This window comes from Maritimibacter sp. 55A14 (assembly GCF_003122205.1).
Lineage (GTDB): Bacteria > Pseudomonadota > Alphaproteobacteria > Rhodobacterales > Rhodobacteraceae > QEYE01.
Genome location: NZ_QEYE01000019.1, coordinates 1 through 57,671 on the forward strand (window position 1 = coordinate 1; position 57,671 = coordinate 57,671).

The 57,671-nt window shown below is 60.6% G+C and carries 49 protein-coding genes, 5 pseudogenes and 1 other annotated feature (1 of these 55 running past the window's edge); of the genes and pseudogenes, 19 read left to right on the top strand and 35 right to left on the bottom strand.

Going from position 1 to position 57,671, the window contains the following annotated elements; all coding sequences use genetic code 11:
• Nucleotides 1–140: 140 nt before the first annotated feature.
• From DDZ14_RS20150 to DDZ14_RS14790, 8 genes and pseudogenes are all read right to left on the bottom strand, one after another.
• Complete coding sequence (locus tag DDZ14_RS20150; RefSeq protein ID WP_109425751.1) at nt 141–521, bottom strand: CheR family methyltransferase; 381 nt, start codon at nt 519–521, stop codon at nt 141–143.
• Between the two features lie 49 nt (nt 522–570).
• Nucleotides 571–657, bottom strand: a pseudogene (locus DDZ14_RS20275) (hypothetical protein); the annotation flags it as partial.
• A gap of 1 nt (nt 658) precedes the next feature.
• Nucleotides 659–1,078 (bottom strand): annotated as a pseudogene (locus tag DDZ14_RS20155) (CheR family methyltransferase); the annotation flags it as partial.
• Nucleotides 1,075–1,545 (bottom strand): chemotaxis protein CheW, encoded by a 471-nt coding sequence (locus DDZ14_RS14770; RefSeq protein ID WP_109425753.1) that lies wholly within the window; start codon nt 1,543–1,545, stop codon nt 1,075–1,077. The pseudogene DDZ14_RS20155 and the gene DDZ14_RS14770, both read right to left, overlap by 4 nt.
• Nucleotides 1,538–3,673, bottom strand: a complete 2,136-nt coding sequence (locus tag DDZ14_RS14775; RefSeq protein ID WP_109425754.1) for a chemotaxis protein CheA — start codon at nt 3,671–3,673, stop codon at nt 1,538–1,540. Before DDZ14_RS14775 ends, DDZ14_RS14770 begins: the two co-directional genes overlap by 8 nt.
• Before the next feature lie 9 nt (nt 3,674–3,682).
• Nucleotides 3,683–4,045, bottom strand: a complete 363-nt coding sequence (locus DDZ14_RS14780; RefSeq protein WP_109425755.1) for a response regulator — start codon at nt 4,043–4,045, stop codon at nt 3,683–3,685.
• Nucleotides 4,042–4,353 carry an STAS domain-containing protein gene (locus DDZ14_RS14785; protein ID WP_109425756.1) on the bottom strand — a complete coding sequence of 104 codons (312 nt, stop codon included), beginning with the start codon at nt 4,351–4,353 and terminating at the stop codon, nt 4,042–4,044. The genes DDZ14_RS14780 and DDZ14_RS14785 overlap by 4 nt, the downstream gene beginning before the upstream one ends.
• A gap of 256 nt (nt 4,354–4,609) precedes the next feature.
• Nucleotides 4,610–5,131, bottom strand: a complete 522-nt coding sequence (locus DDZ14_RS14790; protein ID WP_233252598.1) for a hypothetical protein — start codon at nt 5,129–5,131, stop codon at nt 4,610–4,612.
• Nucleotides 5,132–5,722: 591 nt separating this feature from the next.
• On the opposite strand from DDZ14_RS14790, the gene DDZ14_RS14795 reads away from it, so the two are divergent.
• The 3 genes from DDZ14_RS14795 to DDZ14_RS14805 all read left to right on the top strand — a co-directional run bounded on the left by DDZ14_RS14795 (nt 5,723) and on the right by DDZ14_RS14805 (nt 9,604).
• Nucleotides 5,723–7,021 (top strand): nodulation protein NfeD, encoded by a 1,299-nt coding sequence (locus tag DDZ14_RS14795; RefSeq protein ID WP_233252599.1) that lies wholly within the window; start codon nt 5,723–5,725, stop codon nt 7,019–7,021.
• Between the two features lie 2 nt (nt 7,022–7,023).
• Nucleotides 7,024–7,809 (top strand): slipin family protein, encoded by a 786-nt coding sequence (locus DDZ14_RS14800; protein WP_109425758.1) that lies wholly within the window; start codon nt 7,024–7,026, stop codon nt 7,807–7,809.
• Between the two features lie 226 nt (nt 7,810–8,035).
• On the top strand, nt 8,036–9,604 hold the full coding sequence (locus DDZ14_RS14805; RefSeq protein ID WP_109425759.1) for a trimethylamine methyltransferase family protein: 1,569 nt from the start codon (nt 8,036–8,038) through the stop codon (nt 9,602–9,604).
• Nucleotides 9,605–9,835: 231 nt separating this feature from the next.
• On the opposite strand, the gene DDZ14_RS14810 is transcribed toward DDZ14_RS14805, so the two are convergent.
• From DDZ14_RS14810 to DDZ14_RS14820, 3 genes are read right to left on the bottom strand one after another with little or no spacing between them, the layout of a single operon-like run.
• A complete protein-coding gene (locus DDZ14_RS14810; RefSeq protein WP_109425760.1) occupies nt 9,836–11,176 on the bottom strand; it encodes an FAD-binding oxidoreductase in 1,341 nt (446 codons plus the stop codon).
• Complete coding sequence (locus DDZ14_RS14815; protein WP_109425761.1) at nt 11,173–12,684, bottom strand: aldehyde dehydrogenase; 1,512 nt, start codon at nt 12,682–12,684, stop codon at nt 11,173–11,175. The genes DDZ14_RS14810 and DDZ14_RS14815 overlap by 4 nt, the downstream gene beginning before the upstream one ends.
• A gap of 5 nt (nt 12,685–12,689) precedes the next feature.
• A complete protein-coding gene (locus tag DDZ14_RS14820; RefSeq protein ID WP_109425762.1) occupies nt 12,690–13,592 on the bottom strand; it encodes a dihydrodipicolinate synthase family protein in 903 nt (300 codons plus the stop codon).
• Between the two features lie 169 nt (nt 13,593–13,761).
• Between DDZ14_RS14820 and DDZ14_RS14825 the strand changes: the two genes are divergently transcribed.
• Nucleotides 13,762–14,712, top strand: a complete 951-nt coding sequence (locus DDZ14_RS14825; RefSeq protein ID WP_109425763.1) for a GlxA family transcriptional regulator — start codon at nt 13,762–13,764, stop codon at nt 14,710–14,712.
• 134 nt (nt 14,713–14,846) lie between these two features.
• On the opposite strand, the gene DDZ14_RS14830 is transcribed toward DDZ14_RS14825, so the two are convergent.
• On the bottom strand, nt 14,847–16,886 hold the full coding sequence (locus DDZ14_RS14830) for an NADH:flavin oxidoreductase (RefSeq protein WP_109425764.1): 2,040 nt from the start codon (nt 16,884–16,886) through the stop codon (nt 14,847–14,849).
• 116 nt (nt 16,887–17,002) lie between these two features.
• Between DDZ14_RS14830 and DDZ14_RS14835 the strand changes: the two genes are divergently transcribed.
• Complete coding sequence (locus tag DDZ14_RS14835; protein WP_109425765.1) at nt 17,003–17,671, top strand: TetR/AcrR family transcriptional regulator; 669 nt, start codon at nt 17,003–17,005, stop codon at nt 17,669–17,671.
• A gap of 292 nt (nt 17,672–17,963) precedes the next feature.
• Nucleotides 17,964–18,020 (top strand) — a sequence feature (sul1 is cis-regulatory element that is thought to sense ions involved in sulfur or methionine metabolism; They are found in Alphaproteobacteria).
• Nucleotides 18,021–18,088: 68 nt separating this feature from the next.
• Nucleotides 18,089–18,244 (top strand): annotated as a pseudogene (locus tag DDZ14_RS14840) (SulP family inorganic anion transporter); the annotation flags it as partial.
• Nucleotides 18,245–18,298: 54 nt separating this feature from the next.
• Here DDZ14_RS14840 and DDZ14_RS14845 read toward each other — a convergent pair.
• From DDZ14_RS14845 to DDZ14_RS14855, 3 genes and pseudogenes are all read right to left on the bottom strand, one after another.
• Nucleotides 18,299–18,730, bottom strand: a pseudogene (locus DDZ14_RS14845) (transposase); the annotation flags it as partial.
• Between the two features lie 567 nt (nt 18,731–19,297).
• On the bottom strand, nt 19,298–19,984 hold the full coding sequence (locus DDZ14_RS14850; protein WP_109425766.1) for a gamma-glutamyltransferase: 687 nt from the start codon (nt 19,982–19,984) through the stop codon (nt 19,298–19,300).
• Between the two features lie 12 nt (nt 19,985–19,996).
• Complete coding sequence (locus tag DDZ14_RS14855; RefSeq protein ID WP_109425767.1) at nt 19,997–20,701, bottom strand: IS6 family transposase; 705 nt, start codon at nt 20,699–20,701, stop codon at nt 19,997–19,999.
• Nucleotides 20,702–21,023: 322 nt separating this feature from the next.
• Between DDZ14_RS14855 and DDZ14_RS14860 the strand changes: the two genes are divergently transcribed.
• Nucleotides 21,024–22,007, top strand: a complete 984-nt coding sequence (locus DDZ14_RS14860; RefSeq protein ID WP_146193155.1) for a hypothetical protein — start codon at nt 21,024–21,026, stop codon at nt 22,005–22,007.
• A 377-nt stretch (nt 22,008–22,384) separates the two neighbouring features.
• Here DDZ14_RS14860 and DDZ14_RS19450 read toward each other — a convergent pair whose 3' ends face one another.
• The 7 genes from DDZ14_RS19450 to DDZ14_RS14890 form a co-directional block, all read right to left on the bottom strand.
• On the bottom strand, nt 22,385–22,618 hold the full coding sequence (locus DDZ14_RS19450) for a hypothetical protein (protein WP_146193156.1): 234 nt from the start codon (nt 22,616–22,618) through the stop codon (nt 22,385–22,387).
• A 122-nt stretch (nt 22,619–22,740) separates the two neighbouring features.
• Nucleotides 22,741–24,153, bottom strand: coding sequence for an L-serine ammonia-lyase (locus tag DDZ14_RS14865; RefSeq protein ID WP_109425769.1), 1,413 nt, complete (start codon nt 24,151–24,153; stop codon nt 22,741–22,743).
• Nucleotides 24,154–24,157: 4 nt separating this feature from the next.
• Nucleotides 24,158–25,432 (bottom strand): serine hydroxymethyltransferase, encoded by a 1,275-nt coding sequence (gene glyA / locus DDZ14_RS14870; protein ID WP_109425770.1) that lies wholly within the window; start codon nt 25,430–25,432, stop codon nt 24,158–24,160.
• 80 nt (nt 25,433–25,512) lie between these two features.
• Entirely contained in the window at nt 25,513–26,043 is a 531-nt protein-coding gene (locus DDZ14_RS14875; protein ID WP_109425771.1) for a sarcosine oxidase subunit gamma, read from the bottom strand.
• A gap of 13 nt (nt 26,044–26,056) precedes the next feature.
• On the bottom strand, nt 26,057–29,059 hold the full coding sequence (locus DDZ14_RS14880; protein ID WP_109425772.1) for a sarcosine oxidase subunit alpha: 3,003 nt from the start codon (nt 29,057–29,059) through the stop codon (nt 26,057–26,059).
• The gene (locus tag DDZ14_RS14885) at nt 29,056–29,355 is read right to left on the bottom strand and encodes a sarcosine oxidase subunit delta (protein ID WP_109425773.1); all 300 of its coding nucleotides are present in this window, start codon (nt 29,353–29,355) and stop codon (nt 29,056–29,058) included. Before DDZ14_RS14885 ends, DDZ14_RS14880 begins: the two co-directional genes overlap by 4 nt.
• Before the next feature lie 39 nt (nt 29,356–29,394).
• Nucleotides 29,395–30,648: a sarcosine oxidase subunit beta family protein gene (locus DDZ14_RS14890; RefSeq protein WP_109425774.1), complete on the bottom strand. Its 1,254-nt coding sequence runs from the start codon at nt 30,646–30,648 to the stop codon at nt 29,395–29,397.
• Nucleotides 30,649–30,751: 103 nt separating this feature from the next.
• Between DDZ14_RS14890 and DDZ14_RS14895 the strand changes: the two genes are divergently transcribed.
• Nucleotides 30,752–31,777 (top strand): GlxA family transcriptional regulator, encoded by a 1,026-nt coding sequence (locus DDZ14_RS14895; protein ID WP_109425810.1) that lies wholly within the window; start codon nt 30,752–30,754, stop codon nt 31,775–31,777.
• A 71-nt stretch (nt 31,778–31,848) separates the two neighbouring features.
• Here DDZ14_RS14895 and DDZ14_RS14900 read toward each other — a convergent pair whose 3' ends face one another.
• From DDZ14_RS14900 to DDZ14_RS14920, 5 genes are all read right to left on the bottom strand, one after another.
• Nucleotides 31,849–32,970, bottom strand: coding sequence for an ABC transporter ATP-binding protein (locus DDZ14_RS14900; RefSeq protein WP_109425775.1), 1,122 nt, complete (start codon nt 32,968–32,970; stop codon nt 31,849–31,851).
• Complete coding sequence (locus DDZ14_RS14905) at nt 32,967–33,764, bottom strand: ABC transporter permease (protein ID WP_109425776.1); 798 nt, start codon at nt 33,762–33,764, stop codon at nt 32,967–32,969. The genes DDZ14_RS14900 and DDZ14_RS14905 overlap by 4 nt, the downstream gene beginning before the upstream one ends.
• A 1-nt stretch (nt 33,765) precedes the next feature.
• A complete protein-coding gene (locus tag DDZ14_RS14910) occupies nt 33,766–34,611 on the bottom strand; it encodes an ABC transporter permease (RefSeq protein ID WP_109425811.1) in 846 nt (281 codons plus the stop codon).
• Nucleotides 34,612–34,684: 73 nt separating this feature from the next.
• Entirely contained in the window at nt 34,685–35,803 is a 1,119-nt protein-coding gene (locus DDZ14_RS14915; RefSeq protein WP_109425812.1) for a PotD/PotF family extracellular solute-binding protein, read from the bottom strand.
• Between the two features lie 30 nt (nt 35,804–35,833).
• Nucleotides 35,834–36,649 carry a creatininase gene (locus DDZ14_RS14920; protein ID WP_109425777.1) on the bottom strand — a complete coding sequence of 272 codons (816 nt, stop codon included), beginning with the start codon at nt 36,647–36,649 and terminating at the stop codon, nt 35,834–35,836.
• 91 nt (nt 36,650–36,740) lie between these two features.
• Between DDZ14_RS14920 and DDZ14_RS14925 the strand changes: the two genes are divergently transcribed.
• Nucleotides 36,741–37,658 carry a LysR substrate-binding domain-containing protein gene (locus tag DDZ14_RS14925; RefSeq protein WP_109425778.1) on the top strand — a complete coding sequence of 306 codons (918 nt, stop codon included), beginning with the start codon at nt 36,741–36,743 and terminating at the stop codon, nt 37,656–37,658.
• A 100-nt stretch (nt 37,659–37,758) separates the two neighbouring features.
• Nucleotides 37,759–38,970 (top strand): M24 family metallopeptidase, encoded by a 1,212-nt coding sequence (locus tag DDZ14_RS14930; protein WP_109425779.1) that lies wholly within the window; start codon nt 37,759–37,761, stop codon nt 38,968–38,970.
• A 221-nt stretch (nt 38,971–39,191) separates the two neighbouring features.
• Here the strand turns inward: DDZ14_RS14930 and DDZ14_RS14935 are convergent.
• The 7 genes and pseudogenes from DDZ14_RS14935 to DDZ14_RS14965 form a co-directional block, all read right to left on the bottom strand.
• Nucleotides 39,192–39,392 (bottom strand): annotated as a pseudogene (locus DDZ14_RS14935) (IS6 family transposase); the annotation flags it as partial.
• Nucleotides 39,393–39,609: 217 nt separating this feature from the next.
• Entirely contained in the window at nt 39,610–40,305 is a 696-nt protein-coding gene (locus DDZ14_RS14940) for a recombinase family protein (protein WP_109425780.1), read from the bottom strand.
• 77 nt (nt 40,306–40,382) lie between these two features.
• The gene (locus DDZ14_RS14945) at nt 40,383–40,895 is read right to left on the bottom strand and encodes a phage terminase small subunit P27 family (RefSeq protein WP_109425781.1); all 513 of its coding nucleotides are present in this window, start codon (nt 40,893–40,895) and stop codon (nt 40,383–40,385) included.
• Nucleotides 40,882–41,118: a hypothetical protein gene (locus tag DDZ14_RS14950; protein WP_109425782.1), complete on the bottom strand. Its 237-nt coding sequence runs from the start codon at nt 41,116–41,118 to the stop codon at nt 40,882–40,884. The genes DDZ14_RS14945 and DDZ14_RS14950 overlap by 14 nt, the downstream gene beginning before the upstream one ends.
• On the bottom strand, nt 41,115–42,374 hold the full coding sequence (locus DDZ14_RS14955; protein ID WP_109425783.1) for a site-specific DNA-methyltransferase: 1,260 nt from the start codon (nt 42,372–42,374) through the stop codon (nt 41,115–41,117). Before DDZ14_RS14955 ends, DDZ14_RS14950 begins: the two co-directional genes overlap by 4 nt.
• A gap of 165 nt (nt 42,375–42,539) precedes the next feature.
• A complete protein-coding gene (locus DDZ14_RS14960; protein WP_109425784.1) occupies nt 42,540–43,262 on the bottom strand; it encodes a hypothetical protein in 723 nt (240 codons plus the stop codon).
• A gap of 161 nt (nt 43,263–43,423) precedes the next feature.
• Complete coding sequence (locus DDZ14_RS14965; RefSeq protein WP_158275541.1) at nt 43,424–43,816, bottom strand: response regulator transcription factor; 393 nt, start codon at nt 43,814–43,816, stop codon at nt 43,424–43,426.
• 908 nt (nt 43,817–44,724) lie between these two features.
• Between DDZ14_RS14965 and DDZ14_RS14970 the strand changes: the two genes are divergently transcribed.
• The 9 genes from DDZ14_RS14970 (at nt 44,725) to DDZ14_RS15015 (ending at nt 56,294) form a co-directional block, all read left to right on the top strand.
• Entirely contained in the window at nt 44,725–45,606 is an 882-nt protein-coding gene (locus DDZ14_RS14970) for a hypothetical protein (RefSeq protein ID WP_109425786.1), read from the top strand.
• 148 nt (nt 45,607–45,754) lie between these two features.
• On the top strand, nt 45,755–45,979 hold the full coding sequence (locus DDZ14_RS14975) for an AlpA family transcriptional regulator (RefSeq protein WP_109425787.1): 225 nt from the start codon (nt 45,755–45,757) through the stop codon (nt 45,977–45,979).
• Nucleotides 45,980–46,244: 265 nt separating this feature from the next.
• Nucleotides 46,245–46,697: a DUF2924 domain-containing protein gene (locus DDZ14_RS14985; protein ID WP_109425788.1), complete on the top strand. Its 453-nt coding sequence runs from the start codon at nt 46,245–46,247 to the stop codon at nt 46,695–46,697.
• Nucleotides 46,694–48,004 (top strand): recombinase family protein, encoded by a 1,311-nt coding sequence (locus DDZ14_RS14990; RefSeq protein WP_109425789.1) that lies wholly within the window; start codon nt 46,694–46,696, stop codon nt 48,002–48,004. Before DDZ14_RS14985 ends, DDZ14_RS14990 begins: the two co-directional genes overlap by 4 nt.
• 220 nt (nt 48,005–48,224) lie before the next feature.
• Nucleotides 48,225–48,644, top strand: a complete 420-nt coding sequence (locus tag DDZ14_RS14995; protein ID WP_109425790.1) for a hypothetical protein — start codon at nt 48,225–48,227, stop codon at nt 48,642–48,644.
• Nucleotides 48,645–48,974: 330 nt separating this feature from the next.
• The gene (locus tag DDZ14_RS15000; protein WP_109425791.1) at nt 48,975–50,453 is read left to right on the top strand and encodes an ATP-binding protein; all 1,479 of its coding nucleotides are present in this window, start codon (nt 48,975–48,977) and stop codon (nt 50,451–50,453) included.
• On the top strand, nt 50,450–53,212 hold the full coding sequence (locus DDZ14_RS15005; protein ID WP_109425792.1) for a Z1 domain-containing protein: 2,763 nt from the start codon (nt 50,450–50,452) through the stop codon (nt 53,210–53,212). The genes DDZ14_RS15000 and DDZ14_RS15005 overlap by 4 nt, the downstream gene beginning before the upstream one ends.
• Nucleotides 53,205–54,188 (top strand): PD-(D/E)XK motif protein, encoded by a 984-nt coding sequence (locus DDZ14_RS15010; RefSeq protein WP_109425793.1) that lies wholly within the window; start codon nt 53,205–53,207, stop codon nt 54,186–54,188. Before DDZ14_RS15005 ends, DDZ14_RS15010 begins: the two co-directional genes overlap by 8 nt.
• A gap of 3 nt (nt 54,189–54,191) precedes the next feature.
• Nucleotides 54,192–56,294: an AIPR family protein gene (locus DDZ14_RS15015; RefSeq protein WP_109425794.1), complete on the top strand. Its 2,103-nt coding sequence runs from the start codon at nt 54,192–54,194 to the stop codon at nt 56,292–56,294.
• On the opposite strand, the gene DDZ14_RS15020 is transcribed toward DDZ14_RS15015, so the two are convergent.
• Nucleotides 56,295–57,671, bottom strand: partial view of a DNA cytosine methyltransferase gene (locus DDZ14_RS15020; protein WP_109425795.1) — the 3' portion only. Its footprint extends 123 nt past the window's final position; 1,377 of the gene's 1,500 nt are visible here — the last part of the coding sequence; its start codon lies beyond the right edge, outside the window; it ends in the stop codon at nt 56,295–56,297.

Genomic DNA, 57,671 nt, shown 5'->3' on the forward strand with positions numbered 1-57,671 from the left:
TACAACACCAGACGACCCCACAGTGCCTTGGGCTACCGCCCACCGGCCCCGGAAACCATCCTGCCAATGGACCAGAGGCCGATCATGCACTAACACTCAAACCGGACCACTCAGGTGGGGCTGGTCAGGTTGACATGTCGTCAACCACAAGAATGTGAATTTTGTCCTTCAGACTCATCGGTTTTCTCCGTTGATATGCCCGACCGCCGGGCCGGTTCGGACCGGCCGTCAACAACCCTGAACGCCCCGGCCGCATCCTGATCGAAACGGGTCACAAGTTCCTTGGGCAAAGCTTCGGAATGCCCGATGTAAAGCACGCCAGCCGTCTGCAGCCGGTCGGCAAAGCGCCGCCACAGTCGCGTCTGCGTCTGTTCGTCGAAGTAGATTGCAACGTTGCGGCACATGATGGCGTCGAACCTGCCGTGGAACGGCCAATCCGCGTCCAGGTTCAACCGGCGAAATGCAATCAGGTCGCGCGCGGCCTGGCAAACGCGGGCCAAGCCGGCGGGGGGCATCTTCATGGTCGAAGAACCGCTTGCCCTGCTCGTCCGGAAGCTGCGCCAGGGTCGCCACGGGATAGAGTCCGGCCTGCGCTGCTGCCAGCGCGGATTTGTCGATATCGGTGGCCAGAATCCGGAGATCGAGTTTTTTTTGCATCAGGGCAGGCTTGCAGCACACGAAAGGCGAGGTCGTAAGCCTCTTCCCCGGTGGAACATCCCGCCGACCAGATCCTGGCGCGCCCGCCACCGCGCGCGGTTCGCAGCAACTCGGGCAGGACCTTTTCGGTCAGATGCGTGAAATGATGCGACTCGCGGTTGAACCGCGTCATATTGGTGGTGAGGGCGGAAATGAACTCATCCTGCTCATCGGCATTGTCCGGCTCCGCCAGCGCGGCGCAATACGAACCGATCGACCTGTATCCCAGTGCATTCAGCCATTTGTTCAGCCGACCCGATACCATTGCCCGTTTGCCGGGGTTGAGGTTTATACCCGCTATCCGCTTCAGAAGTTCAGCGACTTGGGCAAACTCGCGCGGGGTGATCAGGCCCGCTGCATCATCATGGCGGTTTTCCGTCATGCGTCCGGCCGCGCCGCCTGCGGCAGCACTTCCCGCACATCGATGGCGCGCACCAGTTTGTCATCCACGGAATGAACGCCACGCAGGAAGGCCTGGGTCCGCGCAGACGACACATCGGGCGCGACCTGCATTTCGGCCTCGTCTACCGTGATGATGTCGGACACACCGTCAACCAGGAAACCTACGACCTTTTCGTCGATCTGCGCGATGATGATGACATGCCGTTCGCCTGGTTCCGTCTTGCCGAAACCAAGCCGCAACGACAGGTCGACTACCGGCAGGACAGTGCCGCGCAGGTTCATCATGCCAACGACGAATTCCGGCGCATGCGGCAGCGTGGTGGTGCTGGTCCAGCCCCGGATTTCCAGCACATGCGAAATCTCGATGCAGAAATCCTGTTCCTCGACCGTGAAACACACAATCTCGACGCGGCGGGTGGATTTCGTATCCATATCGTTGTCATGCATGAAACGCGTCTCCTGTGACGTTCGGCGCGGGTCGGTCGGCCGCACCACTCTTGACGGGCAAGGCAATCATCTGGTCGGTATCGACGATGAGGGCTATTTTTCCGTCGCCCAGGATCGTGGCCGCGGCGATGCCGGGAATGCTTTGGTAATTCTGCTCCAGCCCCTTGATCACCACCTCCCGCTGTTCCGCTATCGCGTCCACGGTCAGGGCCGACCGGCGGCCCGAGTCGCCCTCGATCAGCAGCAGGGACTGCTGTTCGATGCAACCGGCGCCGTCACGGTATCCGAGCGCCGCCCCCAGATCGGTGATCGGCACAAGCTCGTTATCCAGTGCGAGTACGCGGTCGCCGTCGCACAATGTGTGGATACGCGCCTGTCCGGGTTGCAGCATTTCCCGCAGCGGAAGGGTGGGCACGATCAAGGACTGGTCGGCCACCCGCACGAGCATGCCTTCGAGCACCGCCAGTGTCAGCGGCAGTGAAATCGTCACGGAGGTGCCGTTGCCAGGTTCCGATTGCAAGCTGACGCGTCCGCCCAATGCCTGGATCTCGTTGCGCACGACATCCATGCCGACGCCGCGGCCCGAGAGGTTGGATACCTCGCTTGCGGTGGAAAACCCGGGCCGGAACAATAGGTTGTCGATATCTGGATCCGTAAGATCGTCTTCCAGTCGGATCATGCCCTTTTCTTCGGCGATCTGGCGCACCCTTGCGCGGTCGATGCCCGCGCCGTCATCCCTGAGCGTGATCACCACGCGCCCCGACCGATGGGCCGCTTCAAGCGTAACCGTGCCACGTTCATCCTTGCCCGCAGCGCGCCGTTTCTCCGGCACCTCGAGCCCGTGGTCTATGGCATTTCGGATCATGTGGGTCAGCGGTTCGACAAGGCGTTCCGTGACAGTCTTGTCTACTTCCGTGGCGTCACCGATAGTGACCAACCGGGCCGACTTCCCGGCTTCCCTCGATGTTTCCCGCACGATTCTGGACATGCGTTGAAACAGGCTCCGGACCGGTTGAGCGCGGATCGCCATCACGCTTTCCTGGATTGCGCCCGACAGTTGCTTGAACTGATTCATCGCCTCATCGACGCGGCCGTTGGCCGAGTGAGGCAACTCATCCATGGACTGGCGCAGCATGGCCTCGGCTATGACCAGTTCGCCCACCAGGTTGATCAACCGGTCGACCCGCTGAAGATCGACGCGTATGGTGCTGGAACGGGCAGCCTGTGTCTTCCTTGTACCGGCGGCGGGGTCGACCACAGTCAGCACGCCCTGACCCGGTCCCGCGGAAGGCGAAGGCCCCTCCGCCTCCGGGGCGCCGTCGACAAGCGCCGCCACTGCATTGTCCGGCGGCGCGGTTTCGGCGGATATCTCCAATTCACACAAGCCGTCGACGAACTCGAAAACGTCCCGGATTGCCGCCTCGTCCACCGAGTCATCGGGCACAATCCTTATTTTCCAGGACGGCGAAGGCGTGGACCACGGTGCATCCCGCAGCGGTACGATGGATGACAGATCGGCTTCGACGGTCAGATTTCCCAGGTCTTCGAGGCCGCGAAACAGCAGTGCCGGATCATGTCCGTTTGCGTAAAGTTGCGGAGTTGCCCTGAAGGTGATCACCGTCACTTCGGGGGCCGCCGGCGACAGCAATTCGTCAAGCTCCGGCAGAGCCCCGTCAACCGTCAGGGTCAACGGCTCGAACGCCGGCAGTTCTTCTTTGGCGCCCGCAGCCTCTGTAGCCGGATCGCCATCCGTTACCCCGCTCGCGAGTTTGAGATCGCTCAGAATCGAAGCGCCCTGACCTTGCGGCACGTCGGATCCGTTTCGGGCGGCATCGACCAGGTCAGACAGATGGTCACTGGCAGTAAAGAGCAGCGCGACGATGTTTTCGTCGGCCGTCAAGCGCCCCGCACGGACATCGTCGAGCACGTTCTCCATCGCGTGGGCGAATCCGACCAACTGGTCCAGACCGAACGCCCCGGCACCGCCCTTGATGGAATGCACGGCGCGGAACATGCTGTTGACGGTCTCTTCGTCGCCGCTGCCGTTTTCCAGGTCATCGAGCCCCGACGACAGACCTTCGAGCAGGTCGTCGCATTCCTGAAAGAACATATCATTGAGATCGTTCATCGCCTGCCCCTACGCCACAAGCCGTTGGATGATCGAGATCAGCTTGTCTTCGTCGAATGGCTTGACGATCCAGCCGGTGGCGCCGGCGTCCCGCGCCCTCTGTTTGAGCTGTGCGCCGGTTTCCGTCGTCAGGACAAGGATGGGCACCGCGGATACATGCCTGCCCCGCCGAACACCTTCGATGAAACCGAAGCCGTCGAGACGCGGCATGTTGATGTCCGTGATGATCAGATCGGGATCGGTGCTTTCGAACTTTTCAAGCCCGTCCACCCCGTCTTCAGCCAGATCGACGTCGAAACCGGCATCCGCCAGCGCGGATTGCAGCATGCTGCGCATGGTCCTGGAATCGTCAATGGCAAGTATTCGTGTCATTCAACATCCTCTCGGATCAGCCCATTTTCAGGAATTCCCAGCAGGGCCAGCCCCTGCAAGAAGTCCGTCGACGGTTCGACCACGCCAAAACCCAGGCCATCGGCCTGCCATTCGGACCGGGCACGCATCAGGATTTCCGCCGAAAGCGCGCTGATGAACCGCACATTTCCAGCGTTCAGTTGCAGCGCTGCGCCGCGCCGATCGCCGATCGCCGCTGCGAGGGACTCACTCGCAGCGAAATCCAGACGTTCGGCCAATTTGATGGGAGTACCGGCAGCTTTGCCTTTCGGTGCCGTCATATCGCTCATAACCGTCCACGTGTTTGTTGCCACGTGACGCTATTTCGCGGGATTTAATAAGTCGTTACATGCCGCCGACAAAAGGGCGAAGCCGCCCGCCAGGTCTCGGACCGGGATCGGATATTCAGCTTGATCCCGGCCGCTAGCGGTCCGGACATGCCACGACCTGCCGCGGCGGGTGCGCGACCGGTTCAGGCCGCCTCGCCCCGGTACCCGGCAAGGCATCCTCCAAGACGCCACAGGGTATCGACACCCGCCGCTCCGGCTATTCCGATCCGAAAGCGTCGGTCGTAAACAGATAGTCGTCGCCATCCGCACCGACGTGACAAGCGATGCATCCGCCTGACATATCGTGACCGACGGCACCAGCCAAGGCCATTCCGGCAGGATTCTCGTCCAGCGAACCGTCCGGCAGGTACTTGGCATAGAACCAGTTGTTGTTATCCGGATCGTAGCCGTCCTCGCGCTGGAACATGACGGTGATCGCGGCAAGATGCGCATCCGGATCGGCCAGCACGTCCTCGGCGCTCACACCTTCCGGACCATAGTTGCGTTTCACCACCAGCAAGCCGCTATGTCCATCGGCGGTGGCTTCCGAGAAGAATGTTTCGAGCTGCATGCCATGCGGCTCGGTTCCGTCATATGGCAGCGTCATGATGGCTCCCGGACCAGCCAGCCCGGCTTCGGTCATCGCGTTCCAGACGCTTTGAGCGTCGGCGATGTCGGCCTCGGTTCCGGCGCTCTGGGCATGGAGTGTGCTCGCGGCCGAGAGCGCCGCAGCGGTCACGCTTGCAAGTATTCGGCCCATTTCGTGCGTCCTCCGAATGTCATTCCGATTTGCGTTCGCGGTCAGAATGGCGTCGGGATGAGGTCCCACACTTCAGGCAATTTTCGGCGACATTCATCATCACGTGGGGACCGTCTCGACGTCGCCATCGCCGCACGCCCTGAAACCATACCACGGATCGGCCCAAATATGCGCGAGGGCACAGCGTTCTCTCGGAATCTTGATCGGGAAGAACGGTGGCGTCAATTCTTGGCGGCTCCTTTACTTTTCAGGCTCTTACGCAGCATCGACACGCCCCATTGCGATGCCGTTCGGCTGGAGCCGCCCACACAATCAATCCGACGCAATCGGGCAGAGCCCAAGTAAATCCACGCATGGCGAGCCGGCACCATTGTTGCAGGACGCCTAAACGGCTATATTTCCGAAAGGGAGGCGAAAGTGCCACTTTTCAAATGGTTGTGCAGTCTCCTTGCGGCCGCGATCATCGCCCTACCGGGCATCCTGCCGGCGGCCTCACAGGAGACACACAAGCGAGATACCGATCCCGTTGTGCTCATGGCGGCAATCGAAGGTCCGATCGGACCGGCGACGGTGAGACATGTCAATCGTGTCATCGGCATTGCCACGGAACGGCGCGCGGCCGCGCTCGTGCTGCGGATGAACACGCCGGGCGGTCTGGCGGACGCGATGCGCGAGATCATCTCGGGCGTGCTCGCATCTTCCGTTCCGGTGATCGGATATGTCGCGCCATCCGGGGCGCATGCAGCGAGCGCGGGCACATATATCCTCTACGCAACGCATGTCGCCGCGATGGCGCCGGGCACCAATCTTGGCGCGGCAACGCCGGTGCAACTCGACGGATTGCCAGGGGGTACACCGGGCGAGGATCGCCAGCCGCGGGACAAAGGGAAAGGCGGTTCCGAGCACCCCGAGGGCTCGGACGACGAAAGCAGTGAAACCCCACCCGCACAGTCGCGCCCACCGGACGCGATGGCGGCGAAGGCGACCAACGATGCCGTCGCCCTGATCCGCAGCCTGGCGGAAATGCACGGGCGTAATGCCGACTGGGCCGAGCGCGCCGTGCGCGAAGCGGCCAGCCTGTCCGCGCAAGCCGCACGAGACGAGAACGTGATCGAAATCGTCGCCGCGGATGTCGATGCCCTGCTGGCCGCGGCCGATGGGCGAACCGTGGATGTCGGGGGAGCCGACTGGACCCTGGCGGTCGCCGGCCTTCCGGTCGAGGCCGTCGAGATGGACGCGATCACCCGCGTCCTCAGCGTGCTCTCGAACCCGAATGTCGCGCTGATCCTGATGATGATCGGCATATACGGGCTGATCTTCGAATTCTGGAATCCGGGCGCCGTGGTGCCCGGTGTCGTGGGTGCCATCAGCCTGGTGATCGGGCTCTATGCGCTCAATCAGTTGCCGCTGGATTACGCGGGGCTGGCGCTGATCGGGCTCGGCATCGCGTTCATGGTCGTCGAGGCGCTGACGCCGACCTTCGGCATCCTTGGCATCGGCGGCGTCGTGGCCTTCGTGGTCGGGGCGTCGATGCTCGTCGATACGGACGTTCCCGCCTATCAGATCTCGTGGTGGATGATCGGCACGATAGCCGCGGTCAGCGCCGCCGTGCTGATCCTGCTGCTGGGCTTCACGATGCGCGCCTACAGAGCCGCCCCGGTGAGCGGGCGCGCGCGAATGATCGGGGCTCCAGCGCGTGTGCTGGAATGGGACCGCGGCACAGGCTTCGTCTGGGCCGAAGGCGAACGCTGGCACGCGCGGGGCTCCGACGACCTGACCGCGGGCCAGGAGGCGCAAGTCTGCGGAGTTGATGGACTGACGCTCACCGTCGAGGCCACCACGAAGCCACAGCCGGATCAGGGAGGTTAGACATGCAATTCGATTTCGCGTTCTTCGACTGGATCTTGCAGCTTTTCGGCATTCTGCTGATAGTTCTGGTCCTCTACTATGCCATCTTCATCTTCCGGGAATACGAGCGCGGTGTCGTGTTCACGCTCGGTCGGTTCACGCGGGTCTCCGGACCGGGCTTCGTGCTCCTGATCCCCTTCGTGCAGCAGGTGGTGCGCACCGATCTCAGGATGTATGTCGAAGACGTGCCGACCCAGGACGTGATCAGCCGCGACAATGTGTCGGTCAAGGTCAATGCGGTGATCTATTTCCGCATCGTCGATCCGCAGCGCGCCATCATCAACGTCGCCGATTTCCGCGCCGCAGTCAGCCAGCTGGCCCAGACCACCCTGCGCTCGGTTCTGGGCAAGCATGAACTCGACGAGATGCTGGCCGAGCGCGACAAGCTCAACGCTGATATCCAGGAGATCCTCGATCGCCAGACGGATGCCTGGGGCATCAAGGTCGCGAATGTGGAGATCAAGCATGTGGATATAGACGAAAGCATGGTGCGCGCGATCGCCAAACAGGCCGAGGCCGAGCGGATTCGGCGCGCGCGGGTGATCAACGCCGAAGGCGAACAGCAGGCCGCAACCAAACTGGTCGAAGCCGGCAAGATGCTCGCCGCCCAGCCCAACGCGATGCAGTTGAGGTATTTCAATGCGCTCAACGATATCGCAACGGACAAGACCCACACAGTGATATTCCCCCTCCCGATCGATCTGCTTCCGATACGGACCAGGGGACCGGGGGACGGTTCTGGTGAATGAGACCAATCGCGACTGGTCTGGCCCGATGGATTCCGGATGACGCGCCGATGCGATCCGTGAAGGTCGCGCCCCTATAGATCCGGCTGCACCGAATTATCCTGTCGGGGCGCACGGCATCTGTAAGGCTCGGCCGGCCGGGATGTCGCTTCCTGCAAAAGGATATCGCATTCCTGCAAGCGGTCTGATGCGGGTGATATCACCCTGTGTCGAACTTGGAGGGAACAGGATGAGCGAAGCTGGTAAGGCGAACAAGGCCCGGTCCGGCGGGCGCTCCGGCGGACGCGCGGCCCGGCGCACCTTGCGGACGACGCGCGATTTCAGGATGCTGCCCGGACTTACCCGCAATATCCCCTATTGCGAGGTCATGGACGAGGCCCATGTCGAGCGGCTCGACAATGCCTCGATGAACATTCTCGAGAATGTGGGCGTGCATTTCCGGGATCCGATCGCGCTGGAGGATTGGAAGACGGCGGGCGCCAAGGTTGTCGGTGAAAGGGTCTTCCTGGATCGTGGCCTTGTGCGCGAGCTGATCAGAACGATCCCGGCGGAATTCACCTATCACGCCCGCAACCCGGCCAACAATGTGCGCCTCGGCGGGCCGCATTCGATCTTCGTGCCGATGACCGGCGCGCCCTTCCTGCGTGACCTTGACAACGTGCGGCGCAATCCGATGCTTGAGGATCTCGCTACGTTTCACAAGCTTGCCCATATGCTTCCGGCGCTGCATTCCACGGCCCATCACATCGTCGAGCCTTACGACCATCCCATCAGCCAGCGGCATCTGCGGATCACCTATTCCTCGATGATGCATTCCGACAAGATGTTCATGGGCATGACCACCAGCCCGAAGAACGCCGAGGACGTGATGGAGATGTGTGCCATCCTCTTTGGCGAGGACTACCTGGAAGACCACCCTGTCACCACCGGCAACTGCAACGGCAACTCGCCGCTGGTGTGGGACGAGACGATGCTGGGCGCGATGCGTGCGTTTTGCCGCCGCAACCAGCCGGTGCTCTGCTCGCCCTTCGTGCTGGGCGGGGCGAATACCCCGGCCAGCGTGCCCGCAGCGGTCGCGCAACTCAATGCCGAGGCGTTGTCGGCGCTGGCCTATACCCAGGTGATCCGCAAGGGCTGCCCGGCGATCTATGGCCACTACCTTTCGACCGTCAGCATGAGATCCGGCGCGCCGATGGCCGGCACGCCGGAGATCGGCCTGATGAATTTCATGATCGGGCAGATGGCGCGCCATTACGGTGTGCCCTGGCGGACCTCGGGCAGCCTCGGCGGGGCCAAGACCTTCGACGCCCAGGCGGGCTACGAGAGCGCCAGCACGCTCTCCGCCGTTATCCATGCCGGCGCCAACTACATCTGGCACGCGGCCGGCTGGAACGAGGCCGGGATGCACTGTTCGATTGCGAAATTCGTGGTCGATGCCGTGCAATGCGCGATGGCCCACCGCCTGGGCGAAGGTCCGAAATGGGACGATTTCGACCAGGCGCTTTCCGCGGTACCGGATGTCGGGCCGGGCGGGCATTATCTGGGGCATCCCCACACGCAGGAGAATTTCCAGTCCGCCTTCTTCATGCCCGAGCTTTTCGATAACAACTCGATCGAGCAATGGGTGGCCGACGGGGAGAAGGAAATCACCGAACGGGCCCTGAACCATGCCCGCAATCTTCTGTCTGAATACCAGCAGCCCATGCTGGACGTCGCCAGGGACGAGGCGCTGCGGGACTACATCGCCCGGCGCGAGCGCGAGATCCCGGCGGCGAGCGAACTGAACCAGAGTTACTGAGCTTCCATCTCCCTAAACTTGCCCGCCGATCTCGGCGGGCTTTTTTCTGCCTTTGGATACCAGCCGCGTCTCGAGATGGCGGTTGACCGAACCGGACGCCCTGAAGAGGTGCCCACGACCGCCGCATCCCTCGCCGCCGAGGAAGGCGCCGCCATCACAGGTCTGGTGTTGCGGTGGCCGGGTGACCCGGCGCGGCCTGCCCCGGCCCCGGATCGGGGATGCCTGGCACGGCTACTCGTCGCGAGCCCGCCATTCCTTCCAGCGGAGCACCGCGTTCGCACCGATCTGCCGGATCGGCTGCGGCGGAAGGCGTTGGGGACGTGCCTCGGCGGCGAAATGTTCGGTGATCGCACTGGTCTCGCCGCAGGCGAGCTCGGCCGCACCGATCCCGGTCAGGGTTCCGCGCGTGGTGCCCAGCCCGTTCTGAACGCAGCCCGAAAAAAGACCGTCATCGAGTTTGCGCATCACCGAGACGCCATTCAGGCTGAGGCAGAGATGCCCGGCCCAAGCGTATTCCATCCGCATACCCGCCAGTTGCGGAAAGCGCTGGTCGAACTTGCGCTGCATGACATTTGCGGCACGCGCGAGGTCGGCACTGGACGGCTTGGCGTCCGGCCTGAGAGTGGCGCAAGTGCGGGTCACGATGCGGTTTCCGCCCTGCGCGCCGTCGATCCGGCGCACGGTCGTGCCCATCGGGTCCGACGGCGTGATGCCCCAGCGTGTCCGCCCGCCCAGCTTCCTGAGGTCCTCGCTCCCGAGCTCGGGCGTCATCACCGCGTAGAGAAAGAGCTGCATCAACCGCCCGCGTTCGAAGCCGAAGCTTTCGAGATGGCCGTTCACGGTCAGGATCACGCGGGCGGCACTGATACTTCCGCGCTGCGTTCGCACCGACCAGGCATCCCCCTGTCTTTCCAGTCCGGTCACAGGGCTCTTCTCGAAAATCTCGACCCCCTGCCCCGCCAACCCGCGACCCAGACCCCGGATATAGCCCGCAGGCTGCAACATATGGGTGCCCGCCGTGTAGAGCCCCGATTGATAGTGGCGCGATCCCGTCAGGTCCTGCATCTGCCGGGCATCCAGCATCTCGCTGGCCTCGCCGAGCGAGGCGAGGTGTCTGGCGTAGCTTTCGTTATTCGCCCGTGCCTTGTCGCTGAAAGCGCCGTTCACCTTGCCCGCGGGGTCGAAAAAGTTCGGGTCTATACCGTACTCCTCTACCGCCTCGCGGGCGAAAGCAATGGCCTGCCGGTTGAGACCGATCAATCCCCGGTCGTCCCCGGATCCCGCGTAATCCTCCGAGGCCAGATCATGCGGCAGGTCGATCATGAAGCCCGAATTGCGCCCGGCCGCGCCGTCCGCGAGCCGCCCGGCCTCCAGCACCGCGATCCGGGCACCGGGTTGCAACTGGGTCAGCCGCCGCGCGGCCGACAGCCCGGCGAAACCGGCGCCGACGACCACGAAATCGGCCGTGCGGCCCCCTTCCAGCCGGGGTCGCGCCTCTTGCGGCCCGAGTATGGCATTCCAGGCTGCGGGTCCCAGTTGGACCGGCAGCCGAAAGGCGGCATAGCTGCTCAATCCACGGCCTCGTCGGCGTCGTCGCTCAGATCGATCCAGATCGTCTTGACCTGCGTGTACTGGTCATGCGCTTGGACACCGTTGTCGCGTCCGCCGAATCCCGACTGCTTGAAGCCGCCGAACGGGGTCGTGATGTCGCCCTCGCCGAAGCTGTTGACGGTGACCGTTCCGGCCCGGATTGCCCGTGCGCCGCGGATCGCCCGCTTGACATTCGCGGTGAATATCGAGGCGGCGAGCCCGTATTGCGTGTCATTCGCCAGCGCAATCGCCTCGTCGAAGCTCTCGACGGTCAGCACCGACAGGACCGGCCCGAAGATCTCCTCGCGGACCTGCGCGGCCTCGCGGTCGTCGACATCGAGGACCGTCGGCTCCACGAATCCCGCCTCGGCCTTGCCGCCAAGGAGCACCTTGGCCCCCTTGCCGAGATAGGAGCAGACCTTGTCGAAGTGCGCCTGGCTGACCAGTGCCCCGACGCGGTTCTCCGGATCGAGCGGATCACCCATCGGCCATTCGCGGGCATGGGCGACGATCCGCTCCATGAGCGCGTCCTTGACACCCTTTTGCACGATCAGCCGGGATGCGGCCGAACAGTTCTCGCCCATGTTCCAGAAGGCGCCGTTGACGACATGCGCGGCCACGCGGTCGAGGTTTTCGGCATCGTCCAGCACCACTGCCGGGTTCTTGCCGCCCATCTCAAGCGTCACTTCCTTGAGGTTCGACTCCGAAGCATAACCCAGGAAACGCCGGCCGGTCGCGGTGGAGCCGGTGAACGAAATCATGTCCACATCCATATGACGCCCGAGCGGTTCGCCGACCTCGGCTCCGCTGCCGGTGATGACATTGAAGACACCCGCCGGCACGCCGGCCTCCATCGCAAGTTCGGCCACTCGCAGCGCGGTGAGCGAGGTTTCCTCGGCTGGCTTCACGATGACCGAGCAGCCCGCGGCCAGCGCTGGGCCGATCTTCCAGGCCAGCATCAGAAGCGGGAAGTTCCATGGCAGGACAAGGCCCACCACGCCCACGGGCTCGCGGACGATCATGGCCATATGGTTGTCCGAGGCCGGCGCGACCTGATCGTAGATCTTGTCGATCAGTTCCGCGTGCCAGACCAGGCAGTGGATGGTCTCGGGCACGTCCACGGTTTCGCAATCGTAGATCGTCTTGCCGCTGTCGAGGCTTTCCATGACCGCCAGTTCGCGTGCGTGTTCGCGTGCGTTGCGTTTCATCAGCTTGGCCAGACGGATCAGCACCTCCTTGCGCTCGGACGGATGCAGGCGCGACCAGCGCCCGTCCTCGAAGGCGTCGCGCGCCTTCTCCACCGCGAAATCCACGTCTTCGGCGCCGCAGGCCGCAACCCTGGCCAGCACCTCGCCCGTCGCCGGGTTGATGCTGTCAAAAGTATCGCCCGATTTCGCGGGGCGGAAACTGCCGTCGATGAATGCCTGATCGGGCAGGGCCAGACCAGCGGCGACGGCCTTGTATTCGTCGGTTGTCAGAAGATCTGTCATGGCGCTTACTCCGCTTCGATTTCGGCCACGGTGCGCTTCAGGACGCGCACCACCTGTTCAAGCTGCCGCTTGTCATCCTTGTTCAGGGCGCGCAGCGGTGGGCGCGGCGGCCCGGCGTAGTTGCCAGTCATCTCGCAGCCATGCTTTATGCACTGGATGAACTTGCCGCCCTGCTCGAGCACCCGCATCAGCGGCATCATCGCCGACATGATCCGGCGCCCCTTGCTGAAATCGCCCTCGATCATGCATGCCTTCCACAGCGCGACATGCTCCTTCGGCAGGAAATTCGACCCGCCGCAGATCCAGAACGGCGCCCCCCAGGCAAAGAATTCCAGCGCCTGGTCGTCCATGCCGCAGCCAAGTTGGATATGCGGGTAGTCGCGGGCCAGCAGATGCACCCGGTTGATATCGCCCGAGCTTTCCTTGATGCCGCGGAAATTCCGGCTGCGGCCGACGCGGTCGAGGAACTCCTCGCCCATATTGATGCCCATTCGTCCGGGATAATTGTAGAGGATGACCGGCAGGTCGGCCGCCCGGTCGATGGCAAGCGCATTGAGCGCGTTCTCGCGCTCGGTCGGCACCGAATAGGGTGGCGAGCCGACGAGGATCGCATCGGCGCCGATCCGGGCCGCCGTTTCGGCCATCGTGATCGAATCGGGCAGACGGATGGCGACGGCGCCGATGACGAGCGGCACGCGGTCGCCGATCACTTCCTTGGCGAAGGCCGCCAATTCGGCGCGCTCTTCCATCGACTGTGCGTAGTATTCGCCGGTCGAGCCGCCATTGACGATGCCTTGAACGCCGGCTTCGACAAGATAGTCGATCTGCGCGGCAAAGGCGTCCCGGTCGATGCTCCCGTCCTCACGGTACGGCGTGATGACGGGCGTGTATATGCCCTCGAAATTCATGTAGCTCCTCTCTCTCAGGATGCCGGGCGCGCTAACTATACACTCTTTGTGGTTTATTAAAATACATATTGTCTACAATCAAGATTGGCCTAGTATACCATCCGGAGACGGTTGCATGACCGAAACATCGCGAGAAGCCGTCATCCGCCGTGACGGGAGGGGCCAGCATATGACGGGCACACAGCACTTCGTCTTCGCGTTGGTCGAGGACTTCACTCATCTGGTCTTCTCCTGCGCGGTCGATCCGCTGCGGATTGCCAATCTGGTCAGCGGCCAGGATCTCTACAGTTGGTCCTTCGGATCGGCGAACGGCCAGACGGCCACAAGCTCCAACGGGTCGGTGACCCTGGTCCACCACGGCTTCGACAGCCTTCCGGAATGCGACCGGCTCTTCGTGCTGTCCGGTATCCATGTCCGCCGGCAGGACTGCCGCAGCCTGATGGCGGCCCTGCGCCGCAAGCGCATGCACGGAACCCGGATCGGCGCGCTATGTTCGGGCGCCTACATTCTGGCCAAGGCCGGCTTTCTGGACGGTATGCGGGCCGCGATCCACTGGGAGTTTCACGACAGTTTCATGGAAGAATTTCCCGACGTTCATCTCGTGCGCAATGTCTTCGTGGCGGACGAGCGGCACATCACTGCCTCGGGCGGCACGGCAACCGCCGACCTGATCCTGCACCTGATCGAGCGGGACCACGGATACGACCTTTCCGTCGCGGTGGCCGATCAGATGGTCTACAACGCCGTGCGCGATGCCACTGCCGCCCAAAAGGTGTCGCTGCAATCGCGCAACGGCATCCGAAACCGCCATCTGACAAGAGCCATCCGGATCATGCGCGACCGTCTGGACAGCCCGGTTTCGCCCTCGGTGATCGCGCGGGATCTGGGGGTATCGACCCGGCAGCTTGAGCGTCTGTTCGGGAAATACCTGAATACATCGCCCAAGAAGTTCTACATGGAAATGCGGCTGGAGCGTGCGCGCCATCTTCTGTTGCAGACCGAGATGTCGGTCACCGAGGTGTCGATGGCCTGCGGTTTCGAAAGCCCCGGCCACTTCTCCCGCGTCTACCGCACGTCGTTCGGGGTCACACCGATGTTGCAGCGAGGACGCCTGAGCTGATCTTCGACGAACGCCGCGACCGGGGCCGGTTTCCGTTCGGACATGGCTCCCCTTCAGTTCGTCCAGCGCACATGGCCAAGCCGGATGCGGACCCACAACGCGACCCTTGCTGCCTGAGGCTGGAGGCCATTCCCCTAAAGTGTCCGCATCAGTCGCAGCGCGTCGTAAATCGCGGCATGGGTGTTGCGCGCTGCGACCGCGTCACCCACGCGGTAAAGCTGATAGCGTCCTTCCGGATTGCGGGCGACCGTCTGGGGCTGTCGCGCAATCAGCGCCTCGTAATCCACCTCGCCCAGGTTCGTCGCACCTGCACGAAGGTCGAAATAGAGATCGTCCAGGGGCCGCGTCCCGTGGTTGACGACAACCTGATCCACCCGGCGTTCGCGCGTCATCTTGCCGTAATCGCTCCCCAGCGTGGTAACCAGCCCGTTGCCCTCGCGGCGCACCGCATCCACGCGCCAGGTCGGCGTGAAGATGACATCGCGGACCTGAAGGATGCGAAGCGAAGGCGTGAGCGACATGGCCATCACCTCGGGCACGATGTTCCGGTCGCGCGATACGATCTCCACTTTCGCCCCGGTCTCGGCGATCTTCTCGGCCGCCTGCAGGGCGGGATAGTCGCCGGCATCGTCGTAGATGAGCACGTTGCTACCCGGCGCGGCATCGCCCGCGAGAATGTCCCATGCGGACACCACCAGTTCGTTGCCTTCGGCGAGCACATCGGTATGGGGCAATCCCCCGGTGGCCACGATGACGACATCGGGCGCGTCCGCCAGCACCGTCTCTTCATCGGCGAAGCTGTTGAAATTGATGCGCACCCCGTTCCGTTCACATTCGGCCCGGCGCCAATCGATGATTTGCATCATTTCCCGACGCCGCTCGGTCTGCGCGGTCAGCCGGATCTGCCCTCCCGGATCGTTTGCCGCCTCGTGGACGATCACCTCATGCCCCCGTTCCGAGGCCACCCGCGCGGCTTCCATCCCGGCGGGTCCGGCGCCCACGATCACGATCCGGCGCGGAGTGTCCGCTTTCCCGATCCGGTGCGGCTGTTCGATCTCGCGGCCGGTCGAGGGATTATGGACGCAAAGCGCCATGCCGCCCTGGTAGATTCGGTCAAGGCAGTAGTTCGCGCCGACGCAAGGGCGGATGCGGTCCTCTTCGCCGCGCTGGATCTTGGCGACGATATGCGGGTCGGCCATATGTGCGCGGGTCATCCCCACCAGGTCGAGCTTGCCCGAGGCGATGGCGTGACGCGCGGTCGCCACGTCCTGAATCTTCGCGGCGTGGAAGGTCGGGAATTCGGTCGCCGCGCGGATCTCTCCGGCAAAGTCGAGATGCGGGGCCGACTTCATGCCCTGCACCGGGATGACATCGGTCAGCCCGGCATCGGTGTCGATATGCCCCTTCACCACATTGAGGAAATCCACCTGACCGCAATCCTTCAAGCGGCGCGAGATCTCGAGCCCGTCCTCCTTCGTCAGCCCACCGGGCAGGTCTTCGTCGCCGGTGTAGCGCACGCCGATGATGAACTCAGGGCCACAGGCGTCGCGCATCGCCTTCAGCACATCGAAGGTGAAACGCAACCGGTTGTCCAGGCTGGACCCTCCATAAGGGCCGTCGAGATCGTTGGTGAGCGGTGACCAGAACTGGTCCATCAGGTGTCCGTAGGCCTGGATCTCGATCCCGTCGAGACCGGCCGCCTTCATGCGCTCGGCCGCCGCGGCATAGTCCTGGATCAGCCGCGCGATATCCCAGTCCTCGGCCTTCTTCGGAAAGGCCTTGTGCGACGGCTCGCGCTCGTGGCCGGGAGAGACCACCGGCAGCCAGTCGGCCTTGTCCCAGCGGGTTCGGCGGCCAAGATGCGTCAACTGGATCATCACGGCGCAGTCATGCTCGTGGCATTCCTCGGTAAGCTGCCGCATCCAGCCCACGACCTCGTCTTTCCACGCCAGAATGTTGTTGAAGACCGGCGGGCTGTCCCGCGCCACGCTCGCCGAGCCAGCGGTCATGGTAAGCCCGACGCCCCCCCGCGCGCGCTCCACGTGATAGGCGCGGTAGCGCTCCTTCGGCATGCCGTCCTCGGGATAGGCAGGTTCGTGGCTGGTAATCATGAGCCGGTTCTTCAGCGTCAGATGCTTGAGCTGATAGGGCTGGAACAATGGGTCTTTCGACATGGCAGCACTCCCTTGGCTTGCGCTATCGTTCCGTAATTTGTTCACTTATGTCAAGTTTAAGTTCATATATGTCTATTTTTGTTGCGACCGACCGCACGCCCCGTTACTCTCGGCGCATGGACGGGCGTGAACCCAGCTATGACCTTCAAAAGACCAGCGGCTGGCGCGGGTCGCGGGAGCTATGGCTCGATGCGGCCAAGGCCGCGTTTCTCGAAAGCGGCATCGACGCGGTCAAGATCCAGCCTCTCGCCAATCGGCTGAACCTCTCGCGAACCAGTTTCTACTGGTTCTTCAAGGATCGCGCCGCGATCCTCGATGCGCTTCTGGAACTTTGGGACGATACGAATACACGGGCCCTCGTCGCTGGTTGCGAGGCCTACGCCGAGACCGTGTCCGAAGCCGTCCTGAACATCATTGCCGTGTTCCTGGACGAAGCCCGCTTCGAGCCGCGTTTCGATCTCGCGGTACGGGGATGGGCGCACCAATCCGAGGCGGTAACCGCCCGTGTCTCGGATTCCGACGAGCGGAGGCTGAATGCGATTCGGAGCGTATTCGAGCGGTTCGGCTTCGATCCGGGCGAGGCGGACGTGCGCGCGCGAACCGTCTATCTGGTGCAGATCGGGTATATCTCCATGCAGTCGTCCGAATGCCTGGAAACACGCATGTCCCGCGTGCCCTACTACATCAAGACATTCTCCGGGCGGGAGCCGAGCGAGGCCGAAATGGCACGCTTCGGCGCCCAGATCGGCCTGCCGCCGGACGCGACGGTGTCCTGCGAAAACTGACGGCGTCGCCATTTACCCGCCCGGACGACTACACCTCGACCTTCACATTCCCGACCGACTGTCGCAGCCGCCCTGGTCGTCGCGAACCTTCCGCACCGCTCACGCGGGCATCACAGGTGAATAGCGGTACGCTCCACCTAACGCAGGAGCGATTCGTCCGGGGCGTCAGCGAGATCTTCTGATCTCTTGAGCAGGTTGCCACGCCGTAGCTGCTCGGCAAGAAGATCGTCCCTGGCCGGACGCAATAGTGTTGCCCTTCCGGCGAAAAGCCCCTATGCCGCACCGCAGCGAACATGGACCCGGAAGCGATTCCGGGTGGCTCTTCCGGCCGCCGATCCGCCGGACAACGACAGACAACGATGCAGTTGCACACTGGCCTGGCGGATTGCGCGAAGGCCGGTATTGGATACCTATTTCATGATCTCACTCGACGCTTACCGTGGCCAGTGGCTGGGCAACATTCGCGGCGACCTCCTTGCCGGATTGGTCGTGGCGCTGGCGCTCATTCCCGAGGCCATCGCCTTCTCCATTATCGCGGGCGTGGACCCGAAGGTGGGCCTCTATGCCAGCTTCTGGTGGTGTCAGACCAATTCGAACCAGTCTACGCAAGGGCAGGATGCCTGTCCCTTATGCCGCGCCGAGCTGGCGCCACTCGGCGAGAGCGGCGGCGCGGTTGGCCTTGAAGAGCGGTCTGCTGGAAAGGCTGCGTTCCTGGTTGAAGTGGTTCGAGACGGAAGCGTGGACGGCGGCGAATTTCTGCAAACTTCGCATGCGCCGGAACCGGAGCATTGCTCGCTCCCGTCGTCGGAACGGGAGATGGGAATTCTCTGCCCTGTTGTTCGCCCAGCGGCCGGTCTCCTGCCGAGCGCCGGCGCCGATCTCCCTGAGCGCGGCGCCGTAAGACCGGAGTTTGTCCGTCACGATCACCTCGGGTCGGCCGTGCTTGCGCATTGCTTTTCTCAGGAATTTCAATGCGGCCTTCTTGTCCCGGGTCTTCGTGACGAAGCTTTCCAGAACCTCGCCTTCGTGATCGACGGCCCGCCACAGGTAGTGCCTCTCGCGGCACTGTCAGAAGAATCGCGTCTGGCCTTCCTTCCCCGCGGTCCCCACTGACGAGAGGGTACAATATATTGTTCTGTAAGGAGAAAGACCTTTCAGAGCGCCGACGAGACCAACAAACGAGCCATTGTCAGCTTAGCAAACGAAGTTCTTCTGACAATACCCTTTGGACGGCTCAACGGATAGCTACGCGGGCAGGATCGAGGTTTTAGAAGGGCGGTCGGGCCGGCGCATGCGGAGCGAGGCGAAACGGGCGCGGTGCAACTGGTAACAGTGCAGATCCCGATCTGGCGCACCGCGTCGGTTTTGGTAAGAACGCCGACCAACCGGCCGTCGTATCGCAGACCAACAGCATGTCATGATCACGTTCCAGCAGCCGCGCCGCGTGCAAGAGTGCGACATCCGTTGCGATACAACTCATCCGTCTGTGGGCCGTCGGTAGGAATTTCTCGATCAGCAATTGCTTGTCTTTTCTAACTGGCCATCGCAATCACCATAGTCGCCACAATACCCGCTGCACTACCGATGTCACCGTTTTCCTGATTTGCCTCGCGACATCGCTCAGGATCAGTATCCTGCCGCATGACCGTCCTTGCGCGCATCCGAACCGCCGCTAAGAAGTCCCCGGTCATGGTCGATGAGAATTGCCTGGCAGCCTCCGAGAGGATCTTGCGACACGCGCAAGCGGTGCCCCTTGTCGGCCAAGGCATGCAGGATCGCAGGCGGCAGGCTGCGTTCGACCTCGACCTCCGCGCCGGTGGCCAGAAGCCGCGGCATGTCAATGGCCGCCTGCAGATCCATGCCGTAATCAACGAGGTTTGAGACGATCCGGGCATGTCCGAATGGCTGATAGTCTCCGCCCATAACGCCGAAGGACAGCCGGACGCGGCCGCCTTCCGTCGCCATGCCCGGCATGATCGTGTGCATTGGCCGCTTGCCAGGGGCCAGCGCGTTGGGGTGCGAGGGATCGAGCGTGAAGGAATTGCCGCGATTCTGGAAGAGCACGCCCGTGTCCGGGCAGAGGATACCGCTGCCGAAGGAATCGAAGATCGAGTTTATGAAACTGACCGTATTCAGGTCGCGGTCGACCACGGTCATGTAGACCGTCTCCGAGGTAGAGAGGCCAAGCGGGCCGATATCCTGCATGGCGTGATCGGTGGAAATGCGCGTCCGCAACCCGGCGGCCCAATCCTTTGACAGGATCGCATCGAGCGGTGCTGGCAGACTAATTCGAACCAGTCTCTGGAAGGACAGTGAAGCTGCACCTTATGCCGCGAGAAGACCGCGCCACTCGGCGAGTGCGGCGGCACGGTTGGCCTTGAAGGTGTTGCGACGGGAGAGGCTGCGTTCCTGGTTGAAGTGGTTTGAGACGGAGGCGTGGACGGCGGCGAACTTTTGCAAACTTCGCATGCGCCGGAACCGGAGCATCGCCCGCTCGCGTCGTCGGAACGGAAGGTGTGAATTTTCCGCTCTGTTGTTCACCCAACGGCCCGTCTCCTGCCGGGCGCCTGCGCCGATCTCCCTCAGAGCCGCACCGTAGGACCGGAGTTTGTCCGTCACGACCACCTCGGGCCGACCGTGCTTTCGCATTGCTTTTCTCAGGAATTTCAATGCGGCCTTCTTGTCGCGCGTCTTGGTGACAAAGCTCTCAAGAACTTCGCCTTCGTGATCAACCGCGCGCCAAAGATAGTGCCTTTCACCGTTGATCTTCACGAAGATCTCGTCGAGATGCCACCGCCACCGGCTCGATCGCATGCCCTCGATCCGACGTTTCCGGATTTCGGAGGCAAACATCGGGCCGAACCTGTGCCACCAGAACCGGACCGTCTCGTGGCTGACATCGACGCCGCGCTCGTGGAGCAAATCCTCGACGTTACGGAGCGAAAGCGGGAACCGGACATAGAGCATCACCGCCAGGCGGATGATCTCGGGGCTGGTCTTGAACCACTTGAAGGGGCTGGGTTTGGTCATCTGGAGACGCTACTCAGCACCCTGCCCCGCCGCAAGCCAAGTTCCTTTGACAGCACCGCCCCTCGTACCTTCGTCCGAGCGACCGAGCGCGCACCAGAGGCAGACTGGGAACCTTTTGTCAGGTGGCGAACACTAGGCACTACACCAGTATCCGCTCTTGAGAAGCTGCGCCGCGGCGAGTAACGCGCTGGCGATGGCCTGTTCAGGGCCGTCTATGTCGATCAAGCGGGGTCGGGATGGAGTAGCCCACTGGGTCGGCGCAGGTGGGCTTCGAGTCCGTCTTGCCAATTTGTCAGAATGCAGCGAACTTCGGCTCTTACGAATGAGTAAAGGACTTCTGCGCAAAGCTCCGACTTGTCTGCAACTATTCGAGAAATCTGTGACGAACATGTTAACGCCAACCCTGACCCATCTTCCCGTCAATCGGGCAATTCGGCTTCGAAACGTGATCTGCCCCTATTGCGCCTGCGACTTGACCGCGAAGCCCGTCACCAAGGAGCATGTCTTGGGCCGTAGATTCGTCCCCAAGGGAAAGCTGAACGGGCACTGGAATCTGATCGTGAATGCCTGCGGTCCCTGTAACAACCGGAAGGCCGATCTGGAGAATGACATATCGGCGATCACACTACACCCGGAACACGGCGAGACGCATCTCGACTATGATGACGCTGCGAAAGAAGAGGCGCTGCGCAAGGCTGCGAAGGCGATTAGCCGCCGAACGAAGAAACCGGTGAAGGACAGCCACGAGAACATGAAACTCCACGTGCCATTTGGACCGAACGGGAAATTCAGCTTCAACTTCACGTCGCCGCCGCAGATTGATAAAGACCGCGCCTTTGAACTGGCTCGCCTTCAACTCGCCGGGTTCTTCAACTGGATCACTTACCAACAGGATGAAGAGCGCGGCTATTGGTGGACCGGGGGCTACCACCCACTGATAATGGTGAGGCGCGCTGACTACGGTAACAAGATCATCGCGGATTTCGCCGATGCCGTCTTGGAGTGGGAACCGCGCATACTTGGACATACGGCAGAAGGTTTCTACAGAGTCTGTGTCCGACGCCACCCCGGGGCGGAATGCTGGTCTTGGGCAATGGAGTGGAACGGTTCCACGCGCTTGGTCGGTTTTTTGGGCGACAGGGAAGTGGTTAAAGTGGTAGTCGATAGACTTGGTCCGCTTCAAATGCATCACCACGATTTGGGCAACGGTGACTTCATGCGCTATCGCACTGAGGTTCCACTTGCGGACAAAGACGATAAACTTTTCGCACTACCCACCGGAGCCACAGTTCCACTGACAAGTTAATTTTCTTACTCTCCACGAAGGCATTGGCCCAGAGTCCGCTCCGTCCGCCGAGCCGACTTCCGCATCTTAGTCGATGCTGCGCAGTCCATGAACGTAGGCTCTGGAGAGGGCACCGCGGCGTTCAGTCTGCTCAGGAGCGTCCGCAAAGGTGCGTAATCAGTGAAACGCCACTAACGCTTGGTCATCATGCTTTTCTTAGATATCCAAGCCAATGCGGCGGGGGGGGGTGCTAAGGGGGATATAATCCTGCATACTATAGAATTATATAATAATAACAATTGTTTACATATATAAAGTGGCGGAGGGGACGGGACCGGGGTCCAACATTCTCTGACCCGTAACCCATTGATTTTAGAATATCCAAATCTTCCAAGTCATCAGCCATAGCGATCAGGCTTGAGTTTGCGCGTGTCACGTGAATACAAACCCACCACATTTTGTACGGAAAAGGCCGCATCCCGTTTATGGCGCATAGCTCCGATACTCCAAAGCGAGAACGTAAAAAATACATACATCAAGGCCTCCTGGCGGATGAGTTCGGGCTGGTCATTGAGGACTTGAACGGGGAGCGTTTGGATTTCAGCAGAGGCTACGCCGGCACATTGCCCCATTCAAAAGATATGCTCTGACAGAGCCCTAAGAAGCCATCCTTTCCGCCTCAACCTGGTTTCTTCTGATAATACCTTTCAGGATGAAGTGCGGCTTGGCTGCGACACCAAATGTCGGGTGTGTTTCAGCATTCAGGAAGATTGACTGCAAGGCCTCCAAGGCTCGTTTCCTTGTACTTCGTAAGCATGTCGTGGCCAGTCTGGCGCATGGTTTCGATGCAGTTATCAAGCGGCATGAAATGCGTGCCATCGCCGCGCAGCGCGAGACTTGCGGCACTGACCGCTTTGATAGCGCCGAGTCCATTGCGTTCGATGCAGGGCACTTGTACCAGACCTGCAGCGGGATCACAGGTCATTCCAAGGTGATGTTCCAGCGCAATTTCAGCAGCGTTCTCGATCTGTTCGTTTGTACCGCCCAGCGCCGCGCAAAGTCCCGCCGCAGCCATGGAGGATGCAGACCCGACCTCGCCCTGACAGCCCATTTCCGCACCCGATATCGAGGCGTTGTGCTTAATCAGCCCGCCGATGGCCGACGCGGTGAGCAAGAAGGTGCGCGCACCTTCGTGGTTGGCGCCGATGCAATGGTCGCGGTAGTAGCGGATCACGGCTGGTACCACGCCCGCTGCGCCGTTGGTGGGTGAGGTCACGACCCGTCCACCTGCCGCGTTCTCTTCGTTCACAGCCATGGCATAGACGGACAGCCAATCATTGGCGACGTGGGGCTGGCTTTGATTCTCGCCGCGTTCAGCCAAAAGCTGTTCATGGATCGCCTTGGCCCGGCGTTTCACCGACAAACCGCCGGGCAGAATGCCCTCCATACGAAGGCCTCGGTCGATGCAAGCCTCCATCACCTTGTAGACATGGTCGATCCGTTTGTTCAGACCACCGCCGGAATGCGCCTCTTCGTTGGCGCGTTTCATCTGCGCGATGCTGGTGCCAGAGGCGCGGCCCATCTCCAGCATCTCGGCGGCAGACCCAAACGGATAGGGATAGCCCATCGCGGCCTTTTCATCGTGCAAATCCGCGCTTGCAGCGGCTTTTCCCTGCTCAAGCTCGGCCTCGGTAACAACAAAGCCACCACCCACTGAATAGTAAGTCTGCGTCAAGTATAGATTTCCGCGCTCGTCAAAGGCGCGCAGCACTAGACCGTTGGCATGCCCCGGCAAAGGCGGGCCGTAGTCGAAGACCAGATCGGTGTCGGGATCAAATTCGAGCCTGCCCAGACCGGGAGGACTAATTCGCTTTACCTCCCTTACCTCGGCCTCGAGTCGTTCGGCGGCATCGGGGTCAAGCGTATCGGGCAGATAGCCGATTAACCCGAGGATTACGGCACGATCGGTTGCATGGCCCTTGCCTGTAAAGGCTAGAGAGCCATGCAAAGACGCCTCTAGGCGGGTAAGAGTCCCTGCCCATGGAGTTTTCTCAGCCCCGCCGCGCAGACCATCAAGGAACCGCGCGGCCGCCGTCATCGGCCCCATAGTGTGTGACGATGAGGGGCCAACTCCGACCTTGAAAATATCGAAGACGGACAGGAACATGGGTTTACACGTCCTCCGCATAGATCGGATGTGCTCCGCACAGGGTTCGCACCTCTTCCAACACAGCTGCCTCGACCTCCGCGTCGCCTTCGGGACTGCCCGCCAACGCATTAATCACCTTAAGGACCAGCTCACCGATCTTGCGGAACTCTGCCTCGCCAAAGCCGCGCGTGGTGCCTGCGGACGTGCCAAGACGCACCCCGGAAGTCACGAACGGCTTTTCGGCGTCAAACGGGATGGCGTTCTTGTTACAGGTCATGCCGGCGCGCTCGAGCGCGATTTCCGCGACCTTCCCTGTCACGCCTTTGGGACGCAGATCAACGAGCACCATGTGGCAATCGGTGCCACCGGAAACAACACCCAGACCGCCTTCAACCAAAACCTCAGACAGCGCCCGCGCGTTTGCGATGACGTCTTTGGCGTATTTCTTGAACGAAGGCTCTAGCGCCTCGCCAAAGGCCACAGCCTTAGCCGCGACAACATGCATCAGCGGGCCACCCTGGTTGCCGGGGAACACAGCCGAGTTAACCTTCTTGGCGAGCGCCTCGTCATTGGTGAGGATCGTGCCGCCACGCGGCCCGCGCAGTGTTTTATGCGTGGTCGAGGTCACGACGTGGGCGTGCGGCACGGGATCGGGGTATTCACCAGCCGCGATCAGGCCAGCGTAATGCGCCATGTCGACCAGTAGATAGGCGCCCACCTCATCCGCGATCTCGCGGAAGGCGGCGAAATCCATATGACGCGGATAGGCGGAGGCCCCGGCAACGATGAGCTTGGGTTTCGTCTCATGCGCGATCTTGCGCACGTTATCCATGTCGATTAAATGATCGTCTTCGGAAACCTCGTAACTGACAACGTCGAACCATTTACCGGACATCGTGACAGGCGATCCGTGGGTCAGGTGCCCGCCATGCGCAAGGTCCAGCCCCATGATCCGGTCGCCCGGCTTAAGCAAGGCCAAGAACACGGCTTGGTTGGCCTGGGCACCAGAATGAGGCTGCACGTTGGCAAAGCCTGCGCCGAACAACTCACACACGCGGTCGATGGCGATCTGTTCGACCGTGTCGACATGCTCGCACCCACCGTAATAACGCCGGCCGGGATAGCCTTCGGCGTACTTGTTGGTCAGCACGGAGCCTTGTGCGCCCAATACATCGACGCTGACGATGTTCTCCGATGCGATCAGCTCGATCTGGTTTTGCTGACGGTCAAGCTCGTGACCAACGGCATTGGCAACGGCGGTATCAGAAATGCGGGCGGTGCTCAGAGTTTTCAGCATGGGACTGTTCATTTCATGTAAAGGGTAAGGTCACGTCCCGGCTCGGGACGCGTCTGAAAATATTGATCGATTGGGCCGCTTCAGAAACCGACAGCGAACTCGCGCCTGGCGTTCTTAAGAAGGCCATGAACGTGCGGAAAGAACGATCGCCAGACCTCGACACGGAAGGCATCTTCGCCGTCGCGAATTAACGTTACCTGAGCATAATCGAACACGGTTCGCTTGGCTCGGCCCACGGCGATACACGACAGGTCCAGTGGGCATCCAACCGTCAAAAGCTCTGCCGCGGCGGGGCCTTTGACCTCGATGGTCAGCTCTCGGTCGGAAATGACCACAAGACTATGGGGCGTCTCGGCACGGGCGACCTCGAACGCGGCAACAACCGCATCCTGATCGTTTTCGGCGGCGTGCAGAAGCCATTCGTCGGGACCAATACAATAGGCTGCGCGGTCGCCGTTTCGGGCGCCCTGCCCAATCTTGCCGGGCAAGGTGAGACCAAAGGCTGCGGAGGCCTTTTTTAGGTCGACAGGCGCGATGCGCAGGTTGAACCGGGCCACGGGCGGCAGAACCGCAATGGAGACCCTATCAACGGATGTCACCGGAGCATTCATGGTATCGTCCTCCTCATTCGACCTTCAGGCGATCGCCGGCGGGGTCATAAAACACGGTTCCAGTCACTTTGGCCGTAACGGCGTCACCCTTCTCGGTCGGAATATGCAGCGTGTCGTTCATCCGCTCGATGCCGCCCTCGACCACCGCCATCGCAATGGACCGGCCCAACGTCTCCGACCAGTAGGACGAGGTCACGTGCCCGATCATCTTCATCGTTTTCGCCTGCTTGGGGTCATCCACGATCTGGGCGCCTTCGGTCAGCACGACCTTGGGATCGTCCGTCAGCAGACCGACGAGCTGCTTGCGCCCCGGCGCCACGAGATCGGGCCGATCAAGCGAGCGTTTGCCAACAAAGTCGAGCTTCTTCTTGCCGATCGCCCAACCGATGCCGGCATCTTGCGGTGTCATGGTGCCATCGGTGTCCTGGCCGACAATGATAAAGCCCTTCTCGGCGCGCAGAACGTGCATCGTCTCTGTGCCATAGGGGCAGATGTCGTATTTCTGACCCGCCTCCCAGAGTTTTTCCCAAAGCGCCTTGCCATAGCGTGCCGGGACGTTGATCTCGAAGCCCAATTCTCCGGTAAAGCTGATCCGGAACAGCCGCGAGCGAAAGCCAGCGACGGTGCATTCCGCGACCGACATGTGCGGCATCGCATCGGCGGAGATATCCGCGCCCTCGACGAACGGCTCCAAAAGCTTGCGTGCATTGGGACCGTTGAGCGCGATGGTGGCCCATTCTTCGGTAGTCGATGTCAGCCAGACCTTGAGTTCGGGCCATTCAGTCTGGAGGTAATCTTCCATCATGTTCAGAACCCGCGCGGCACCGCCGGTGGTGGTGGTAACATGGAATAGGTCATCGCGTATCCGTCCGATGACACCATCGTCGCGGATGAAGCCATCTTCCCCCAGCAAGAGGCCGTAGCGGCAGCGGCCGACACCCAGTTTTGTCCAAGGGTTGGTGTACATACGGTTCATGAACTCGACCGCGTCCGGACCGGAGACCTCGATCTTGCCAAGCGTAGATGCGTCGAAAATGCCCAGGCTTTTTCGCGTCGCCTTGCATTCGCGTGCGACCGCCTTGTGCATGTCCTCGCCTGCCTGTGGGAAAAACAACGCGCGCCGCCAGAGCGCGACGGGTTCAAACTCTGCGCCGTGTTCTTCGGCCCAAGCATCGATCGGTGTCTTACGGGTTACCTCGAAATGCGCGCCCTTATGATAGCCAGCAAACGCACCGAACGTGGTCGGCGTATAGGGCGGACGGAAGGTCGTTAAGCCCACTTGCGGCGCTTCCTTGTTGAGGGCGTCAGCAGCGATGGTCAGCCCGTTCATGTTGCTGAGTTTGCCCTGATCAGTCGCCATGCCGTTCGTCGTGTAGCGCTTGACATGCTCAATGGACTTCATCCCTTCACGCACGGCAAGGCGAATGTCTTTGGCGGTCACGTCGTTCTGAAAATCGACAAAGGCCTTGGCCTTTCCGGGGCTGCGGTCGGTTGGAAGCTCTTTTTGCGTAATACCGGTGCCGGTGCGGTCATTAGTGACGGCGTAGGTAGCTGTTCCCGCCTTGCTGCCCAGAGATCTGACCGCATCGGCGCCCGCACGCGTGCCATCCTCTAGGGCCGAGGCGATGCCCCAAAGCCCACGGCCGGCGCCCGCGATATGCACCGCTTCGGTCTTGTAACCGGGCAGATAGACCTTAGCCTCTGCATCCCATTCGAGCGATCCCTTGGTATGCGAGAACAGATGCAGCGACGGGGTCCAGCCGCCACAGACCAGCACCGCATCGCAAGGCAGCAGATGCGCCGCGCCCACCTTGCCATCGCGAACCGGGTTGACCCTCAGGGCCTTGACCCGCAGACGGCCCTTTGTTCCGGTGGCGGTGTAGCCTAGATACGTCTTGATGCCGCGTGTCTTTGCTTGGTCCTGCAAATCCTGTGGAACGTCGTCGCGCGTATCGACGATCGCCACCACTTTCGCGCCTGCATCGGCCATGTCGAAGGCGCTGTACCATGCGCTGTCATGGCTGGTAAGAACGACAGGCTCCTTGCCCACCAGCACGCCAAAACGGTTGAGGAAGGTCTGCGCCGCACCGGCCATCATCACGCCTGGGGTGTCGTTGCCATGAAAGACCATCGGGCGTTCAATCGCCCCTTGCGCTAATACGACCTCGTGCGCGCGCACGCGCCACATCCGCTCGCGCGGGGCACCTTCAGGCACGTCACCCAAATGGTCGGTCAGCTTTTGCACGAGACCGATCATGTTTTGATGATAGTACCCAATCGCCGTGGTACGCGTCATGAGGCGCACATTGGACAGCCGATCCAGTTCACGCATCGCACCTTCGAGCCAGGACCAGGCAGGCTGTCCGTCGATCGACACTGTCGGCTCGGACAACAGCGTACCGCCCATCTCCGAATTCTCGTCCACCAGAACAACCTTCGATCCGGCGCGCCCTGCGGCCAAGGCGGCCGCGATGCCAGAAGGTCCGGAACCGACGACCAGCACGTCGCAATGCAGATAGCGGCTCGCATAGTTGTCGGGATCGACATGGGTCGGAGCCTTGCCCAGTCCGGCCGCTTTGCGGATGAAAGGCTCGTATACGCTGTCCCAGAAGCTGCGCGGCCACATGAAGGTCTTATAGTAGAACCCTGCGGAAAAGAGCATATAGAGACGATCGTTGATCGCGCCGAGATCGAATTTGAGGCTCGGCCATTTGTTCTGGCTCTCGGTCTTCAGACCGGGATAGATCTCCTGCATAGTGGCCCGGGTGTTCGGCTCGAACCGACCCCGGCCACGGGTCGTGCCGATCAAGGCGTTCGGCTCTTCCGAGCTTGCCGTGACCACGCCGCGCGGACGGTGATACTTAAAGCTGCGCCCCATGAGATGCACGCCATCGGCTAGCAGTGCGGATGCGACGGTATCGCCCTCGAAGCCCTCGTAGATCTGGTCATCGAAGGTGAACTTGACCGGCTTGTCGGTATTGACACGGCCCCGGCTCTTTACACGAAAATCAGTCATCCTGCGGCCTCCAATTCGGTTGTGTCGGGGCGAGCCTCACCTGCCTTGTAGGTAGTGAAAAAACGATCGCTCACGGTGTCACGCAGCGCGTTAAAAAAGCGCCCGCACCCGTTGATGTGCCGCCAGCGTTCGGCATGAATGCCCTTGACGTTGGTGCGGATGAACAAAAAATCACGCCATTCCTCGTCGCTCAGCGCCGAGGGATCTTTGGGGCGGTCGATATGCGCCTCGCCAGCATAGGCAAATTCCAACTCGGGAAGCGTATCGTCGCAATAGGGGCAATGGATCAAAAGCATATTGTTGTCTCCTCAGTACGCATCTCGTTCTGCACGCAATCAGTGCGCGACAGCGGCGGCAGCGGCTTCGTCGATCAGGCGGCCCGTGGTGAAGCGCTCCAGCGTAAAGGGCGCGTTGATCGGGTGTGGTTCATCCTTGGCGACGGTCCAAGCGAGCGTGTGGGCTGCGCCCGGTGTGGCCTTGAAGCCTCCGGTGCCCCAGCCGCAATTCACGTAAAGGCCTTCGACCGGCGTCTTGCCCAGAATGGCCGAGCGGTCGGGCGTTACATCGACGATTCCGCCCCATTTGCGCAGCATCCGCATTCGGTTGAAGATTGGGAACACCTCGCAGATGGCCGCAACAGTGTGTTCGATCAGCGGCAGGCCGCCACGCTGCGAATAGCTGGTGTACTGGTCGGTGCCGGAGCCGATCACAAGCTCGCCCTTGTCGGATTGGCTGATATAGGCGTGCACGGTGTTCGACATTACGACACAGGGGAAGACAGGCTTAATCGGCTCGGACACTAGCGCCTGAAGCGGATAGCTTTCCAGCGGCATCCGCACGCCCGCGCTATCCATCACGACGCTGGTGTGGCCGGCAGCGGAAACGGCCACCTTCTTGGCCTTGATGAAACCCTTGGCGGTATCGACGCCTTCGACAGCGCCGTCCGCGCCACGACGGATCGCGATGACCGGACAGTTCTGAATGATGTCAACGCCGCGCTTGGCGGCCGCACGGGCATAACCCCAGGCCACCGCATCGTGGCGCGCCGTGCCCGCACGTTTCTGCAGGGCGGCGCCCATGACCGGATAGCGCGCATTGGGCGAGATATTGAGCGGCGGGCAGAACGCCTTGGCCTCTTTCGGGGTCAGCCACTGGTTATCGACCCCGTTAAGGCGGTTGGCGTGAATATGACGCTGGAAAGACTGAACATCGTGGGCGTTATGCGCCAACATCATCACGCCGCGCTTGGAGTACATCACGTTGTAGTTCAGTTCGGTCGACAGGTTGTCCCACAGATCGAGCGCGTGATCGTAGAGCTTAGCGCTTTCATCATAGAGATAGTTCGAACGGATGATCGTGGTGTTGCGGCCTGTGTTGCCGCCGCCTAGCCAGCCCTTCTCAATTACCGCCACATTGGTGATACCGTGTTCCTTAGCTAGATAATAGGCCGCGCCAAGACCGTGGCCGCCCGCGCCGACGATAATGACATCGTATTCCGCCTTGGGCTGCGCATCGGGCCATTGCTCGGGCCATTTTTTATGTCCGGTGAGCGCATTTTTTAGCAGGGACATCGCAGAGAAATGGGTCATGGCAAAGCCTTTCAGAGCGGGTGATTCCATGGGTCAGATAATGTTGCAGGGCATGGCGATTTTTCACTGTATAAATACGTCAAATTGGCATTACTATCGCGTCATGATAAAGCGTCAATCACCTGCTGCATCCAATCTTCCAAGGCTACGTGTCGGTTTTGTCCTAACGCGGCGATTTACGATCTGCGCATTTGCAAATTTCGTCGACGTGCTGCGGCTTGCCGCCGATGAAGGGGATCGGTCAAGGCCAATCCTGTGCAGCTGGAAAGTGCTGTCCGCCAGCATGACGCCGGTGGTGTCCAGTAGTGGTATTTCCGTCCAGCCCGAGGAACCTCTGGGCGATCCCAGACGCTTTGACTATATCGTGGTGATCGGCGGCCTGATGGAAGAGCTCGAGCGTCTGTCCCCTGAATATACCGCGTTTCTGCAGCGGGCGGCTGCGTACAAAATCCCGTTAGTAGGCGTCTGTACAGGCGCTTTCGTCCTCCATCGTGCTGGAGTCATGCAGGGGCATCGCTGTTGCGTCAGCTGGTTTCACCACAACGATTTTCTGGAGCAATTCGAGGATATTACGCCGGTTTCCGATCAAATTTTCGTCGTTGACCGCGGACGGCTGACCTGTTCGGGCGGCACCAGTTCCGCACATCTGGCGGCATTCCTCGTAGACCGGCATATCGGACATGCTGCAGCGCAGAAAAGTCTGGCGATTATGATGATCGACGAAGCGATGGCCGCAGAACGCCCACAGCCCGGCGTGCCGCTGGAGTTGACGACCGATGATCCTGTCGTGCGGCGCGCATTGCTGCTGCTGCATCAGGCGCTCGAGGCCCCACCCAACACGGCGGCTTTGGCGTGGCGATTGAAGGTCAGCCCGAGAACCCTCGAACGGCGCTTTGCCTCGGCTCTGGGCATGACGCCGTTTGAGGCGGGAAAAAGGATACGATTGGCCCATGCCGAGCGGCTCTTGCGAGGCACGGACCGCAGCATTACCCGAATTGCGCATGAGACAGGATTTTCCGACGTCTCTCACTTCATAAGGGTTTTCAAAGCCGTTTATGACACCACACCCGAAGTCTGGCGCGCGCGTGAGGTGACGGATCCCGGATCGGAAGCTGCCGGTCGGTTTTGACCGGTCAGCCTCGACCGATCAGCTCTACCCCCTCCCGACATTCTGGGAACCGGAATCGATCTAGGACCAGTTCAGACGTTTTCACCAATCAAAACATGGCAGCTTTCCGGTGCCCAATGCACCACCACCCTTGAGCCCGCATGCAGGTTAAGCAGGGACAATTCGTCGTGTGATTTCTGAACCTTAAGTTCTTGGCCGGTTGTGGTTTCAAGAAAGACCATGGCCGTTCCACCAATAAATTCCTCGCCCACGACGCTTGCCTCTATGCCCGACTGGTCGCTGCCAGGCAAACTCAACCGCATGTTCTCGGCACTCACGATGAAGGTGACGGTCTGCCCCGGATGCGCGTCAGGTAACTCATTCTGCGGCAGAACGGTTTCCCCACCATCATACGCAATTTGCCATCCTCCGGTATCAGCCGGCCCCAGGATTTTGCCATCGAAGATGTTTGCAGACCCAAGGAACTCGGCGACAAACCGGTTATAGGGCTCGTGATAGATCTCCTCGGGCGTGCCGATCTGCTCGATCTTACCGCGGCTCATGATGACCACGCGATCCGCCATCGAAAAGGCTTCGGACATCGAGTGTGTGACGTAGACGAATGTGATCCCAAGATCCTTTTGCAGATTCGATAGGACCGACTGCATCCGCACCTTCAAATGCGCGTCAAGGGCCGATAGCGGCTCGTCAAGTAGCAGGATTTTCGGCTCTGTCACAAGGGCGCGGGCCAATGCTACCCGCTGTTTTTGACCGCCGGACAATTGATTGATATTGCGACCCGCAAACTCGGTGATCTGCATCTTTTCGAGCCATTTTTCGGCGCGCTGCCGGCGTTCCTCCTTGCCAACGCCACGCATCTTGAGCGCGAACTCGACATTCTCCTGAACGGTAAGGAAAGGGAACAGGGCCAGGGACTGCCAGACCATCGGGGTATCGCGGTCCCAGGTCGCCTTGCCGTTCACTTTCTCCCCATCGAGATAGATCGTCCCCTCGCTGGGATCTTCCAGGCCGGCCAGCATCCTCAGGGTCGTAGTCTTACCACAACCCGATGAGCCCATAATGGCGAGGAACTCGCCTCGACCAATCTCGAAACTAGCTTTCTCGACCGCGGTGAAATCTCCGAACCGTTTGACTACATTTCCGAACTTCACAATCGGGTCTGATTGCTGTTCCATTTCTGCGTTCACTTTCATGATTTGGTTTCCTCCGGGCTGCGCAGCAGAAGCTGGGCCAATATGATCAGCGTCATCGAGCTGAGGAAGGCGAGCGATCCGATCGCGTTAATTCGAGGGCTGACCTGACCTTGCAAGAAGCCGAGGATCTTGACCGGGAGCGTTTCGTTTAGACCCGACACGAACCAGGCAACGGCGAATTCATCGAAAGAGACGGCCATGGTGATAAAGAGGGCGGCGAAGATCGCGGGTTTGGCAAAGGGGATAATGACAAAGCACAAGGTCTGCCATTGGTTGCCGCCCATGTTCCACGAAGCCGCCTCCAGGTCAGGGTCCATCTGCGACAGGCGCAGGCGAATGATGGCCATTGCGAACGGGCTACACATCACGCCATGCGCGATGATGACCGAAATCGTGCTGCCGGACAGGTTGACGCGGCTAAGGAAGGCCAGCATTGCCAGCCCCAAGATCACGACGGGGATGGTCGGGGGTAACAGTGCAAGAGCGAGATAGAAGGATTTGCCGATGAAATTGTAGCGGAAATCCGTATAGGCACCGCCGAAGCCAAGAAGAGTGGCGATGATGGCGACGGTCACGCCCACGACCAGCGTATTTGCAAAGCCCTGCCAGACCAGCGAATCTTCCCAGATCAACCGATACCACTCCGTCGAGAATTCACCCAGAGGGAGCGAAGGGAATCGGTCAGAGTTGAGCGAGAAGACGAAACTTCCGGCAATCGGCGCAAAGATGAACAGGAGGCAAAACGCGATATGTAGCTTCAGAAGGCCGTTGATGATGCGGTTTTCGTTGCCCATCCTATTTTCCCCGCTCTCGGTATGCATAGGTGATTGCTGCAAAGGCGACGGTGAGCAGCGTGATGATCATCATAATCGCAACCACAGCGGCGCGTGGCCATTGCTGCCCGGACTTGGTGATATCGGTGATCATGATCGACAGGGTCGGAGGGTTGCCGCCACCCAAATATAGGGGGCTGACGAAATCCCCAAAGCTGAGAATGAACGCAAAGAGCGCCGCTATCACAAGTCCGACCTTGGCCGAGGGCACGATCACCGCAAACACGGTACGCAGCCGTCCGCAGCGTAGGTTTTGCGCGGCCTCGATGAGATCGCGGTTGACAAAATTCAAGCTGAAGGTTTGCAGTAGTATCACCAGCGGCAAGGTCAGGGTGATCATCCCCACGATAATACCAAACGCATTATTCAGCATCGAAAACGGCCCCAGCCCGAGATATCCCAGCGCAGCGTTGACGACGCCTGCATCGGACAGAAATACCTGCAGAGAATAGACCCGGACGAGATAACTGGTGAAAAACGGGATAATGAGAACGAAGATTATCCACCGCTTCGCTTTCTCGCTCATCTTGAAAGAGATCGCGTACGACGCCGGGAAGGCGATCATGCTGGTAATCGCAGCCGCCGCTGTCGCGAGCACCATCGTGCGCAGGTAGGCATCCCAAAACACACCACGTGTGAGTATCCTTCCCCAGTTGGCAAAGCTCAGATCAGGTTGCATCTGGAAGTTGCGCACTGTCCAGAAACTGATCGTGACCAGGAAGAGGAGAGGGGACAGGAAGAACATCAACTGCCAAACCAACAAGGGCATGGACAAGATCAGTGAGAACAATGTTGGTCGCTTGGTCATGTCAGGTCCCATATCTCTGAAATCGGAAAGCATGCCGGAACGTGGGGAGGAAACGCCCCGGCAAACCTACGCCTCAGGCACCCTTGTAGTCCGACCAGAAATCATTCCATTCTTCGAGGCTTTGCTGAACGGGAAGCTGACGATACTGGATTAATCCTTCGCGGATCAGGTCCATCGCATTGCGCTCGCCGAGCATCATGTTTTGGCGCTTGGCCTCGGCGGGGTTGGTCTCGTTAAGCACCTGCCATCCGGCCTTGGACGGCACCATCGCGGGATACGCCGCCATATCGGCTGATTTGGCCTGGCCCTCCGGTGAGGTGATCCACTGGATCCACTTCTTCGCCATTTCCTGTTTCTTGGAGCCTTTGCCGATCGAGAAGCTTTCGGTCCATTGCAGGCCGCCCTCTTCGGGGATGACGCTGCGCACCGGGCTGCCGTTCTTTTCCAGCGTGCCCGTTATCCAGTCACCGATTCCGGCAAATGCCAGCATCTGACCGTTGTCAAGCGACGAGAAGGTGCCGCCATAATCGAAGAAGCCGCCGACCTGCCCGCGCAGACCCATTGTGTGCTCTTGCACCTTTTCCCAAGCTGCCTGATCGATGTCATAGGGCGACGGGTTGCCAACATGCAGGCTCATCTGGCCGAGATTTGGCAGATGCCAATCGAAATGACCGAGTTTGCCGGTCACTCGTTCGTCGGCATACAGGTCATAGCTGGACGCTTCTTTTTCACTGAAGGTATCTGTGTTGTAGGCCACCCCGAGGAATCCAAACCGCGTAATGACGGAGTAGAGCTTGTCTCCCTGCCAGTGACCCGGGAACCTCTGGAACTCTGGGAAGAAGTCGTCGAACGGGTAATCGGCCGGATTGAGCTCTTCGATATAGCCCGCTGCATTTAGCTGTTGGACATATTCACCATCCGACAGGATCACATCGAAGGTTCCCGGCGGGGATTGGGCGATCAGTCCCAACATGTTGTCGCCCCCGGTGTAATATTTCGGCACGAACTTGACGTTGTTGGCCTCTTCGAATTCGCCGACGATATCGGGTTCGGCATGGCCGTACCAGGCAAGCATCGAAAGTTCCGTCGTCTGCGCCGCTGCGCGGATCGACAGGAAAGGTGTGGCCAGGGCCGCGGCCCCGGTCATCTTCAAGAGCGTGCGGCGGCTTGGTCTAATGAGACGTGTGGACATCATGTTTCTCCTTGTTGATAAGTATTCTTTTTAGGCTTCAGTTCGATCGACCTCCGTCGAAACTGCCGTGCAGGCGAACTCTGTTTCGAGCGCCTCGACAATGCCGCGCGTGCAGACATCCAGCAGGATGTCCCCCTTCTCTGCCGTCGCCTCTTTTGGCGAGGACAGCGTTCCGCTTGCTGGCGTCCATTCCGGTTTGGCCGGGTAGATGTCATAGGGCGGGAATGTCGCCGGAGCATGTTCGACGGCATCCTGCAATGAGACGAGGTCCGGATGAATGCGTAACATAAGGGACGTCTCTAGGACGCCCCCATGCTCGATATCCCAACCGAGAAAGCCATTCGGGTACAGTTTCTCGATCGAGGCCTGATCGACGAAGTCCCAATAGGACAGGACCATTACCTTCACGTAATGGATGTCGTCCCAGCCCAGTTCGCGCAAAGCAAGGTCAATCGCCTCGGTGATAAACCAGGAATTCTCAAAATGGCCATTGACGATGCAGAGGTTGCGCACACCATGACGCACGAACTCCTTGACCACATCCTTAATGGCGTTCACGAGGCTCGCGCCGTCAAGGCTGGTCGTGCCCGGAAAAAAGTTTCCGCCACCCGATTTCTGATGCGATTTATAACCGTAGGTGAAAGGAGGTGCGACCAGAGCTCCTACCTGTTCGGCGGCGCGGCGCGCAAATTCGGTGGGCAGAAGAACGTCCACATGCATCGGCATGTGATGACCATGCTGTTCCATCGATCCGAGCGGGATGAGAATAGGCACATCGCCATTCTGCACCCGTTTTTTATAGTCGGGCCAAGGTATTTCGGCAGCGAAAACGGTAGAACGCGGCATGGCACCCCCTGAATCTGAATATTTTGGAAGCCTAGGACAGCTTGCACCCTGCAGGAAATTCATAGTAACAATGATTGCATAAGGATTTCTAATGGTACGCCAATACACCAACCTTCAAACTGACCTTCTGCGCACCTTCGTCACGGTGGTGGATTTGCGCAACTACACGGAAACAGGGCGCATTCTCGGCCGGACACAGCCCGCGATCTCCTTGCAGATCAAGCGGCTTGAAGAGGCTGCGGGCGCCAAACTACTCTCGCAAAAGGGTAAACAGGTTAAGTTGACGCCGGATGGGCAGGCGCTTCTGGGCTATGCGCGTGAAATTTTGCGCCTCAATGACCGAGCTGTTGCCAACCTGCAGCGCGCGGCCTTCCTCGGCACTCTCAGGATCGGCCTGCCCGTGGATTACTCGATCGAGTACTTTCAGAGCATCATTGCCAGATTTTCCCACGAGAACCCCAATGTTCTAATGGAAATTCGCTGCGATCGCAGCCGTGAGCTTCTTTCGGCCCTTCAGGTTGACGACCTAGACGTGGCGATTGCGATCACCGATTCTATGCCTGCGCCGCATGTTTCGATCTACTGGTCGGAGCGGCCGGTTTGGGTATGCGCGCGCGATCACGAGATCGATCCGAGCCAGCCGCTGAAGATCATCGCGCATCCCGATGGCTGTTTCTATCGAAAGCGCATGATCGACGCGTTGGACACCGAAGGGCGGGACTGGCGCGTGTCCTTCGAAAGCCTCGGCGTATTTGCGCTCCAAAAGGCGGTTCTCGATGGCATGGGCGTCACCGCTCTGACAAAGAAGACGTTGCTGCCGGGCATGCGGGTCCTCACCCCGAGCGATGGATTCCCGAATTTGTCGAACATCCACATCGGACTGTTCTACAAGCACGTTAAGATGTCAGATGCCGCTCTTAAGCTGATCGAACAAATCACAGAGGACGTGTCAACCTTCCGCCTGCCGACGCGTGCACGCACAGGACGACACACACATAATCCAACATGAATTAACAATATTAATGACAGGATGATTTCAATTAATTTTCCGTCACGTCCTTATGCTGCTAGGCAAACAGGGTCACTGTTAGCAGAGAGGATTTCCGACAATGGATGACATGCTCCACGTTATGGAATGGCACAACGGCGAGAAGGAGTTTTCGCCCTTTTCGGACAATGAAATGGCCCGCCGCCAGAATGAACTACGTGACTGGATGGGCAAGAACGATGTCGATGCAGCGCTCTTTACCTCCTATCACTGTATCAACTACTACAGCGGATGGCTCTACTGCTACTTCGGTCGGAAATATGCCATGGTCATTGACCAGAAAAACGCCACTACGATCTCTGCAGGCATCGACGGAGGCCAGCCGTGGCGCCGAAGCTTCGGTAGCAATATCACATACACAGACTGGCGTCGTGACAATTTCTACCGCGCGATTCAGCAGCTGACACCTGGTGCCAAACGCATTGGCATAGAATTTGACCATGTGTCTCTGGAATACCGCCAACTGCTTGAAGATGCCCTGCCGGGCGTCGAGTTTGTTGACGTGGGTCAGCCTTCAATGTGGATGCGCACGATCAAATCCGAAGAAGAAATCAAGCTGATCAAGGAAGGCGCTCGTATTTGCGACGTGGGCGGCTGGGCCGTCGCCGGTGCTGTCAAAACGGGTGTTCCAGAACATGAGGTCGCCATCGCCGGTACCAACGCGATGATCCGCGAGATTGCCAAGTCATTCCCGTTCGTCGAGCTGATGGACACGTGGACCTGGTTTCAATCCGGTATCAACACAGACGGTGCGCACAACCCGGTGACAAACAAGATCGTGCAATCCGGAGATATTCTGAGCCTCAACACCTTTCCGATGATTTTTGGCTACTACACGGCTCTGGAACGGACGCTGTTCTGTGATCACGTGGATGATGCGAGCCTCGACATCTGGGAAAAGAACGTCAGGGTGCACGAGCGAGGGCTGGAGCTTATCAAACCCGGTGCACGTTGTATGGATATCGCGATTGAACTCAACGAGATGTATCGCGAGTGGGATCTGCTGAAATATCGCTCCTTTGGATACGGACACAGCTTCGGTGTGCTGAGCCACTACTACGGTCGCGAGGCCGGTGTTGAGCTTCGGGAAGACATCGAAACGGAGCTCAAACCCGGAATGGTCGTCTCTATGGAACCCATGGTCATGATCCCAGAAGGTCAGCCCGGCGCAGGCGGCTACCGTGAGCATGATATTTTGGTTGTTGGCGAAGACAAGGTCGAGAACATCACCGGCTTCCCGTTTGGGCCCGAACACAATGTCATCAAATCCTAAGGGCAGTGCTATCTCGATAGCAAAAGATATTGCTACGACCAGTGCCGTTTTGGCACTGGTCGTAGTAGTATTTGTTTTATCCCGCGAAACACAGCAACAAGGTGACACGATCTTCGTGCGTTGGGCGGGCGTACCGATCTTCATTCAGGCGAACAGCGACTAAAGATCTAGTGCTGTCAGACGGATTCGAACTGGTCTCCACAAGGACAGTATGACTGTCTTTATGCCGCGCCGAGTTGACGCCACTCGGCGAGAGCGGCGGCGCGGTTGGTCTTGAAAATGTCCCGACTGGAGAGACTGCGCTCCTGGTTGAAATGGTTGGTGACGGGGGCGTGAACAGCGGCGAACTTCTGCAAACTTCGCATGCGCCGGAACCGAAGCATCGCCCGCTCGCGTCGTCGGAACAGCAGGTGCGCGCGCTTGAAGTTGGCAATTCTGATGTAGAGCGGCATCGCCGAACCTCGAACATACTTGCCACATCAAAAATTCCAGGACTTTTCATCGATTGGACACAATGCACCCCTAACCTGCATATTGTTGCTTTCAGTAGCGTCTGGTGGGCACTGTGCTGTTTTGCGTTTGTTAATCAAGTCCCACCAGGCGCGCTGACCGAGGCCAGTGCCGTCGTCCCGCGTCAACTCACCCCAAGCGCCGCAACAGGTTTCTGACGGTCGAGACGTGCCACCGCCCGCCGCGACGGGTGAGCATGCCGCGGGCATTGAGCTCGGCGGCGATGGCGCGCAGGGAGGTGTGGCCCGCGCGGGTGATCTCGGCGACCACGTCGGCCAGGCCCCGGGCGTGACGGTCGGCATTGCGCGTCACGGCCGCGCGGAGCGGTGCCCCGCCCTTTCCGGCCCGTCTGAGCGCCGCCGCGCCGTTGGGATTGCCGAGCTTCACGCCGCGCGCCTTCGCGGCCGCCAGCGCCTCCCTGGTGCGCCGCGAGATCGCCTCGCGCTCCTGCTGGGCCACCAGCGCCATGATCCCCACCGTCAGGTCATTGGCCTCCGGCATGTCGACGGCCAGGAACCGCACCCCGCTGTCGCGGAGCGTGAGCAGGAAGGCCGCGTTGCGCGAGAGCCGGTCGAGCTTGGCGATCACCAGCGTGGCCCCGGTCAGCCGCGCCAGGTCAAGGGCGCGCACCAGTTCGGGCCGGTCGGACTTGCGCCCGCTCTCCACCTCGGTGAACCGGGCGAGCACCTCGGCGCTACGCTCGGAGGCGAACGCGTCGATCGCCTTGCGCTGCGCATCAAGCCCCAGCCCCGATCTGCCCTGCCGGGCCGTGGAGACCCGCTCATAGGCGACCAGGCGAAGAGATGGGTCCGTGGCCCTGACCATGTACAAAACTGCCTAACCTTCGTTGCGCAGGACTGTACATCGGAACGCCCGGCAAATCGTAGCGGATTGCACATTTTTCAGAAGGTTGAGCGGACGACAATGGCGTCCTCGACACCGTCCTCGTCGTCCGGCTCCGCAGGCGCGGGCTCGGACACGTCCTCTGGCTTCGGATCGTAGTAGACGACACGCACCACGCTCACCGGCTCGACCTTGTCGGTCGCGTCGTGCGCAAGCCGCGTACGTGCCACCGGCGTCAGGCCGAGATCGGACATGTAGCGGTTCATCAGCTCCATCTGCTTGTTGACGATCGAGAGCCAGGGCGACTGCTGCACATAGCCTGACGGCGTCTTCAGAAGCATCGGTGTCTCCTTCAGCTTCTCCTCCGCCGCGACCCAGCGGGAATAGGCCTGGCAGTAGGCCGCGAGCGCGGCGCGGTCGGCAATCGTCAGGACACCGGCGTCGTGCATGGGCTTTGCCAGCCGACGCCATTCCTTCCGCGCAACCGCATCGAGATGCGGCGGGCAACGCGGCAGGGCATTGCCAGGGACGCTGACCGCCTGCTTGGTGGGTTTGGGCTTACGTCCTCGCATCTCCCCGCTCCCGATATGCAAGGCTGTCGAACAGCCGGCGCAGCAAATGGCTTCGGACGATCGAGACCCCCGTGAAGGCAAGACCGATGAGCAGAATCTTCCGTGTGCGCAGGTCAACGCCCGGCATGGGAGACACTGCAAACTGCGTGGTGAGCGCGAGCAGGTAGCCGACGGCGACATTCGTGCCAGCCTCGACGAGCGAGATGAAGCGCGACTGGCTCATGGCGTTCTCCCACCGCTCTTCCCGCGCTCGGTGGCAATCTCTTCGTATCTCCGGCCATCGCCCTCCAGTATCGCCGCCTCGCCCGTGAAGGCCTCCCAGCGCTGCACCGCCACGTCGACATAGGCCGGGTCGAGCTCGATGGCTGAGCAGGCCCGCCCCGTGGTCTCCGCCGCGATCAGCGTGCTGCCCGAGCCGCAGAACGGCTCGTAGACCGCCTGCCCGGGGCTGGAGTTGTTGAGGATCGGCCGGCGCATGCACTCCACCGGCTTCTGCGTGCCATGCACCGTGTCCGCATCCTGGTCCCGGCTCGGGATCGACCAGAGCGTCGATTGCGACCGGTCCCCGCTCCAGTGACCCTTGCTGCGCACCGCGTACCAGCAGGGCTCGTGCTGCCAGTGATAATGCCCGCGGCTCAGCACCAGCCGCTCCTTGGCCCAGACGATCTGCGCGCGGATGTCGAAGCCGCAGGCCTCCAGGCTCTCCGCGACCGTGCCGGCATGAAGCGCCCCGTGCCAGACATAGGCCACGTCGCCCGGAAAGAGCGCCCAGGCGTCGCGCCAGTCGGCGCGGTCGTCATTCATCACCTTGCCCGTGCGCTGCGTCTCCGAGGCCCCCGCGCGGTTGCGCCAGCCCGGGTCGTAGCGGACGCCATAGGGCGGATCGGTGACCATCAGGTGGGGCCGATGATTGCCCAGCAGCCGGGCCACGCAATCGGCGTCGGTCGCGTCCCCGCAGAGCAGCCTGTGGGGCCCGAGATGCCAGAGATCGCCCCTGCGGCTGACCGGGGTCTCGGGTGGCGCGGGGACCTCCTCCTCCCTCGGGTCGCCCGTGCCGTGCTCGAGCAGCGCATCGATCTCGCGCGCATCGAAACCCAGCTCCGCCAGATCCACACCCAGATCCGCGAGCTCGCCCGTCTCCAGCGCCAGCAGCTCCCGGTCCCATCCCGCCGCCTCCGCCAGCCTGTTGTCGGCCAGGATATAGGCCCGCTTCTGCGCTTCCGTCAGATGCGCAAGCTCGATGACCGGCACCTCCGCCATCCCCAGCGTCTGCGCCGCCTGCACGCGCCCGTGGCCCGCGATGATGCCGTTCTCGCCATCGACCAGAACCGGGTTGTTGAACCCGAACTCCCGGATCGAACCCGCGATCCGCGCCACCTGCGCCTCGCCATGCGTCCGCGCATTGCGCGCATAGGGGATCAGCTGCGAGACCGCACGCCGCTCGATCCTTTGCGCCCCTGCCTTCGCTCCTGCCTGCACTCATACCTCCCCCGGGGGAAATCCCCGTGCCTGGGAAGGAGCATATCAGAAACGGTAAGCCATTGTAATATTGACAATAATTGACATTTCACGACAGGAGCCGACAGCCGGCTCACTCATCGTCGGAGTTGCCAACGACAGAGCGCGGGGCTTGAACGGACAATTTCAATGCCGCATCGCTGGCTGAACCATTTCGTCGGTCTCAAGACGAAGCGCCGCTCTCCACAGAGGCGTCTTGGTGCACATGCGTGCAAACGGCCCGTCCCCGTCGGCGTCCTGCACGGTGACGAGCCCGGCCCATTTCAGCGGCTTGATTACGCACTGACAGAACGTGGCCATCTCCCGCCAGCCGTCATTGTCCCAGTCGGGACCTTCTCCATAGAACGCACCGTAAAGCTCTTTCTCCGTCGCCCCGTCCTCCGTCTTCACATTCAACACGTTGAGCCAGATTTCCCAGTTTCCGCACGGGTGCTCATCAAAGCGGCCGTAGGACGCGTGATCCACCTCCAGGATGAAGAACGGGATCAGCTCGGCGAACAATCCCGCGGGGCTGGCGGCAAGGATTCTGCCTTTGGCGGTCGGGCGGAAGCCACCCTTGTAGTGCCGCCCGAGGCGCCTTTCCAACAGCAGGAAATGAACGACCTGCAGCGGGACGAACTCGTGCTCATTGAGTACCTTGTTGTAGCGGAACGCTTCCGCGGCGCCAAATCCCGGCCAGTCGAACGCGTCGACCGCCCAGTGCACGAAGCTGCGTTTGAAAGCTTTCCTGGCGGTCAGACCGATTTCGCCGTGATCCAGAGCGTAGCCAAGTGTCAGGCGCGCTGCTCTGAGCAGCGGCGAGTGCGCAAGGGCGGGATGATCATCCGGAAGCCGCTCGAATTCCATCATTCCCGGATAATCGCAGAGCGACACGCGAGGCACCAGTTTCAATATTGAACGCGCCACGCGGCTAGTACGCCGAGGCGTTTCTCCATGAACGCCCTGGAATCCTCCGCGAAGCCCGCGATCCGCCACGCCCGCTGCCAGCCACGGCCGAGACCAAATGGACTTCATGTCGGATCATCCGGTTGAACGGCCTGCGTCAGTGCGTTCAGGCGCGCGTTCAGCTCGGTGAAATCGAACGGCTTGGTGAGATAGTCCGTCGCTCCGGCCGCATAGGCGCGTTCCATATAGGTTGCCTGCGACATCGCGGTCACCATGATGACCGGCGTATGTTCGCAGCCCGGGGTCGCGCGGATCACCTTGCAGACCTCGATCCCGTCGATCTCCGGCATCTGGATATCCAGCAGGAAGCAGTCGTAGCAGGAGCCTTGCTTGCGAATGAGCTCCATGGCCTTCTCGCCGGACGAAACGGTCTCGACCTCATGTTCGCCGATTGATGCCATGGCCACCTCGAGCAACTCGAGGATCATCAGATCATCATCGACGGCCAGAATTTTCACTGAAATACCCTTAATTGCAATCGCACTGAGAAATACCATCTCCATTAACTGTTTAACCCGCCCGGGAGCTTCCTCCCCTCAAAGGTCATGTGCCGGACTCCATATATGCATCAACGATACAACTTCCCGTTGGCAAAACAACCGAGATGAAAAAAATGTTCCTGACGGATGCGCACGACAGCATCTCTCTGGGCACGGATTCCTGATCGTGGCAAGGACATGCAGACCCGGCGCTGGAAGGGATACCGGTGCCACTTCGCGTATTGCTGTCTGTTGCCATGCGAGAATTTCTCCGGCGGCCGCCGCAATTGCCGCGGATCATCATTCCAGATTGTCACGCCCTTTACTCTACAGTTCCTGTTCCGGCTGGTGAGCCCTTGAGCGAAGGCATAGGACGACCAGCCCCGTGTCCGGGGTTGGTTCCCATGCCCTCCGCGTTCCGTTCCGGCCGGAGCCACCCCGTCGCTTCAGGCCCTCGAGGTCGCTCTGACCCGCGCCTCGAGGTCGGCCGCTACTTACGACACCGGGTCTGGCGCCGGGGGACACGCTTCGGCCTTGCGGACTGCGTTTGGCATTCGTCCCCGCCCCGTGGTGTGCCTTGACCGGACCGGCGCCACGGTCGTTCGAACCCTCCACCGATCCCGACCACTCAGCCACCAGGTCGTTCGTGGTGAGCGGCGCATGAAGTATAAAAAATCACGCAAGATATTGTAATATAGTCATTTTATGACATTCAGCGACATCTGCCGACAGATGCGCCAGTCATCCAGGATCGCGCAAGGACGCAGGCGCCGGACTGGTGAATCGGATTCGCGGTGACCGGTATGGCCAAACGTGACGCTCACGATGCAAGATGTTTCCAGAGCCTAGAAGGCTAGGTCGCGACGCTAAACCAGGCAGAGATGACGATGGATCAGAAAAGACAGGACCTGCTCAAGGCCAAGCTTGGCGACCTGCTGGGTTGGACAAAACCGGAGGTCGTCGAAACGATTGGCCCTTATGATCCATCGATCCTCGAAAAATATGACACGAAACGCCGGAGTATCGTTTCAGACTGCACCGAGAAGCTCAGGCAGTACACCGAAGAAGAAATATCGGTTCTCGTCCGGGAAAGGCAGGACGAGCTCCCAGGCACGCTCAGAGACTGGCGCGATTTTCTGGACGATAAGATCAGGCGCATGAACCGTGGAATGCCGCCGTGGTACGCGGGTGGCCTTGGTCATCCGGATCACGTTGCCGATTTCGACTACTGGAGCAGGATGGCCAGATTCACGATCCACGAACTCCTGTGTCTGTCGGTGGGCATCGAACCCGGCAGTTTCGAGAAAAGGTCCATCATGGAGCCCCGCAAGGGCGAATTCGCCAAATTATGGCCACCACTGCAATTCCTGGTTCGCAGGCGCGAGCAACTGGATCGGCAATTTTCACTTGGAACGTCCAATCGTGTGAATCCCGTGCGCTTTCTCCGCTGGGTCGAGCGTATGGAGTTCGAGGTTCATCCGGAGTTTCTACGCCTTCTCCGTCAATACCATTCCGGTGGCGAAATCTCCATCAGCGAGTCCGCGGCAGCCACCCGCACGGACAGGAGGGAGATCGACACGATCGCGCAGTTGTTCACCGCCATGGCGATCGAATACTATGGATATGATCCTAAGCAGGCTCGCAGTCCGATCCCCAAGGAAATCACCGATCTCGCCGCGTCGATGGGGCTGTCGGTATCGAATGATACGGTTCGCAAGTACCTGAGGCTTGGCGCTTCGTTCATACCGGATGACTGGCAACAAGATTAGCTCTGTTCGCTGATCGAACAGATGCACGCTATCTTTTTGATTCAAAATGCCTTCGCGCTATTCTGGATCGAATCCGAGTGTTCCGTTACGCCGTTCGGAGCATGTGGCAGTCTTCTCCCCAACCTTTCAGAACAGAGGCTGGGCAAGAATGACACACGACAGGATATCCCATATCGGGCAGGAGGCTGAATTCGGCTTTCTGCGCGAGCGCGAACTGGCTTCCCGCTGGAGAATATCGCAACGCACGCTACAGCGCTGGCGCACCGAAGGCAGCGGGCCGGCTCATGTGCTGATCGGCGGGTCCGTTCGGTACAGGATGGCCGACGTGCTCGCGTTCGAAGAGGGACACCGTCTCGGCGGAAACGGCTCATGATGGCGGCCCCTCAGTTCCGTCCAGAACGCGCTTCAGCGACGGGGGTGAGATCGGAACGCGGCCCCGCAAGACGCCCCAATCCGCTCTCGCCACATCACCTGACCCCCGCCGAGCGCCGCCGCGAGCTTTGCGCGATCCTGGCGCTCGGCGTGATCCGCCTGAGAGCCCGGCAGTCAAGCGATCTATCGCACGGAACCAGAGAAAGTTCGCTTCACTTCCCGTCCGGGCGGAGCGGTCATGCAACCGGCACATCCCGGAGGACCGCATGAGCAAGCCCGATCCGATCCCCGCGCGGCTGGCCGCGCTGAAGACCACGCCCACGCCGGAGCTCAGGACGCAGTGGCGCGCGCTCTTCGAGAGCGAGCCGCCCGCCTTCAACCGCAAGTATCTCGTGAGCCGGCTGGCCTACCGCATCCAGGAGCTGGCCTATGGCGGGCTCAAGCCCGAGACGATCCGGCGGCTGGAACGGCTGGGTGAGGAACTCGACGGCGGCGACCGCATGACGCGACGCATCCGCCATGACCGCAAGCCCATCACCGGCACGCGCCTGATCCGCGAATGGCAGGGCGTGGAGCATGTCGTCACCGTGCTGGCCGACGGCTACGAGTGGCAGGGCCGGCCCTATCGCTCGCTCTCGGCCATCGCGCGCGCCATCACCGGCACGCGCTGGAACGGCTGGGTCTTCTTCGGGCTCAAGAACCAGATCAGGGGCGCATGATGGCAGAGGTCAAACGCAAGCTGCGCTGCGCCATCTACACGCGCAAATCGACCGAGGAAGGGCTCGAGCAGGAGTTCAACTCGCTCCACGCCCAGCGCGAGGCCTGCGAGGCCTATATCGCCAGCCAGCGCTCCGAGGGCTGGGTACTGGTGCGCGACGCGTTCGACGATGGCGGGCATTCCGGCGGCACGCTGGACCGGCCTGCCCTGGCGCGGCTGATGGAGGATGTCGAGGAAGGCCTGGTCGACGTCATCGTGGTCTACAAGATCGACCGGCTCTCGCGCGCGCTGGCCGACTTCGCCAAGCTCGTGGAGGTGTTCGACCGCAACGGGGTCACCTTCGTCTCCGTCACGCAGTCCTTCAATACCACAACGTCGATGGGCCGGCTGACGCTCAACATCCTGCTGAGCTTCGCGCAGTTCGAGCGCGAGGTCACCGCCGAGCGCATCCGCGACAAGATCGCCGCCTCCAAGGCACGCGGCATGTGGATGGGCGGCGTGCCCCCGCTGGGCTATGACGTGAAGGACCGCAAGCTGGTGATCAACGCCCCCGAGGCCGCGCAGGTGCGCGACATCTTCCAGCGCTTCGTCGAGATCGGCTCGGGCACGCTGCTCGCCCGCGAACTCAAGGCCCGGGGGATCACCACGAAACAGGGCAAGCCGATCACCAGGAAGTTCCTCTACCGGATGCTCAACAACCGCCTCTATATCGGCGAGATCACTCACAAGCGCGAGAGCTACCCGGGGCGCCACAAGGCCATCATCGGCCGCAAGGACTGGGACAGGGTCCATGCGATCCTCACGGAGAGCCCGCGCAAGCGCGCCGCGCGCACCCGCGCCGAGACGCCGGCGCTGCTCAAGGGCCTGCTTTACGGGCCCGACGGGGCGGCCTTCTCGCCCACGCACACCCGCAAGGGCGGCAAGCTCTATCGCTACTATGTCAGCCAGACCGTGCTGAAGCACGGCGCCGGGTCCTGCCCCGTTGGCCGCGTGCCGGCGGGCGAGATCGAGGCCGCGGTGATCGACCAGCTGCGTGCCGTGTTCCGCCAGCCCGAGATTGTCGCAGGCACATGGAAGGTGGCACGGGCGCAGGACGCGGAGATCACGGAGGCCGACGCGCGCGATGCGCTCACGCTGCTGGAGCCGCTCTGGGACGAACTCTTCCCCGCCGAACAGGCCCGGATCGTGGCGCTGCTGGTCGAGCGCGTGGACATCGGCACCGAGGAGCTGGAGCTGCGGCTTCGCGTCGATGGACTGAGTGGCCTGGTCCGCGAGATGCGGTCCGACGGTGTGGAAGAGGCGGCATGATGCGCGCGGCAACAGTTTCCGGACATCCCGCCTGCCCGTGTTGTGCGGCTTGCGGGTCGGAAAATATCCTGGTGGACGCCTGGGCGCGCTGGGATCCGGATGGCGCGGGCTGGGCGCTCGAGACGGTGTTCGAGCACAGCTATTGCGCGGACTGCGACCGCCCGACGACCGTGCGGCTCAAGGCCGGCGAAGATCGTCCGAAGCGGGAGGGACCAGGGAGATGACCCGGCCGGCACGGTCAGCATCGGCTCAACGCCGTGCCTCGGGCACCTTACCGGACACGATCACACTGCATGTGCCGTTCCGCGTCGAAAAGCGCGGCGGGCGCAAGGAGATGCAGCTGCCGGACGGCGCGCCACCGGAGCGCAGGATCGACAGCACACTCGTCAAGGCGCTGGCCCGCGCGTTCCGCTGGAAGCGAATGCTGGACTCGGGCGACTTCGCCACCATCGCCGAACTGGCCGAGCGCGAGCGGATCGCGCCCTCCTACATGACGCGCGTGTTGCGGCTGACGCTGCTCGCGCCGGACATCGTCGAGGCGATCCTGGACGGGAGACATGGGCCGGAGGTGACGCTGGCGCGGGTGTTGGAGCCGTTTCCGGTGGAGTGGGAGCGGCAGAATTCGGCATTGAGGTTATGAGCAGCGCCAAAGGGAGAATAACTGCAAACGCGGTAGCGTAGAGCCTACGGCAATCCTTGGGATAATCGCGTGCTGCCGCAACCCTTTCCGATTGATCGCGGCGCACCTCGCCGCTAGGGTCCAAGACAGCCGCCGGATCAGCAGGTTGTGCTTCTCAGCCGGGAATATTTGATGGGGTTCGACGCATGATTAAGCCTCCGTTTGGCCTCAATGTTTCCCAAGGACGATTCAACGAGTCGGCTGCGCGGTCTGCAGATTATCACCGTAACCGGTGCAGACTGGCTATAGGCACGTTAGGAGGGTCGAATTTCATTGAAGGGTGACAGCCTGATGAAAGCGGATGCCACTCCGCGGGCCTCGGCATTGATCGAGAGCCTCAGGGATATAGGGTATTCCTTGCCCACTGCACTTGCTGATGTCATTGATAATTCAATAACTGCGGGCGCATCCACCGTTCGCATCTTTGCAGATACAATTGGTGACGAGCCGTCGATTGCCATCTTGGATAACGGTTGCGGCATGGATCAGGCGGAATTGATCGAGGCGCTCCGGCCTGGCAGCAAGAATCCGCGTGAGAAAAGGAAGCTATCCGACCTCGGCCGCTTTGGTCTGGGCCTTAAGAGCGCCAGTTTTTCTCAATGCCGCAGATTGACCGTAGTGTCGCGAAAGGGCGGCGAAGTAGTTGGAGCCCGATGGGATCTCGATGAGGTTGCCGCGACGGACCGCTGGGAGATCTCGCTGATTGACCAGCACGACGATATCCCCCAAGCGGATCTGTTGCGGGAAAGTGGCACCCTTGTTCTTTGGGAAAAGCTTGATCGGGTCGATGGTGGATATCGGCACGATACCCAAAAACGAGCGCAGCACATCAATAGCGCGCTGGCGGGCGCTGAGAGACATCTGAGGATCGTCTTCCACCGCTTCATGGAGCGTACCGGCAAGGGTGGGCTTTCGATCTCAATCAATGATCGCGTGCTGGAACCGATAGATCCGTTCGCATCAAAGCACCCAAAGACACAAATTGATGAGCCAGAAGAACTACACCTTGCGCACGGTGTGGTTCATTTCCAGAGCTTCACCATTCCACACCACAAGGCGATGAAGCGGGACGAGTGGGAGGAGCTCGGCGGACCCGAAGGCCATCTCAGGTCTCAAGGATTCTATATCTATCGAGGCGACCGGTTGATCATAAGTGGCAGCTGGCTTGGGCTGGCGAGGCAGACCGAACTGACCAAGCTCTGCAGAATTCGGGTGGATATCCCGAATACGATGGATGCCGACTGGAAAATTGATGTCAAGAAGGCCTCGGCGCAGCTCCCACCTTCAGTCAGAGAGCGGCTAAAGAGGATCGTCGAGCGCTTTGTCCAGACCTCCAGGAGGACATACCGCCAGCGCGGCCAGAAATTGACCGATGAAACCCGTGCGCCCATGTGGCAACGGCTGATCAAGGATGGGGCAATCGTCTATCAGCCGAATTCCGGCCACCCGACGCTGCTCGAGTTCGAGGAGCGTCTTCCTGAAGACCTCCGGCGTGACTTCAGAAATTGCATCGCGCTTGTCGGTGCGGGACTGCCCGTGGACTCGTTGCATGCTGACCTGTTCGGACAGGCCGAGACTGTCAAGTCTGCGGATGCCGAGATTGATGCACTGGAGCAGGCCCTGCAGTCCATGGTGCCGCATCTGTTTGAACAGGGGATCTCTGAGGCCGGTGTGCGCTCGATGCTGAAGACCACCGAAATGTTTCGCAAGGAATGGGCCAGGGTCGAACCAGTACTCGCCAGACTTCTCGAGCAGGAGAAACACGAATGACCAACCAGCTCGACATGCTCGACAACATGGTGTCCCAAGGGCTTGCAGACAGTGCCAGACGAACCCCAGAGGGGATCCGCGAGCTGATCTCCTCTGTCAGGCACGCTCCGATTTTCCCGGATGTCACCGATGACGATGCCGAGATGCTCGCACGGGAGATCGAGGAACGGATCGGCGTCAGCATGGGGTTGGGATCCCTTGTGGTGGCGGCCGATGATTTTGAGCCGTGGCTCGAGAATGTCCGATCCGAGATCGAGGGTGGATCCGACCCTTGGTACTACTGGTCCCGCTACAAGAAGCTCTTGTTCAAGAACAAACTGCCGCAGGATGTAATCTACGGGACAGCCCAAGTCACGGACACGATACTCGGTCGCCTTGGAAACCCGCGAGACAAACGGTCGTGGGACCGCAAGGGCATGGTCGTCGGGCACGTCCAGAGTGGAAAGACTGCTAACTACACCGGTCTTGTCTGCAAGGCCGCCGACGCCGGATACCGCCTGATCATAGTGATCGCCGGCATCCACAACAACCTGCGCAACCAGACCCAAGGGCGGATCGATGAGGGCTTTATTGGGCGCGACACCGGCCGTCTTGCGCAACTGGGAACCCGCGAAAAACCCAAACTGATCGGAGTCGCGGAATTCGATGACAGGTTCACGCCCGTCAGCCTCACCAACACCATCAGGGATTTCAATAAGGCGACGGCGACTTCGAATACGAGCCAGATCGCCTCCTATGCTGTTCCGGTGGTGCTCGTTATCAAAAAGAACATGCATACCCTGCGGAACCTGACCGAATGGCTTCGCGAGCATAGTGCAAACCACTCGTCGGAGATGGTCGATCAGCCAATGTTGCTGATCGATGACGAGGCGGACAACGCTTCAATCAATGTCAAATACGGGAAGAGTGAGGTCTCCAGAATCAACGGTCAGATTCGCGAACTGCTGGGTCTGTTCCGGCGCAGTTGCTATGTGGGGTACACCGCGACACCGTTCGCCAACATCTTCATCGATCCCGAACAGGATGAAGCCATGGAAAAGGAAGACCTCTTTCCGCGCGACTTCATCATCGGTCTCGATGCCCCCAACAACTACTTCGGACCGCGGAAGGTATTCCTCGATGGCATGCCGGATGACGAGGAACCGTGTTACCTGCGCAACATCACCGACAACGAGGATGTGCTGCCGATCAAGCACGGGAAGGATGACGAGCTCGTCGCAATACCCGAGAGCATGATCGAAGCGCTCCGCGCCTTCCTTGTTGCGAGTACGATCCGGGACTTGCGCGGACAGGCCAATCAGCACGCATCGATGCTAGTGAATGCCAGCCGTTTCACCCGGATGCAGGGTCTCATTCGCAACCGGCTCCAAGAAGTCCTTGACACGATCCGGGACTCCATCCGCATCAATGCCTCCCTCGGAGAGCGCGGCCATCGTGATCCGGAGATTGCGGCCTTGCGGAAGACATGGGCCGCCGAGTTCCACGACGAATGGCCCGACTGGAACGAGATCCAGGATCGGCTTCTCCAGTCGATCAGTGGGGCCAAGGTCGTCGAGGTCAACAGCCGCGTCAACGACCTCGATTATTCCGCAGCAGGCGATCGCGGATTGACGGTAATCGCCGTCGGTGGCTTCTCCCTGTCGCGCGGCCTTACCCTCGAGGGACTGACAGTCTCCTACTTCCTGCGAAATTCCATGATGTATGACACGCTGATGCAGATGGGGCGCTGGTTCGGCTACCGCGGCGGTTATGAAGACCTGTGCCGGATATGGATGCCGCCGCAGGCCATCGGTTGGTATGCCCACATCGCCGAGGCGACCGAGGAACTACACGAGGAACTCCGGCGCATGCAGCGGGACCGGGCGACACCCTTGCAGTTCGGGCTTGCGGTCCGCAGCCATCCTTCGTCGCTGCTAGTCACGGCTCGGAACAAGCTGGGATCGGGTGAGAAGCACGTGAAAATCGGCCTTTCGAACGGCTATGTAGAGACGCACAAGCTCCACAACGACGGGGAGGTTCTAGATAGCAACCGAAGTGCCGCACGGGACTTTCTGACCGCCTTGCGCGAGGAGGGGCATGACCCAAGTAAGACGAAATGCCAAGGTGGTTACCTGCTACAAGATGTGGAGGTCGCCTACATCGACAATTTCCTGATCCGATTCCGGAACGCCCGCGAAAGCGTGGGAACCACGATTCCTCCACTTCGCGAGTACATTGCTCAACGCACCCATGATGAACTCGACAAGTGGGACGTCTTCATTGCCAGCGTGAGCGAGAAACAGGAAACCAGCGATGTACTCAGTTGGCCCATCGGTCCGGCCAAGCGTAGCATCGGGGTCGAGCGTCTCGAGGACGGCATTTTGTCGATCAGTGGGCGCCGTGCGCGCGTCGCTTCCCGTGGGGTCGAGAAGATCGGCGTCGCGGCAGAGGACGCAGAACGCGCTGAGGCAGAATTTCTTGCCTCTCACAATCTCAAAGGCAGCGGCAACGTCAACTTTCCGGATCACATCTACAGAAGGGCACGCAGGAAGCCGCTTCTCGTATTGTTCCTCATTGCAGTCAGACTGCCTGACCAGACCGAGACGCCCGAGAGATTCGCTGACCTTCTTCCGAAGAAACCGGTTGTTGCATTCGGGATCAGTTTCCCGGTCTCGTCACGTCCGGATGAGAAGGTCGAGTATGTCATGAACACTACGATGCTACGCGAACTCTTCGGAGATGATGACCTCGACGAGGACGCGGAGATGGAAGATGTCTGAAACGAATCCTTGGAGTGGTCTCGCCTTTGATGAGGCGCGCCGGATTGACAAGCGAGGTCGCCATGACTTCTTCTGGGCAGTCGTGGAGAACGACAATGTTGCGCTCGCGCTCGCTCTTCCAGAGAAGACAGAGCGGATCCTGCCACTGCCGAAAATCAGGAGCCTCGATATCGGCTACCGGAAACTCGGAGCACGCGACGCTCTGATCGTGGCCCTTCGCGACCCCGAGCAGACGGACCTGTTCGCCAATCTCTGTCTCGACATCGTCTCGGCCGGTGAGCGGGGCGGGACTGCCGATGAAGCCCTTGATCGTGCGGTGCGACGAACACTTCGTTGGCACCATCTCTTGCGAGGCGGATCTTCAGACCGGTTGAGCCTCGAAGAACAGAGGGGATTGATAGGCGAGTTGCAGTTTCTTCAGCTGTTGTGCGCCCAGATTGGTGCAGAAGCGGCAATCGAGGCATGGCGCGGGCCTGAGGATGGCGCCAAGGATTTCGAACTTCACGGAATGTGCGTCGAGGTCAAGGCACGTAGAGGCGCGGCACGACCGCAAGTGCAGATCTCATCGGCGGATCAGCTGGCCGACGTTGCCGGGGCAGAGGTCTTCCTGCTGGTCCATGATGTCGATGCGGCGGTGAAGCCCGAGGGCATGACACTCACGGATCATGTGCAAGTGGTCGAGGACATCTACCGATACGCGACCATGTCGGGCTACGGCGCATGGGAGCGTCTTCTGGCGGCTACGGGCTTCGACTGGGAACACGACTACAGCGACCGGCGGTGGACGGTCGGAAAACGGTCGACATTCCGGGTAGAAGACGGGTTTCCACGCATATCCGCGCCAGTCGCGACCGGCGTCCTGAATGTCAGGTATTCCGTGGCTCTGGACGCGTGCGCAGATTTTATCATCGAGGATGAGGCATTTCTGGCCAAAATATGCAAAACGCAGTCTTCAGTCGACACGCAGGGAGGCTGATCAATGTCTGAATTGGAGGAATTTCACCGCGAACTAATCGCCGACATCCAGGGTGAAGCGGATGTTGGTGGAACCTATACAACCGAAGCTTTCTTCGAGAAGATGGGCGACATCCTGACCGAGGCCGGTGAGCTGGATGGTGCGGACTACGCTTACTTCGAAGGGACCGGTCGGCGAGGGATGGCGTTACAGATCCACGGATATGGCGGCGACCCACGGGAAGCGCAGGGAATACTCAGCCTGATCCTCTGTGACTTTTCGCCGAGCGAAGAGGTGCGCTTGTTCAGGGCGGATGATCTGAAGTCCCGCTTCAATCGGCTCGTCGGTTTCCTACGGCATGCCCGGGACGAGGAGTTTCGTGAGCAACTCGAAGAGACAAGCCCCGGCTTCATGCTGTCTGATCTTATCGCGACTACTTGGTCGAGCATCGCGAAGATAAAACTGATCGTCGTGACAAACGCAGAAAAGCGCGCCAAGGCCGATGGCCTCCCTGCAGGTACGATCGACGAAAAACCAGTGACCTATACCGTCTGGGATCTTGCACGGATCGAGAAGTACGTCCGGTCGGGGCAAACCCGGGAGGATCTTCTGATCGACTTCGAGAAGGATTTCGGCGGCGCGATCCCGGTCCTCAGGGCATCCATGGGCGATGCGGCTCTCGAAAGCTATATAGCTGTCATACGCGGCAGCCAACTGGGCGAAATCTACGAGAAGTGGGGAACCCGCCTACTCGAAGCGAATGTGCGCAGCTTCCTCCAAGCGCGTGGCAAGGTGAACCGGGGCATCCGGGACACCCTCGAGGACCAGCCCGAGATGTTCTTCGCCTACAACAACGGCATAACGGCCACCGCCGATAATGTGCAGATCAGACAGACCGAGCATGGGCCCGTTCTCGTATCCGCCGACAACCTTCAGATTGTGAATGGTGGGCAGACCACAGCGTCCATCCACGCATCCCGCAGGCAGCGCCCGAAACGCCCCAAGGCGCGTCTGGACGAGGTTTATGTCCAGATGAAGCTCAATGTCGTTCCGCCAGAGACAGCCGAAGAGGTGATCCCCAACATCTCACTCTATGCCAACAGCCAGAACAAGGTGAACGACGCCGACTTGGCGTCCAACCATCCGTTTCAGATGCGCTTGCAGGAGTTTTCCCGACGCATTCTCGCCCCCAAGGGCGAATGCTCTTATCAGGAGACAAAGTGGTTCTACGAACGGGCGCGCGGGCAATATCCGGATGAACGCGGGCGTCGCACCGAGGCAGAACGAAAGAAGTTCGATCTCGAATATCCCCGTCCGCAGTACTTCACCAAGACAGACCTTGCGAAGTTTGAGAACTCGTGGGCGGGGCTTCCGCATGTGGTCAGCCAGGGGGCGCAGAGGAACTTCGTAGCCTTCCAGAAGGAGATCGCCAAGGAGTGGAAGAAATCTGACGCACGCTTTGACGAGACGTGGTTCAAGCGGATGATCGCAAAAGCGATCATCTTTCGCCGACTCGAGAAAACCGTGCCGCAACAGCCCTGGTACGAAGGTGGATACAGGGCAAACATCGTGACCTATTCGATAGCCAAGCTCGCCCATGATATAGAAGAACGGGGCAAGTTGGTCGATCTGGACCGGATCTGGCGACAGCAGACGGTTCCTGGCCCGGTCGAAGATGCCTTCCTACTTGCAGCGGCGGAAGCCCATGATGTCATCACCCATCCGCCCGAGGGTGTCCGGAACATGAGTGAATGGGCGAAGAAGCAGGCCTGCTGGGCGCAGATGCAACAGCGCGAACTGGATTATCCATCCGACCTGAAAGACTACCTGCTTACACCAGCCGAAGCTGCGACCGTGGTAGATGATGAGCGGAAGAAGAAGGCGTTAACTTCCGGAATCGAGGCCCAAGCGACGGTGGTCAGGCTCGGGCCGGCGTTCTGGAAAGGTGCTCTCGAATGGGGCAAGGAGCATCGGCTTGTGACGCCAATGGAGGTCGGGATACTCGAGACCTGCAGCAGGAGACCCGACCGACTTCCATCCGAAAAACAATGCGTAATCGCCATGGAAGTTCTCGAAAGACTCGAGACGGACGGTTTCGAGGCACGTGCGGCTGAGGTCGGAGAGTAATCAGTTACCCGTTAGAAGGCCCCGGATCACGCGTGCGATCTGAAGCGCCAAGAACGGTGGGACCGCATTGCCGACCTGATGATACTGGGCCGTGCGCGGACCGCATAAGAAATAGTTGTCCGGGAAAGTCTGTAGCCGCGCCGCCTCGCGCACTGTCAGGGAACGGACCTGTCGCGGATCAGGGTGAATGAAATAGTGGCCGTCCTTGGAAATATGGCTGGTCACAGTACTGGATGGGCGATGACCGAGTTGGACTCGGAACCGATCCGCGAAATCGCCTGACGCGCGATTCCGGTGTTCGGGCTGAAGGAATTCGGGAAAACTGGATAGCTTCGGGGATGCCCTCATCACCTCGGCATGTGATGCCGCGTAGAGGTAGCGACCCAAGTCCTCCGGTATATGCCCCCGGGTCTCGTGATTCAGGATACAATCAAGCCTGTCATCGGCCAACCAATCAGCCAGCTCGGTATCGACGCACGGACCATTGCCTGTCCGCCTGTGATCGCACCGCAGCTTATCGCGCGCGAGCCCATCGGTCAGCAAGGCGCCCAAACGGTCGCGAACCGGCTGCGGCACCTTTGGCGACTTGAGGATTGCGCCGGCCTGACGCAGCACCGCGTCGCGCCACGCCTCCACATCATCCTCCCGGCTCAGGCCACTTCTCAGCCTCGGCAAGTCCCCGATCGCGTCGAGTACAGAGACTGCTGTCCCCGGCCGCCGCAGCAGCGGCCCCCCATCCGAGGGCGGGGAGATGTCGCGCCGCAGGCCGACCACGAAGACACGATGGCGTGCTTGGGGGATACCATGGTCTTCGGCGCGGACGAGAAAGTCCGTGCCCTTGAAGGGGTCGGCGCCGCGCGACTGCGCGAGAGGAAGAAGGTGATAGCCCTCGCCGGCCCCGGCGAGGTCCTCAAGGACACGCTGGAAAATGCCGCCGCCATCGACCCGGCTAGAAATCATGCCCTTCACGTTTTCCATCACGAAGGCAGCCGGGCGCAGGCGGTCGAGGATGCGAACGTATTCACGGTAGAGATAATGTCGCTCATCCTTTTCCGGCACATAATCCTGCTTGCCTCGGTTTCGGGATCGTCCTGCGAGTGAGTAGGCTTGGCAGGGGGGGCCCCCGATAAGAATCGTGTTCCCGTGAAATTCCTCTCGCGTCCGGTCGAGGGTGTCCGAAATCAGCTCGAAGCTTCCCTCGGCACCCAGTTCGAGCTGCCACGCCTCGGTCTCGGCGGCCTTCCACTCGGCGGGATGGAGTTCAGACCAATCAGGCATCGGAGAACCGGAGTTCAGGGCATCGTGGTAGGCCTTGGGAAACCCGTCCTCGAATCGGCGCAGGAAAGCGCGCAACCTGAGCGTCCGGACTTCAATGGG

Bases quoted from the DNA above. Each gene is read 5' to 3' on its own strand.
- DDZ14_RS20150 (WP_109425751.1), bottom strand. From the start codon at position 521: ATGAAGATGCCCCCCGCCGGCTTGGCCCGCGTTTGCCAGGCCGCGCGC.
- DDZ14_RS14770 (WP_109425753.1), bottom strand. From the start codon at position 1,545: ATGCATGACAACGATATGGATACGAAATCCACCCGCCGCGTCGAGATT.
- DDZ14_RS14775 (WP_109425754.1), bottom strand. From the start codon at position 3,673: ATGAACGATCTCAATGATATGTTCTTTCAGGAATGCGACGACCTGCTC.
- DDZ14_RS14780 (WP_109425755.1), bottom strand. From the start codon at position 4,045: ATGACACGAATACTTGCCATTGACGATTCCAGGACCATGCGCAGCATG.
- DDZ14_RS14785 (WP_109425756.1), bottom strand. From the start codon at position 4,353: ATGAGCGATATGACGGCACCGAAAGGCAAAGCTGCCGGTACTCCCATC.
- DDZ14_RS14800 (WP_109425758.1), top strand. From the start codon at position 7,024: ATGCAATTCGATTTCGCGTTCTTCGACTGGATCTTGCAGCTTTTCGGC.
- DDZ14_RS14805 (WP_109425759.1), top strand. From the start codon at position 8,036: ATGAGCGAAGCTGGTAAGGCGAACAAGGCCCGGTCCGGCGGGCGCTCC.
- DDZ14_RS14815 (WP_109425761.1), bottom strand. From the start codon at position 12,684: ATGACAGATCTTCTGACAACCGACGAATACAAGGCCGTCGCCGCTGGT.
- DDZ14_RS14820 (WP_109425762.1), bottom strand. From the start codon at position 13,592: ATGAATTTCGAGGGCATATACACGCCCGTCATCACGCCGTACCGTGAG.
- DDZ14_RS14825 (WP_109425763.1), top strand. From the start codon at position 13,762: ATGACGGGCACACAGCACTTCGTCTTCGCGTTGGTCGAGGACTTCACT.
- DDZ14_RS14830 (WP_109425764.1), bottom strand. From the start codon at position 16,886: ATGTCGAAAGACCCATTGTTCCAGCCCTATCAGCTCAAGCATCTGACG.
- DDZ14_RS14835 (WP_109425765.1), top strand. From the start codon at position 17,003: ATGGACGGGCGTGAACCCAGCTATGACCTTCAAAAGACCAGCGGCTGG.
- DDZ14_RS14855 (WP_109425767.1), bottom strand. From the start codon at position 20,701: ATGACCAAACCCAGCCCCTTCAAGTGGTTCAAGACCAGCCCCGAGATC.
- DDZ14_RS14860 (WP_146193155.1), top strand. From the start codon at position 21,024: ATGAGTAAAGGACTTCTGCGCAAAGCTCCGACTTGTCTGCAACTATTC.
- DDZ14_RS19450 (WP_146193156.1), bottom strand. From the start codon at position 22,618: ATGGGGCAATGTGCCGGCGTAGCCTCTGCTGAAATCCAAACGCTCCCC.
- DDZ14_RS14865 (WP_109425769.1), bottom strand. From the start codon at position 24,153: ATGTTCCTGTCCGTCTTCGATATTTTCAAGGTCGGAGTTGGCCCCTCA.
- glyA (WP_109425770.1), bottom strand. From the start codon at position 25,432: ATGCTGAAAACTCTGAGCACCGCCCGCATTTCTGATACCGCCGTTGCC.
- DDZ14_RS14875 (WP_109425771.1), bottom strand. From the start codon at position 26,043: ATGAATGCTCCGGTGACATCCGTTGATAGGGTCTCCATTGCGGTTCTG.
- DDZ14_RS14880 (WP_109425772.1), bottom strand. From the start codon at position 29,059: ATGACTGATTTTCGTGTAAAGAGCCGGGGCCGTGTCAATACCGACAAG.
- DDZ14_RS14885 (WP_109425773.1), bottom strand. From the start codon at position 29,355: ATGCTTTTGATCCATTGCCCCTATTGCGACGATACGCTTCCCGAGTTG.
- DDZ14_RS14890 (WP_109425774.1), bottom strand. From the start codon at position 30,648: ATGACCCATTTCTCTGCGATGTCCCTGCTAAAAAATGCGCTCACCGGA.
- DDZ14_RS14895 (WP_109425810.1), top strand. From the start codon at position 30,752: ATGATAAAGCGTCAATCACCTGCTGCATCCAATCTTCCAAGGCTACGT.
- DDZ14_RS14900 (WP_109425775.1), bottom strand. From the start codon at position 32,970: ATGAAAGTGAACGCAGAAATGGAACAGCAATCAGACCCGATTGTGAAG.
- DDZ14_RS14905 (WP_109425776.1), bottom strand. From the start codon at position 33,764: ATGGGCAACGAAAACCGCATCATCAACGGCCTTCTGAAGCTACATATC.
- DDZ14_RS14910 (WP_109425811.1), bottom strand. From the start codon at position 34,611: ATGACCAAGCGACCAACATTGTTCTCACTGATCTTGTCCATGCCCTTG.
- DDZ14_RS14915 (WP_109425812.1), bottom strand. From the start codon at position 35,803: ATGTCCACACGTCTCATTAGACCAAGCCGCCGCACGCTCTTGAAGATG.
- DDZ14_RS14920 (WP_109425777.1), bottom strand. From the start codon at position 36,649: ATGCCGCGTTCTACCGTTTTCGCTGCCGAAATACCTTGGCCCGACTAT.
- DDZ14_RS14925 (WP_109425778.1), top strand. From the start codon at position 36,741: ATGGTACGCCAATACACCAACCTTCAAACTGACCTTCTGCGCACCTTC.
- DDZ14_RS14930 (WP_109425779.1), top strand. From the start codon at position 37,759: ATGGATGACATGCTCCACGTTATGGAATGGCACAACGGCGAGAAGGAG.
- DDZ14_RS14940 (WP_109425780.1), bottom strand. From the start codon at position 40,305: ATGGTCAGGGCCACGGACCCATCTCTTCGCCTGGTCGCCTATGAGCGG.
- DDZ14_RS14945 (WP_109425781.1), bottom strand. From the start codon at position 40,895: ATGCGAGGACGTAAGCCCAAACCCACCAAGCAGGCGGTCAGCGTCCCT.
- DDZ14_RS14950 (WP_109425782.1), bottom strand. From the start codon at position 41,118: ATGAGCCAGTCGCGCTTCATCTCGCTCGTCGAGGCTGGCACGAATGTC.
- DDZ14_RS14960 (WP_109425784.1), bottom strand. From the start codon at position 43,262: ATGATGGAATTCGAGCGGCTTCCGGATGATCATCCCGCCCTTGCGCAC.
- DDZ14_RS14970 (WP_109425786.1), top strand. From the start codon at position 44,725: ATGGATCAGAAAAGACAGGACCTGCTCAAGGCCAAGCTTGGCGACCTG.
- DDZ14_RS14975 (WP_109425787.1), top strand. From the start codon at position 45,755: ATGACACACGACAGGATATCCCATATCGGGCAGGAGGCTGAATTCGGC.
- DDZ14_RS14985 (WP_109425788.1), top strand. From the start codon at position 46,245: ATGAGCAAGCCCGATCCGATCCCCGCGCGGCTGGCCGCGCTGAAGACC.
- DDZ14_RS14990 (WP_109425789.1), top strand. From the start codon at position 46,694: ATGATGGCAGAGGTCAAACGCAAGCTGCGCTGCGCCATCTACACGCGC.
- DDZ14_RS14995 (WP_109425790.1), top strand. From the start codon at position 48,225: ATGACCCGGCCGGCACGGTCAGCATCGGCTCAACGCCGTGCCTCGGGC.
- DDZ14_RS15000 (WP_109425791.1), top strand. From the start codon at position 48,975: ATGAAAGCGGATGCCACTCCGCGGGCCTCGGCATTGATCGAGAGCCTC.
- DDZ14_RS15005 (WP_109425792.1), top strand. From the start codon at position 50,450: ATGACCAACCAGCTCGACATGCTCGACAACATGGTGTCCCAAGGGCTT.
- DDZ14_RS15010 (WP_109425793.1), top strand. From the start codon at position 53,205: ATGTCTGAAACGAATCCTTGGAGTGGTCTCGCCTTTGATGAGGCGCGC.
- DDZ14_RS15015 (WP_109425794.1), top strand. From the start codon at position 54,192: ATGTCTGAATTGGAGGAATTTCACCGCGAACTAATCGCCGACATCCAG.